Here is a 57,671-nt window from a genome sequence, read left to right as displayed (position 1 = left end):
GACTTCCTCCAATGGTGGGAAGAATTTGGATCTAAATATTCGCTGGTGGTGCCCAAAGGCCTGAATGCGGTACAGGTGATGACGATCCACAAAGCCAAGGGTTTGCAATTCCCTGTGGTCATCTTTCCATTTGCCGAATTGGAGGCAAGGAAGTCCACCCGGGAAGGGACCTGGGTTAGCCCATCGCACCCTGAATTGAAGGACCTTCCGGCAGTTTGGCTGAAAATGAGTGGGAAAGCCCTCGAAAACACCCCATACGAAGCCCTTTATGAAGATGAGATGGAGCGCACCCAACTTGATGTGCTCAACATGGCTTACGTTGCTTTCACCAGGCCCAAGGACAAGCTGTTTATCATTTCGAAACAACCCCCGGATAACATCAAGAAAAGGCCTTCCGTGCCACAAATGCTTAAGGCATTTCTTTCAGGAAAGGATTATTTTTCTGGGCAAGAGCATACTTTCTCTTTTGGTGAATTTGAAAAGGTCTCTTCTTTGTCAGGAGAATTGCATGAAGAGCAGTACTTCAGGCGGTTGTTGTCGCGAAGCTGGACAGCTGCCTTACGAATGCGTTCAAACCAGGAAGAAAGGGGTGTCGCTTCAGCTGGTCAGCGTGAGCGGGGTAAACTTCTGCACAGGGCCATGGAGCAGATTATCACAAGTGATGACATTCAGCCTGTGTTATCGCGAATGCGCGCTGAGGGTGAAATTGACCAATTTACAGAGCGAGAGTGGAATACCCGTATCCGCGAGTTGATAAGCCTTGGACCCCTTGCACCCTGTTTTGCTTCCGGCGCAAAAGTCAAGGCTGAGGCTGGCCTTTTCGATGAAACCGGAAATTTTTACCGCCCCGACCGCGTGGTAATGTTTGAGGACCGTACGGTTGTGATCGATTATAAAACCGGGAAAGAATACGCCAGCCATGGCCAACAGATTGAGAACTATGGCAGCTTGTTGGAGAAAATGGGGTATCCGGCCGTAGAAAAAATGTTGCTGTATCTTGACGAATACAGATTAAAGACAGTCTAAATTAGAATTGGCCTGATAGCTGCATTTTGAGGCCCGTTTTCGACGGCTTTTATCAAATTTTTATTACTTTTCCCAACGAAAAGGGACTATTCCCTTGCCTGTTCTTTCCTGTCTGCCTTACCTAACCTAATTTTTAAAGCGATATGTCCACAAAAAAAATCCTGGATACATTCGAAGCCCGGGAAGACAACCTGCTGATGATCCTGCATGCCCTTCAGGACAATAATCCTCAGCATTATCTGACGGAAGAAGCCTTGGCTGAAACCGCTAAATACCTGAAGCTTACCAAAAGTTCAGTATACGGGGTGGCAAAATACTATACCATGTTCAGTCTGAGCCCCCGGGGCAAATACATCATCCGTGTTTGTGTTTCGCCGGTTTGCGAACTTATGAAGGGAAAGGTAATCCTTGCCTTCCTGGAGAAAAACCTTGGCATCAAAGCGGGCGAGACCACCCCTTGCGGACTGTTTACCCTGGAAATCGCCGAATGCCTGGGACAATGCCATGAAGCACCCAGCATGATGATCAATGAAAAGGTATATAACCATCTCACAGAACAAAAGATCAGGGAAGTAATCCAGGAATACCGCCAAAAATAATTCAGCCTTTTGAACCCAAGCCAGCATCCATCTTGCAAAATCAAGTGCCATGATAAAAGAGACCCGGATCACACTGAAGAATGTAGGGAAAATAAAACCCGAGAGCATTGATGATTATATAGCCGCAGGGGGTTATCAGGGCCTGAAGAAAGCCCTGACCATGAAACCCTTTTCAATCATCGATGAAGTGCTCGATGCCGGACTAAGAGGCCGGGGAGGCGCCGGTTTCTCAACCGGTACCAAAAAGAAATTCACCAGCAGGAGCTGTCAGACCTGCCCGCAGCGTTATGTGGTGGTCAATGCCGACGAGGGTGAACCCGGGACTTTCAAGGACCGTATCATCATGGAAAACGATCCTCACTTGTATATTGAGGGAACCATCATTGCTGCTTACAGCATCAATGCCACAAAGGGATATATTTACCTGCGGGGTGAATATTACGATTCCATCCGCAAGACCCGCAAAGCCATTGAGGATGCCTATGCTAAGGGATTCCTGGGTAAGAACATCCTGGGTTCGGGTTTCAGCTTCGATCTGGAACTAAAGCTGGGTGCGGGTTCCTATCTTTGCGGCGAAGAGCTTACCATGCTTGAGTCGCTGGAAGGCAAGCGAGGAAATCCACGCATAAAGCCCCCATTCCCGGCTGAAAAGGGAGTTTTCAATGCACCCACCCTGGTCAATAATGTGGAAACCCTTGCAACGATCCCTGGCATTATTGCCAACGGAAAGGATTGGTACCTGCAATTTGGAACGGAAAGGTCGAGAGGTACCAAGATATTCACCATCAGTGGGAAGGTGAAAAAGCCCGGATATTATGAAGTACAGATGGGGATAACCCTTCGCCAGCTGATCTGGGATCTGGCCGGGGGGATGATCAGCAACAAGCCCTTTAAGGCAGCCTTGCTTGGAGGAGCTGCAGGAACATTCGTGGATGCTTCAATGCTTGACGAGCGAATGACTTATGATAACCTCAGGGAAAAAGGAGCCACGCTCGGATCAGGGGCTGTCATCATAATGGAAGAAGGGGATTCGGTCTACGACATTCTCCACAATTGCCTACGTTTCTTTAAGCACGAATCCTGCGGAAAATGCGTTCCCTGCCGCGTGGGAACCACAATGCTGGTGAAGGAGGCTGAGAAACTTCGCAACGGTATCCCTGACAAGAAAGCCCTGCTTGACCAAATGGTCAAAGAAGCTGAGTTAATGGCAGCCACCTCGCTTTGCCCCCTTGGCCAGTCACCCATTTTGCCCCTGAAGTCAGCTGCAAGGTTTTTTTCCACGGAACTTACAGGAGGATGATTGACCTGCCCTGCTTTCTGACCCTGTTTCTTTAACCTATCATTGTCTTAAGAACCTTTCAACCGCGAACCCCAAACTTCGAACCTATGCCAAACCTTGTCACCATAACCATCGACAATAAAAAAATCAAGGCGCCTGAAGGGGCCAACTTGCTGCAGGTAGCAAAAGACAACGGCGTTGCCATACCCCATCTGTGTTATCACAAAAAACTCACCCCCACTGGGGCCTGCCGGCTTTGCCTGGTTAAGATAAAGGATATGCGGGGAATGCTTACCTCCTGCACCATTAAGGTGGAGGATGGCATGGAAGTAATTGCCTTCGATCCTGAACTGGAAGAGGCTCGCAGATATCTGCTCGATTACCTCCTGGCTGAGCACAACGAAGATTACGATGGAAGCTATTACGACGAGTTCCGGGAATTGCTGATCCGTTATGGGCTCGACAAAAAGGAAAACCGCCGCTTTCCATCCATATGGAAAGAGCTGGACTATCCTGAGGACTTAAGCTCGCCTGTACTTAGCTACGACGCCTCCAAATGCATCAAGTGCTTTCGTTGCATCAAGGCCTGCGATGAAGTGCAGGGAAAGAACGTCTTGTCATTTACCAACCGCGGAATCATCAGCTACATCACCGGAGGCTTTGAGCACTGGGGTGCTAGTGAATGTGATGGTTGCGGCGAGTGCATACAGTTGTGTCCAACGGGTGCCATCGTTGAGAAGCCCCACCGCAGCGAAATCAACATTGAAAACGGGATTAAAAAGGTACGCACCACCTGCCCTTATTGCGGGGTCGGATGCCAGCTTGAACTATGGGTCCAGGATGAAAAAATTGTCCGCAGTCTGGGGGTAGAGGATGTCAGTCCTAACTATGGACGCTTATGCGTAAAAGGCCGTTTTGGTTACGATTACATTGAACATCATGAGCGACTCACAACACCCCTCATCAAAAAGGATGGACATTTTGTAGAAGCCACCTGGGACGAGGCCCTCGATCTGGTTGCACGGAAATTTATGGAAACCAGGAAAAAGTACGGGCGCAAGGCTTTGGCTGGTTATGCCTCTGCCAAGACCACCAATGAGGACAACTACCTCTTCATGAAGCTTGTGCGTATGGTGTTTGGCAACAACAACGTCGATTACTGCACCCGACTCTGCCACGCCTCCACCGTGACGGCAATGCTCAGGGCAGTGGGTGATGGCGCCGGCAGCAACTCCATCGAGGATTATGCCAACAGCGATTGTATGCTGGTCACCGGTAACAATATGATTGAGACCCACCCGGTAACCGCCACTTTTGTCAAGCACGCCGTCCAGCGCAATGGGGCAAAGGTGATCATCATTGACCCCAAATGGACCCCCCTGGTAAAGGACGCTTTCATCTGGCTGCAACCCAGACTGGGCACCGATGTGACCTTGCTCAACGGGATGATTCGGGTCATCATCAGCGAAGATCTCATCGACAAAAGCTTTATTGAAAAACGGGTCGACGGTGGGATGAAAGCCTTTGAGGAACTAAAGGCCCTAACTGAAAAGTACACCCCTGAATATGTTGAAGAGATTACCGGTGTGCCTGCCAGGCTGATGGTGGATGCTGCCCGCATTTATGCCACGGCCAAACGCCCCCTCATTGCCACCGGCATGGGCTATAGCCAGCAGGTCACCGGCACGCACAACGTGTTCTGCCTTATCAACATAATGCTTATCACCGGACAGATCGGCCGTGTGGGTGCCGGCCTGAACCCTCCCCGCGGACAAAACAACGTACAGGGGGTTTCTGATGTAGGCACTTCTCCTTTCACCTATCCCGGCTACATCTCTGTTGAGGATGCCGAAAACCGTCGCAAGGTCGCCAAAATATGGGGTGTGCCTTTCGAAGAACTGGATGGTGAAAAGGGCCTCTCAACGGTTGAGATCATGCAGGCTGCTTACGAAGGAAAGGTAAAAGCTATGTATATCATGGGCGAGAACCCGATGATCACCGACCCCAACCTTAACCATACCGAAGAAGCCATCAAAAAACTTGATTTCCTTGTAGTTCAGGACATCTTCCCTACTGAAACGACCCAGCTGGCGGATGTCATCCTTCCTGCAGCTGCCTTTGCCGAAAAGGAAGGAACCTTTGTGAACAGCGACCGCCGTGTGCTGCGGGTTCGCAAAGCAGTAGAAGCTCCTGGGCAGGCCCGTCAGGACTGGCATATCATCACCGAAATCGCCGACCGCATGGGCAAGCCCCTGGGAAATTACCAAACCGAAAGCGACATCTGGGATGAGATCGCCCAGACAGCTCCCATTTTTGCCGGTATCACTTATGATCGTTTGGAGCATCAGGGCATTCAGTGGCCCTGTCCCGATAAAGACCATCCGGGAACGGCCACCCTGTTTATGGAAAAATTCAATACCCCCAATGGCCTGGGAAAACTGCATCCGGTAGATTATGCAGTACAAACCGAGCGCGCCAACGCCAAATACCCCTTCGTACTCAATACCGGCCGCATCCTTTATCAGTATCATAGCTCCACCATGTCACGACGGAACAAATCGCTGAACGACTTCGCCAATGAGGCTTATGTGCTGATGCATCCCGATGATGCCGTTAGATGCGGCTTCCACGAGGGAGATATGGTTAAAATCACCTCACAACGGGGTGAAATTGAAACGGCCGTCAGGGTTAGCGAAGAAGTGTTACAGGGCGAACTCTTTATGCCCTTCCATTTCAGCGAAGCACCGGTAAACAGGCTCACGCGCGATGAATTAGATCCCTACTCTAAAATTGCACCATTCAAAATCTCTGCCGTCAGGCTGGAAAAACTCTGATCCTGATTTCAATCAAAACAACAGGGCCGTTCAAATGAGTGGCCCTGTTGTTTTTTAGCATTCATTAAAATCAATCAAGGTGCTTCAAGGCTTTCCAAAACCTTAACCCTGGAACTTTAAACCTGGAACCCTGCCTGCGGCAGGCAGGCTTGAACCCCAAACCCCGAACTTTATTTCTTAAAACCTCCAAATCATCCCAAGGCCTTGCGGGCTAACGTAGAGGGATGAGAGTAGAGTTTCCAGGGTTTTTGAATGCTGGCTAAGCACCCAATACAGGCCCAGGTCGAACGCAAAGAGGAAGGCGCCCTGAAGGATCAGGGCACTCCCATAGCCTTTGAACATGTCGTGATGCTTGACACTGTTCCTGGCCTTTTCACGCAGGAAGAATCCCGTGACCATATAGCCCACATCTAATCCCGCATTAAACAGCAGGGTCTTCTCCATTCCAAAGTGTTCCTGAATGCTTTCAAACAAGCCAAGGCTGCCTGCATCTGCCTGGTATAGGGAATAGAGGGCCATACCGGCAATACCGGCATTGACCGTATTCCACAGCACATTTCCCTGGTGGAAATATTTGTTTGAGCCACTTCCCTTTGCCCAGCCGATGCCACCAACCACGAAGTTAGCGGCAGCCCAGCCACCCAGGGTCCACATCCCGATGCGGCTTATCTCTTGCCGTTTCAGGTTAAATTCCATAAGCTCACCTTGCGAAAAGGCAGGCAGTGCCAGCACGAACACAAGCACAAGGAAAAGAAAGGTCTGTCTTTTCATTCTTCCATGGTTTTACTGGGTTGGACCATATACCGCGTGATACCTAGCCCGGACTTCCACTTCCTCACGCTCCCAGGGAACGGTGAAAAATTCATTGTTGAGAAAAGGCTCTGTCTGGTCCAGGTAATACTTGCTGGCAGGGATGCCCGAAGTACCGGTAGGGATGATCATAAAGTTCTCGCTCCAATTGGCGGGCTGAAAGATATGCCGTTGCGAGGCCCCGTGGATCACTCCGTAGGGATTCCTGAAGCTATAGGAATAGGGCGCAACGGTATGATAACTCCCTCCGACAGGGAAAGGGCCTTTATTCATCCCCAAAAGGCGGTCAAGCAGTTTAACCGTGCCCATGGGGTGGCTGATGGTGATCTGGTGGATATTGCCCCATTGCCATTGCGAGGGGTCTTTCCCGAGGTTTTCCTCAAGCCACTGCACACTTTCACGGAAGCTTTGAACGACCAGGTCCTCAAAGGTTTCGTTGGCATTGGTATTTACATTGTTTATCCAGCTCGAATGCCGGTCATCCCACACGTGCTCAACAATTCCGTTGATTGAGGAACGGTCGCCAAGAATCTCCTGGTAAAGTTCTTCCCCCATTTCATCCATCAGCAGGTTTTTCACAAAAGTGATGTAAAACTGCTCAAATACTGCCGTTGCCCGGCTTTCAGCAGTCAAAACTCCATCCCAGCGCTCCAGCAATTCCAGCGCTTTTTTCTCAAGGATGTTCAGGTTGGGTTCCAAGCTCACAATAATCCTAAGGTCGGGCAAGAAACGCTCCACTTTTTTCGACTGGAAATCGCCCAGCATACGCTTAAAATCTTCCGGGCCGAGCTTATCCTTCTCGTTGAGCATCTCACGAATGCGATCGATGCGGTAAGGATGGGCATACTGGTAGCCTATGTGGTATGGATAATCCTCTCCGACCGTACGGTTATTGGCCGACGACAAATGGCCTTCCGGGGGGTTGAAGCTATAGGGTACTTCTTCGAAAGGGACAATCCCAATCCAGTCGTATTGGTCGGTGTGCCCGGGATACACGTCAAGGCCATTGCCATCCCTGCGGATTGGGATGCCCACAGCGGTCTGCAATCCAATATTGCCTTCCACATCCGCATAGATGATATTTTGGCTCACGGAGGTCATAGTGCGCAGGGCATTGCGAAAGTCTTCCCAGTTGCGTGCGTGGTTTAACAGGTAGATGCTGCGCAGCTCATTGCTGGGGAGATTTCCGCTCCACTGCATACTGATAGCCTGTCCGCTTACTTTCTTGAACTCAGAAATGATGGGGCCGCGATGGGTAAACCGAAGTTCCCGGTCCAGCGTATCCCCACCCTTTACGGCGATTTTTTCCTGCCGGACCTCAAGAGGGTGCCATTCATCCTGATAGAGATAACGGTCAGGATTCTCTTCATCCAGGGTCTCCACGTAAAAGTCGGCATCATCAACATAAACATTTGTCATACCCCAGGCAATACGGTCGTTATGCCCCACCACCACAAAGGGTTGACCGGGCAACACCACGCCGGTCACATTCAACTTGCCTTCCACCACCTGGTGCATCTGGTACCAGATTCCCGGCGCATTAAATCCCAGGTGCATATCGTTCGAAAGGATTGGATGCCCTGTAATGCTCTTTTCTCCGCTGACGGCCCAGTTATTGCTTGCCCTGAATACCTCCAGCCCCAGGTCAAGCAATCTGGAGGCAGGTTCGAGTTTGCTGAAAAGGACTTCTGTCTCTTCTTCCATCAATTTTGGATGTACGAAGCTCGGGTGCTGGGCCATGTCAGGAAGCAATTGATTGAACTTCTCCTCATCCAGGTGCTGACGCAGCTTGTGCAGGGTGACCTCAATCTGCCAGGCCCCGGAAAGATCCCAGGCCATATATCCGATCAGGTTCACCGAATGAATGGGTTGCCAGGGCTCGGGCTTATAGCCCAAAATGGTAAACTCGGGCGGCAGTTTTTTGGAATGCGTTTCCATAAAATGATTCACTCCCGCGGCAAAGGCAGAAAAGGCTGAGAGCACCTCCGGATCAGAATCAGCAATCACCATGGCTGCTTTCTCAGGCATCCGGAGCCCACGCATGATCAGGTCGGTATTCGCCATATCTTCTCCAAAAATCTCCGACAAGCGCCCCATCGTGATGCGTCTGAGCAGGTCCATCTGCCACAGGCGGTCCTGTGCCATCACATACCCCGTTGTAAAATACAGGTCGTGCTCATTCCTGGCATAAATATGGGGAATGGCCTGTTCATCACGATACACCTGCACCTCATCCCGAAGCCCTTCCAAGGTCATAGAACGGTTATAATCGGGCAGGGCCTTCCTGGAGATATGCCGAACCACCAGTGTTCCGGCCAGCAAAACAACCCCCAACAACACAAAAATACCAATCAGGATCTTCTTTAACTTCTTCATATACCTACAATGATTATAGTTAATAATATTGGAAAGCCAATCAACACGCCTCAAAACAATAACCCAAACCCATCAATCCTACAACCCAAACCTTAAACCTTGAACATTAAACCTTCACTTTGCAAATCATCAATCGTTAATCCCTGCTTGCGGCAGGCAGGCTTGTTCATCATTCAAAGGGACCCTGTTATTCCAAACCTTCTGATCTCAGAACAAGGAACAAGGATTTATGATTTAGGAATTACCTTAAACCCTGAACCTTGAACCTTGAACCCCAAACTCCTAACCCCGAACTCCTAACCCCGAACTCCTAACCCCAAACTCCTAACCCCAAACCTATTCCCCCAGCATGGCCCTGATAAAACTCCTGTTATGCATACTGTATGCCGAAAAGCGCTCTGCAATGAGCTCAGTCATCGCATCCACCGCTTCAGGGCCTTTTTCAGCAGTCATATAAGCAATCAGGTTTTCCAGTTCATCACTTCCGCTTACCTCAAAAGCAGGGTCAGATACCAATACTTTGGGGAAGGACTTTTCCATAACCTTGGTAGTAGGCTTGCCTCTTTTTTTCGATTCCTTTGCCACCACCTCGCGGGGAAACCAATCGTAATAAGCCTGTTCTTCCACAGGGTTTTCAAGAGCCTTGAAAAAGGGGTGCTCCCAGTTTCCCGATTCATAAGCACCACGGAGGACCAGCCACTGAAACTGCTCATAAACGGTATGCCGGTTCGATACCAGTTGCACTGCATTATCGTAGGCCCTGGGAAGGCCAAGCATGGATTTCAGGTTAATCCATATCATCCGTAGTGTACTCACCCCGGGCAATACGGATGAATGGTATGGCATGCTCAGGTCGCTGAGATAATGCATGGCCCAGCCCATAAAACGATAACCCCAGTAGTCCTGTCCAACGCTGAAGGCATAGGAGGCAAGGGTCTTATACAGGTGAATGCGGTATTCCACATAGGTACGCTTCAGAAAGGGGGCCGCCGCAAATACGATTTTCGATTCGTGGTAAAAGCCCATATGAAAAGGCGCCTGCGAACCATAAGGCAGATTGGGATTGCCAAAGGTCTGCTCGCCAAAGCCATACACCTTGCCATAATAGGTATTGTTATCCTCAAACAAACCCAGGTCAAAACCATAATCGGGCTCGTTATTGGCTGAAGCCAACACCAGGATGGGGGCAATCATCTCGCCTTCATTTAATTTCAGGTAAGTGGTTTGCAGCATCTCGGTAAGCTTGTCGAGGGTAGTCAGTTCATAGGGGCTGATGGGCTCACGGCCGCCGCCATCGACGCCTGGAGGAAGGTGTTGATACAGAGCCATTTTCGCGTTGGGGTTGATGCGAATGGCATAAAAGAAACGCTGCAGGATATCCTCAGCATTTCCGGTAGCCGCAAAGGCTAGCTCGCCAGGCCGCGCTGCATAGGCTTCAAAATTTGCCCTCGACCAAGCTTCCTGTTCCCCCAGCAGGCGGGCAAGCCCTTCTTCTTCCTCAAGCAGGAAGGTCAGCAGGCTTTTTACCTCCACCTCAGGCGCGTTGGCCACCACGGGCATATTCTTCAAAATGGGATAAATGATCAGGGGATGCTCAGACCAGGCCTGTGCCTGACGGGACCCCGTTATCATTGACAATACAATCAACAGGCCCACAAAGCCCGTAAAAAAGTTCTTTTTCATAGCTTGGAAAGATTTAACAAGAGAAAAACAGCCGTTCCGGATTTATGTTTGCAATTTACCAAAAAATATTAAACCAAAAATCATCTATTACTCCTTTGCCTGCAGGAAAACTTTTTTGCCCCAATCGGGGTTTGTCTATCATAAGAATTCAGGCTAACTTTGTGTTTTACCGCTATACCCGATCATGGCTAAAGAAAAGAAAGAAAAGAAGCTCCAGGAAAGTTCTGCCCTGAAGGTCAATGCAGGCATTGAACAGCCGCCCAATATCAACGAGGCTGCTGTACTTGCCTTTAAGGCCCGCAAACCCCGGAAAATAGCCATTGACGACTATGTGCAGGGGATCCTTGGTGGCGACCGGGTATTGCTCAGCAAGGCCATCACCCTGATCGAAAGCTCACTGCCGCGCGACTTTGAGCTGGCCCAGCAGATCATTGAAAAATGCATCCCCTATTCGGGCAACTCCCTCCGCATTGGCATCACCGGGGTGCCCGGCGTGGGTAAGAGTACTTTTATCGAAGCTTTTGGCACCTTCCTTACCGCACAGGGAAATAAGATCGCCGTCCTTGCCGTCGACCCTTCCAGCGAGATCTCCAAGGGCAGCATCCTGGGCGACAAGACCCGTATGGAACAACTCGCCGTGGATGAGAACGCCTTTGTACGGCCTTCGCCTTCGGCAGGCTCCCTCGGGGGCGTCGCCCGAAAGACCCGCGAAATCATCATTCTTTGTGAAGCGGCAGGGTTCAACATCGTACTCATCGAAACCGTGGGCGTAGGCCAGTCGGAAACCACCGTACATTCCATGGTCGATTTCTTTTTGCTTTTGATGCTTGCCGGTGCCGGCGATGAACTACAGGGCATCAAACGCGGCATCATAGAAATGTGCGATGGCATGGCCATCAACAAGGCCGACGGCGATAACCTCAACAAAGCCAGGTCCGCTAAAGTACAGTATGAAAACGCCCTTCACCTGTTCCCGCCCCCGCAAACCGGTTGGACTCCAAGGGTTGAGCTTTGCTCAGCCTTCTACAAAACCGGAATAGATAAGATTTGGGAAATGATTCTCGAGCACGATGCCCTGCTGAAAAGCAATGGAAGTTTCACCAGGAAACGAGCCCACCAGAAAAAATTCAGCATGCTCGAAACCATCAACCAGGCCCTCATTGCCAGCTTTTACCAAAACCAAAGGGTCAACACCCTGATGCCCAATATGGAGTCCGCCCTCGATGAGAACCAACTGACCTCCTTCCAGGCTGCCGGAAACCTCCTCAAGGCATATTTCAGCCATACCGGACAGGAACCACCTCCAGAAAATATCTGACAGACCATGAAAGCGCCTGTTAAACCTTCGTCCCTTTGGTTTTTCCTGATCTTCCTTTGGGGAATCGCAAGCACTCCCCTGGCTGCACAGGACATAAGCCCAGCATTGGATGAAGATCCTCCGGAAGCTGCCAACGGCAGGACATTGCACTTCGATTACGGGATGACAATGGGGTTTTACATCGCCAATGCGGGCACCGCAAATTATTACAACGGCACCGGTGAGAACAGCGTGGAGAGTATCATCAATATGACCTACAATTATAACCGCATCCGGCAGGACATTGGATATGACTTTCAGCTCCACGGACTACCCATGGAGATGAGCTACAAACCCGCTGTGATGCTGGGCTTTTTCGGGAGCATTGGCTTTAGCCCTAAAGCCTCGCTGATGGCCGAATTCAATTATGCCAAACTGAAGGCCCAGGACAAATTTACCCTCGAAATTGCACGGGTGGTTTTTATCGAAGGCGACAACATTGAACTCTATGATATCTGGGGTACGGAGGAGCGCCTCGACCTGCGTTTCAGTTTTCAATATACCTTTCTTTCCAGGTCCTCCTACCTGCATCCTTTCCTTGAAACAGGGGTAAGCATCACCGATACTAAAATGAAGGAGAACCGCATCAGGGTTCACTCACAGACCCTCTCCATCCGCAACCCTTCCAACACTTATTACCAGATCCGGGACTATGGCATCGGGTTTGGCGGATTTGCCACCCTGGGACTTAAAATGGATGTGAATGAAAGTTTTGCTTTGTGGGCGGGTTACAGCGCCAATTACAGCCGTATCAACCTGGGCGAGAATGATAAATTCCTGCTGCAGCACACCATATTCCTTCGCTTTAGCCTGGCAGGGCTAGCCGCTGGTGCCCGCTAAGCCTTGTCCTTACTCTCCTTGTGATACATAGCCGAAAGGTTGAACTGCTCGGGATGCAAGGCCACCTTATCCATATAAAATTGCTCGATCTTTTTCAGATCTTCCTCATAGTCGCCCGAAGGGAAAATGACGGGCCCAAGACCTGCCACTTTTTTGCTGTAATCGAGAAAACCAAGGATGATGGGCACTCCAGCCGTCTGGGCAATAAAATAAAATCCTTTCTTCCAGCGCTTATTGAGTTTTCGCGTGCCCTCGGGGGCGATCAGCAACAAAAAGTCTTCTTCCTTTTTAAACTGATCAGTGATCGATTTAACAATCTTCTGGCTGTTGCTCCGGTCCACCGGAATCCCTCCAAAGAACCTTAATACCAAACCCAGCGGAAAACTAAACATCTCCTTCTTGATCATGGTCTTAATGCTGATCCTCCGCTCCAGGAGGGCAAGACGACCAATAGGGAAATCCCAGTAACTGGTATGAGGGGCCATAACGATAACACCCTTTTTGATCTGTCTTATATCATCGGCTTCGATCTTCCAGCCAAATATTTTTAAAATAAAACCTGCTAACCAACTCATTGCCTTGTTTTTTTAGGGTTCTTTCAGAACGCACCCGGAGAGAAATATCCGTGCATCCTACCTGAAAACCATTTACAAAGATACGAGAATTCGATTTGCCCTCCTTACCTCCCTGAAAATCCATACCAGGACAAAGCCCTGCGCTGCAACATTTTTTCCGGAAAGTAAAAATCCTTATTTTTGCAACGGAGCTCTCCGCAAAAAATGATGACCACCTTGCCTAACATAAAGCAGGTTTACCTCAACATCAAGCGCCGCGACGGATACCAGCGCTAAGCATCCTGAAGCCCTCCAGGCTTTTAGGTTTTTTTTATTTGCTTTTGATTTCATCATTCAAAAAAATTCTATCATGGAATTACCTTTTGCAGAACCCTATAAGATTAAAGTTGTTGAACCCATCAAGCGCAGCACCCGCCCTGAGCGGGAAGATTGGATCCGTCAGGCCCGATACAACCTGTTTAACCTGCGCAGCGACCAGGTTTTCATCGACCTGCTGACCGATTCAGGCACAGGCGCCATGAGCCATATGCAGTGGTCGGAGATCATGCTGGGCGATGAAAGTTATGCAGGCTCCCTGTCGTATTTCAAGTTGAAGGACACCATCGAGTCTTTGTTGGGGATGCCTTATTTCCTGCCCACTCACCAAGGGCGTGCGGCTGAAAATGTATTGTTCTCGGCCATGATCAAATCAGGCGATCTGGTGCCCGGCAATGCCCATTTCGACACCACCAAAGGCCATATCGAATTTCGTCAGGCCATTGCGGTCGACTGCACCATTGACGAAGCCCAGGACACCACCCTTATCCATCCCTTTAAGGGAAACATTGACCTGGAAAAACTGGAAAAGGTTTTTAAAAAAAACCCCGGGGAAAAAATCCCTCTTTGCCTGATCACCGTGACCTGCAATACCTCAGGCGGTCAGCCCGTAAGCATGGAAAACATCCGCGAGGTGTCGGCCCTTTGTCGCCGCTACGGGATCCCTGTTTTCTTTGATGCGGCCCGCTTTGCTGAGAATGCCTATTTCATCAAGGTCCGCGAAAAAGGTTATGAAAACAAAACCATCCGTGAAATCGTGGGCGAAATGTTCTCATATGTGGATGGCGCCACCATGAGCAGCAAGAAAGACGCCATCGTCAATATTGGGGGCTTTATCGCCCTGCGCGACAAGGCTTTGTTCGACAAGGCCAGCACCTTCAACATTATGTTTGAAGGCTACCTGACCTATGGCGGACTGGCGGGCCGTGACCTGGGCGCCCTGGCACAAGGCCTGAAGGAAGGCACCGAATTCGATTACCTCGAATCACGCATTGGACAGGTGGCCTACCTGGGCCAAAAGCTCATGGAATATGGCATCCCCATCCAGCAGCCCACAGGTGGCCATGCCGTGTTTGTTGACGCCATGAAGTTCCTGCCCCACGTGGCCCGCGAAGAGTTCCAGGCGCAAACCCTGGCCGTGGAGCTTTATCTGGAAGGAGGCGTCCGTGGCGTTGAAATCGGCACCCTGATGGCCGACCGCGACCCCGTGACCCGCGAAAACCGTTTCCCGGCGCTCGAACTGCTCAGGCTGGCCATCCCCCGCAGGGCCTATACCAATAACCACATGGAGTATGTGGCTGCCTGCCTGAAAAACATCTACGACCGCCGCGACAGCATCCGTAAGGGCTATCGCATCGTTTCGGAGGCCCCCATTATGCGCCACTTCACCGTTGGTCTGGAAAAAGCTTAATCCCGGATCAGAAAAATAACCAGCCAGGGTTCAGCCTTTGCCGGTTTAACGCTAAAAAAGGCCTTCCTCTGCTGAAAAAGGCCTTTTTTTATTTCATAAGCCCGGCTCTTCACTTTTTTTGGGACTATTTCCCGTGAAAACCCCTGAAGCAACGCATTAACCAAATCACTGGCAAATTGATCCACTTATTCAGCCATAAGGTATTGATTTAAAATTCTTTAATAGTTCAGCTTGTGCTATCTTGATCCAGAAAAAGCCTTAATAAATTCAGACTATATTCGGGGTTAATACGGAGTTAATACGGAGTTAATACGGTTTAAACCGTATTAACTCCGTATTAACTATGAAGGAAACATGTCAATGCTGGGAAAAAGTCATTTCCCCTGAAAAGCAAAAAAGCCATCAAAACAAAGACCGGAAAAATTTGTTTTGATTAGACGAAGAACAAAAGTTTCAGTAATAAATAATCGTCAAGCCTATGAATACTGATCGAAAAGACGGGCGTTACCAGCGTTTGTACGAGCAATTGCAGGGCTTGCTTGCTAAGCCAGGAAACCGCCTCTCGCGAATGGCTACCCTTGCTGCCTTGCTGAGCCATAAGATGGATCACTTTTTCTGGACAGGTTTTTACCTGCTCGATGAGGGTAAGCTTATCGTGGGGCCCTACCAGGGTCCGGTAGCCTGCCAGTTACTGGCCAAGGATACTGGGGTTTGCTGGGCAGGCATCAACCAGGGGCAGAGCATCATCGTGCCCGACGTGCACCAGTTTCCGGGGCACATTGCCTGCGACAGCCGTTCGAACAGCGAGATTGTGGTCCCGGTATACCGCGCCGATGGCACCATTGAAGGCGTGCTCGATGTTGACAGCCGTGATTTCAACGCTTTTGACGAGACCGATCGGATATGGCTGGAAAAAATGGTAAGTTTGCTCTGAGAAACCATTTAATCATATTGTTTTGGACCTGCTAATTCTTTTTATCATAGCCCTGGGGCTGGCCATGAACTGTTTCGGGCTGGCTATAGCCAACAGTTCAATATCGGGTCAGGTGCTGCCCGGTGTGCCCTTAAGGACATCCCTGGCCTTTGCCCTGAGCCATTTCATCCTCAGCTATGCAGGGTTTTACCTTGGGAAATGGGCACATTACACCGTAGCGGGAATAGAAGGCTGGTCTTCGTTCATCATCCTGATGATCATCGGGGTAAAAATGATCATGGAGGCGATGCGTAAACGGCCTGAGACCAAGGTGTTCGACATTAACAACCGGCGAGTGATCTTTGCCCTGTCGGTGGCTTCAGGCATGAATGCTTTATTGGCAGGCCTGGTGCTGGGCATCATGTCGGCCCCCATCTTCAAGGCAGCCGCACTGGTTGCCATTACCGTGTTTTTCTTCACCTTCTTTGGGATGGTCCGCGGCCATCAGATGGGCATGCCCTTTGCCAAACGCGTCACCATCTTTGGCGGGGCATTCCTCATCATTGCAGGATTCAGGTTTCTGATGGAGTTCATCTTTTAGATTACACGGATTTTTACGGATTCCACGGATTAAGCCCTGGTTTGTCTTCCCCGAAAAGGGAAAACCTGATGGTATTTCATAAATCCAGGGAAATAGATTATTCTAATAGATTGTCGCTTGTCAAAGCGTATTATTTTTCCCTTTCGGAAAGAAAATAATCCTGATCCAAAAAGGATTATAGAAAAATCATAAATCAAAATTCGTTAATCGTTATTCATAAATCAAAAAGTAATTTTCTAAGCCCCAAACCCCCTATCCCAAGCCATTGGTTCTCTCACTTCTCATCTCTACTCCACCATCAGGTTGCATCCACGGATGTCGCTGTGGTCGAAGCGGCCGAGCACCTCAAAGGAGCCGCCGGGGTGAATTTTTCCCAAATCCTGGGTGGCGAGGAAACTGCAGGTATAGAAATTAGCCAGGTCGATTACATTGATGCCGCCGGTGCGCCCTTCGGGCATCAGGCTCAATGGGTCGTTGGTGTCGCGGATCAGCACCTTCATCCAGGGTGGGCATTCAAAAAGTCCGTCACCAGTGGAATATGCCTGTGAAAACAATTCCGTCATCCCATATTCGGAATGGATGGCGCTGACGCCAAAAGCCTCTTTCAATATCTGGTGAAGTTCTTCGCGTACCAATTCTTTACGCCGGCCTTTCATCCCCCCGGTTTCCATGATAATGGCCTTGGGGACTGGCATCGGGTAATGTTCGGCCAGGTCGAGCAAGGCAAAGGTGACGCCCAGCAGCAGGATGCGGTGGCCCTTGTTGTAAAGCCACTGCAGCTTTTCGGCCAGCATGTTCAGATGATGAAGATAAAATCCGCTATGGGGGTTACCGCTTAATTCGATGAGGCGGTCGGCCATATACACCAGCGACGAACCACTGCGTTCCAGATAGCCAGGGAGAAGGGCCAGGATGCAATAATCGGAAGGCTCGCCATAAACTCGCCTGAACCCCCGCAGGAAGCTTTCCTCATAAACCCCGGTATCGAACACATAATGCCTGGAGGGAATGCTCCCGGTGGTTCCCGAGCTTACAAAGAGATGTTCTTCATTGTCCACGAAAGAAACCACGCGGTGCTTTTGAAAGAACGACACCGGGAGGAAAGGAATGTCTGCCAGGGCTTTGACTTCCGTGGGTTCAGTGCGCAGGGCATCGCAGAAGTCGCGATACACCTCATTATGAAAATACTGATGGCGAAAGACGTCCAGGGCCAGGGCTTCGAAGTCACCCTTTTCACCCAGGGAAAAAATACTTTCAATCAGGGAGGCGTAGCTCATATGAAATGATTATAAGGATAAAGGTAAGAAAAAAGGATATTAAAAAAATGGTGAAAATCAAAGCCTGGGGAGCGAGCAATTAAATCATTAAATTTGCAGCTGTCCCCCGCCAGAAAAGAAAAGAATTATGAACGTCAACCTCGACCCCGATGGGAGTCATTTAACGCCTGCTGAAAAGGAATTTGAGAATGCCCTTCGACCGGGGAGTTTTTCAAGTTTTACGGGTCAGCACGGGGTGGTAGAGAACCTGAAGGTATTTGTTGGCGCTGCCCGAAAGCGCGAAGAGGCCCTCGACCATGTGTTGCTGCACGGCCCTCCCGGCCTGGGAAAGACTACACTTGCCCACATCATTGCCAACGAAATGGGAGTAGGCATTAAGGTTACCTCGGGTCCGGTGCTTGACAAGCCGGGCGATCTGGCAGGCTTGCTGACCAATCTCGAACCCCATGACGTGCTGTTCATTGATGAGATCCACCGCCTGAGTTCGGTGGTGGAAGAGTACCTCTACTCAGCAATGGAAGATTTTAAGATTGACATCATGATCGAAACGGGGCCCAACGCCCGGAGCGTGCAGATCAATCTGAATCCTTTTACACTGATTGGCGCCACTACGCGTTCGGGGCTGCTGACATCGCCTCTGCGAGCCCGTTTTGGCATCAATTCGCGCTTGAATTATTATGATGCCAAGTTGCTGACCCATATCGTCAAGCGTTCGGCAGGTATCCTGCGGGTAGCCATCACCGATGATGCAGCCCGCGAAATTGCTGGACGCAGCCGCGGCACCCCCCGTATTGCCAACGCCCTCTTGCGAAGGGTACGTGACTTCGCCCAGGTAAAAGGCAACGGCAGCATCGATATGGAGATATCCCTTTATGGCCTGAATGCCCTCAATGTAGACAAATACGGCCTGGACGAAATGGACAATAAAATCCTGACCACCATAATCGACAAGTTTAAGGGGGGACCGGTGGGCCTGAACAACGTGGCCACTGCCGTGGGCGAAGATGCAGGCACGATAGAAGAAGTGTATGAGCCTTACCTGATCCAGGAAGGTTACATCATGCGCACGCCGCGCGGGCGTGAGGCCACTGCCCTTGCTTATCAGCACCTTGGACGTGTAAAATCCATGGGCTCAGGCACATTGTTCGACTAAGCAGCCCCCCGATGGAAGGCTACTCACCAAAGGATAACGCCGAATTTTTAAAACAGGAAGCCCTGAAGCTGGGTTTCTCGGCCTGCGGCATTGCAAGTGCAGAAAAGTTCCGGGAGCACAAACAGCCCCTGAAAAGCTGGCTTTCGGAAGGGATGCACGGGGCTATGGGTTATATGGAAAACCACCTTGAAAAACGCCTGGACCCCCGCCTGCTGGTGCCGGGCGCCCGTTCGGTAGTCGTGGTGGCTTTGAATTATTTTCCACCGGCATTCCAACATCCCGAATCCCCCTATATCGTTTCCAAATATGCCTACGGGAAGGACTATCATTTCATTCTGAAGGAAAAACTGCAGCAGCTTTTGGAAATATTGAAAAAAAGAGAGCCTGCTCACCAGGGAAGGGTGTTCACCGACAGTGCACCGGTGCTGGAACGTGGCTGGGCCGTTAAGGCAGGATTGGGCTGGACTGGAAAGAATGGCTGCCTGATCATTCCCCGCAAGGGCAGCTTTTTCTTTTTGGGCGAACTGATCACCAATATTGAATTGCAACCCGACATTCCTTTCGAAAAGGACCTTTGCGGTAATTGTACCCTTTGTATGGAAGCCTGTCCTACCGGGGCATTGATATCTCCCGGAAAGCTGGATGCCAGGAAATGTATTTCTTACCTCACCATTGAATTAAAAAGCCCTGTACCGGAACCTTTCAGGGGTAAAATGAAGGGCAGGATCTTTGGATGCGATATTTGCCAGGATGTTTGTCCGCACAATCGCTTTGCAGTGCCAACAGACGAGACTGGCTTCCTGCCCCTGGAGCCCATCCGCAACTGGAAAGCCGAACAATGGGAAAACATGGAGCCTGTTACTTTTAACCAAATGGTAAAGAAAGCTGCATCCCCAATGGGGCGGGTGACTTATTCAAAAATAATGGATAACATTTCGGCGGCAGGAACCCCCGAAAGGGACTGATCAAAATGTTTCAATCAGGATTTTACCGGCTTCAGGTATGCCATGAGCATATCGGGGATGCGTTTTTTGCGCTCCTCGAGGAAGGCCCTGTATTCAGCTTCGCCGAAACCCGTCTTGTCCTTGATCAGTGCCTTAATGGCAAAGGGAAAGGTAATCAGCGAAAGCATATCGATAAAAAGCTGAGTAGGATTGGTAGGTATGATGTTGCCTTTTGCGCTTTCATCGAATATCTGCTTGGCGAACCTGGGACTGCTGTAAAGGCTGGTAATGGCATTCATCTGAGTTATGCGCTCCTGGCTGCGGTGCACGATGGACATAACAAAAGATACCAGCAGCGGGTTTTCGATGAGCATATCGATGTAGGCTTCCACGTATTTCCTGATCTTTTCTTCCAGCTCGAGTTCGCTGTCCATGATCTTGATCATTTTCCGGGTGTTTTTCTTCACCAGCATGGAGAAAATGGCATCGAAGAGGTTTTCCTTCGACCGGAAGTAATAATTCATCAGGGCCAGGTTGATGCCAGCCTTATTGGCAATATCGCGTACGGAAGTGCGATCGACGCCTTTTTCCAGAAACAACTCGGTAGCTGCTTCGAAGATCTTTTGTTCGGTATTTCTGCTCTTGGCCATGGCAATTAAGTTTTCCGTGCCAAAAGTAAAAAAATAGACGTTTTAAACAAAGTTTAAAACCCATTTCAGGATTAAAAAAATGTTAAAAAAATCGTTGAGGGACAAAAGGGTTCAATTTTCAGTAAATTTAAGGTCGTCAAAACATTGCAAATGGCTTTATCCTGTTTTTTAAACAAGCACCGCCTGGTCCTTTTGAGCCTGTCTACCGGCTTATTATTATCGGCCAGCTGGCCAGCCAGGGGCCTTCCCCTAATGGCTTTTGTAGCCTTTATCCCTTTGTTGTTTGTGGAAGAACTTTTGTTTACAGAGCGTTCACGCCACCGCAGCATTGGGTTCTTCCTGTATGCCTGGCTTGCGTTTTTTGTCTGGAACCTTTTCACCACCTGGTGGATAATGTTTGCCACTATTCCCGGAATGATCACGGCAGTGGTCCTCAATTCGTTTTTCATGGCTATCCCATGGTGGCTGATGCACGCCTGGCGGCGAATGCATTCAGGACGGCAGGGCGTTTTGCCCGTGGTGGTTTTCTGGCTTACCTTCGAATACCTACATGCGAAGTGGGAATTGAGCTGGAGCTGGCTTGACCTTGGGAATGTGTTTGCTTCCTGGCCTCGCTGGGTGCAGTGGTATGAATATACCGGGACAGCAGGTGGGGCCATTTGGGTTTTACTGGCCAACATCCTCCTGTTTATGCTGATCAAAGAATTGCTTAAGGCCGACCGGGTGCCCAAACGGGTGCGGTGGTTTTCATTACTGACGGGGCTTTTGCTTGGGTTACCGCTAGTGCTTTCACTGGTCATTTTTTCGCGTTATACTGAGAAAAAAGATCCGGTTGAGGTCGTCATCATTCAGCCCTCTGAAGACCCATACCAGGATGCGGAAACGGCAGAAGAAGCAACCGCACGAACCTCGAAGATGATCGGCCTGGCGCAACAAAAGGTAACGTCCAAAACCCGTTTTGTGGCAGCTCCGGAAGCAGCCCTACCCCAGGGAGTCTGGCTCCACCAGCAGTCATTGAACCCCAACCTAATGCAGATTCGAAGATTTTTGTTTCAGCATCCCAAACTGAGCTGGGTTACAGGCAGTTCGACCTATGCCCTGTATGCCAATGAAAGCAAGGTTACTGTTACGGCCCGGCCACTGCGAGACAGCGGAAACTTTTACGATGCCTTCAACTCGGGCCTCATGATTGGCCCCGGGGAGACTTTTGACTTCTACCACAAGTCGAAGCTGGTCCCCGGCATAGAGCGCATGCCATTCTACCGGGCGCTGAAGCCTGTGGGTAAGCTGGTATCGTCCCTGGGAGGTACATCAGGCAGTCTGGGCACCCAGAAACACCGCAGCGTATTCCAGACCCAGGAAGGCGAGCCCGTTATCGCACCGGTGATCTGTTATGAATCCATTTACGGGGATTATATGACAGAATACATTCGCCGAGGAGCTACGCTGATATTTGTACTTACCAATGATGGCTGGTGGCGAAATACCCCTGGACACCGGCAGCATCATGAATATGCGCGCCTGCGAGCCATTGAAATGCGACGGCCCATCGTCAGGGCAGCCAGTACCGGGTTCTCATCCTTTATTGACCAAAAAGGGCAGGTGTTGCAAAAAACGGGATGGTGGGAAACAACAGCATTGCGCGAAACCGTTAACCAGAACCGGAAGCTGACTTATTTTGCCCTCCAGGGAAATGTGGCCGGGAAGATCTCGATGTTTTTGAGTGTATTGCTTTTGCTTGCGATGGCTTCACGAAAATGGATCAACCGCAAGGAGAAACCGGTTGCTAAGAACAAGCGATTTAACTAAGCTTTTTCTCTTCAATGCAGGCCATTCCCAGCTTAGCCCTTATTGAGAATATGCTTAATATTTCCTGAGAAAAAAGGTCCCTTTTAAAGGGCTTCAGGAAATTTTTTATAAAATCCGGCCGTATTCTGTGCGGCTTCTTTAACAGGCCTGAAAGTAAAACCAAGGGCCTTTTTTATCTTTTCACTCGAAAAGAACCTGACATTGTTGGCATTACGGGCTGTTTCCCGGGTAATCAGGGGCTTTTTTCCCGTAATCAAACTACGCAGTTTTTCCAGGCGCCAGGCCATCTCGCTTAAGAAGGGTCCTGCAAAGTATTTGGGTGGTTCAACGCCAGCAAATTCGGCAAAATAGTCAAACACCTGACGATACTGAATGTTTTCGCTGCTCATAATAAAGCGTTCATTGATCACCGGGCTTTCATAGAGGAGCTTCATGGCAAGGGCCACATCGCGGGCATCGATGAAACCGGTAATACCTTTGGTGTAGAACTTCAGGCCATTTTTAACCGACTGGTAAAGCTGTGAACTGGAGCGGGCTGTATCGCCGGGGCCAATGATAATGGAAGGATTCACCATCACCACGGAAAGCCCTTCTTCCGAGCCTCGCCAAACTTCGCGTTCAGCACCAAATTTACTTATAGCATACCAGGAATTTGAGGGGGAGGTTTTCCAAACCAGGGATTCGGTGGCAGGCTGCCCGGGTTCGGGCTGGCCAATGGTAGAAACACTGCTGCAATGGCAAAATTTTTCAACGCCCTCCACCAGGGCAGCGTTTACCAGGTTGGCGGTACCTTCCACATTGACCTTCATCATTCGTTCACGGTCGGCCGGAAGGAAGGAAACCATTGCTGCGCAATGGAAGACAGCCTTGACGCCCCGGATGGCTTCCTGAAGCGAGGGCATATCAATGACATCGGCTTCCACCCAGTCAATTTGATCAAAAAGCATCTTGCCCTTGTCAGCATCATACCATTCAAACAGTTTCTTCACCAGGTCGAGCTGGCTGTTTTTCCTTCGGGTGGCCCTGACCCGATAGCCTGATTTAATAAGTTCGAAAAGCATGTGAGAGCCTACCAGTCCGGTTCCCCCGGTCACTAAGATCATACGCTGAGCAGATTTTTTACATTTTAATTCCATCCAATAAACACCCGGGAAGCTGCAATGTTCTTTTCTTAAACGAAATTGTGATGAATAGACTTTTGCTAATTGCAAAGGAAATGCTTTTCGGGCAAAGAAATAAAATAGTCCTGAAAGTTTTCGTTATCTCCCTGGGGCTGGTTTAAAAATGCGCAGGTCAGTGCGATAAATCTAAAAAGGTCAGTAAAATTATTCAGGCATAATGACTAATTTTGACATTCATTTTTTGGATCAAAAGTTTGTTAATCAGAAAATAAAAAAGGTTTTCATGAATTTTGTTGAAGAACTGCGCTGGCGAGGGATGATTCACGATATCATGCCCGGTACGGAAGAGCAATTACAAAAAGAAATGACAACAGCTTATGTGGGCATTGATCCTACGGCTGACTCATTGCATATAGGCCACCTGGTGAGTATCATGATGCTGAAACATCTGCAGCTGGCCGGACACAAACCCCTAGCCCTGGTAGGAGGTGCCACTGGCATGATCGGTGATCCCAGCGGAAAAAGTGAAGAACGCAACCTGCTGTCAGAAGAAGTGTTGCGTAAAAATGAAGCAGCCATAAAAAAACAACTGCTGAAGTTCCTCGATTTTGAACATGGAGAGAACAAGGCAGAAATCGTCGACAACTACGACTGGATGAAGGAATTCAGTTTTCTCGGTTTTCTGAGGGATGTGGGCAAACACCTGACAGTAAATTATATGATGGCTAAGGATTCAGTGAAAAAGCGCCTTGATACAGGACTTTCATTCACTGAGTTCACTTACCAACTGGTGCAGGGTTATGACTTCCTTCACCTATATAACACCAAAAACTGCAAGCTTCAGATGGGGGGTTCAGACCAGTGGGGAAATATCACCACCGGCACTGAGCTGATCCGCCGTAAGACAGGTGGTGAAGCCTTTGCGCTGACCTGCCCATTGATCACCAAGGCGGATGGGGGAAAATTTGGCAAAACCGAACAAGGCAATGTATGGCTTGACGCCCGGTACACCTCGCCCTACCACTTTTACCAGTTCTGGCTGAACTGCTCGGATGAAGACACTGAAAGATATATCAAGATCTTCAGCCTGCTGAGCCGGGAAGAAATTGAAGCCCTGATTGCAGCGCAAAGACAGGCCCCTCATCAAAGAGTGCTTCAGAAAGCCCTTGCCCGCGACATTACCATCCGGGTGCATGGAGAAGAAGAATACAACACAGCCATCGAAGCCTCGGATATCCTGTTTGGAAAAGGAACGACAGAAACACTGAAGAAACTGCCCGAGCAGGTGTTGCTGGATGTATTTGAAGGGGTTCCGATGTTTGAAGTAAGCAAAACCGAGATAGAAGCCGGAATCAACATTGTGGACTTCCTGGCTGGGGTTACTTCCATCACCCAGTCGAAAAGCGAGGCACGCCGCATGCTGAAAGAAGGCAGCATCAGCATTAACAAGGAAAAGGTAGACGATGAATTGATTGTGAGCAGCAATCACCTGATCAACAATCATCACATCCTGGTGCAACGGGGGAAGAAAAACTACTTCCTGGTGCAGGCAAAATAAATGCAATTCAAAAAACAACGGACATGAAGAAACCCATTTGGCTTCTCACAGCGCTGGTATTACTGGCTATGGCAGCCTGCCAGACAAAACCAGTGAAGATCTTCCCGGAAAGGCACGATATCTATGGCCTGGCATCCCCAATCCGCTTGGATGGGGATACGACCCAAATCTTTCTACAGGATTTTTTTCTTGATGGGTCGCTGAATGCCATAGATTCCGTTACAGGAATTCCGGGGCTCAGCTATCAGTTATCGGGAAATAAACAAATTCTTGATATCATCCTGAAGGAAAAGGAGATCCCATTTCTTTCGGAGATGAAGGTATGGCTGGGGCCGGATGCTTTTAGTTTTTTTGTTGAACGCAGTCAGAAACAGCGCCATCAGTTTGTTTTCGATCCACAAGGCACGCGTTACAGCTCGGTAAGCATTCGCGGTGACATGACCAGCTGGATGGAATTGCCCTTAAATCTGATTGACGGGAAGTGGCAGGTAAGGCTTGATCTCAATCCCGGGTCTTATCACTATCTTCTGGTTGCCAATGGAAAGGATATGACCGATCCCACCAACCCTGTGCTGATTGATAACAATGCCGGAGGGCATAATTCGGTGTTAAGCATCTCTGGTTTTAACCGCCAGCAGACTCCTCACTTTTATACCGAATCCTTTGCCGGGAATGACCTGGTCTTAGGCGTCAATAACCAGGCAGATGAGATCTTCGTTTTTTGGGAAAATTTCAGGCTTCCCATTCAACATGTCTCGCGGCACGAAAATCACCTCCATGTTAATATTCCGGGTGACGCTTCCGAAAAGGAACGCAGTTTCCTTCGTATCAGGGGTTACAACCAGGCAGGTCCCTCAAACGACCTGCTGATTCCATTGCAAAATGGAGCTCCGGTGACGGACGCAGGCACCCTTACTCGTGAAGATAAGGAAAAGACCATCCTTTATTTCATGATGGTGGATCGCTTTAACAATGGCAACACAGCCATTGATGACCCGGTTGAAGACCCGGAAGTGGACCAAAAGGCAAATTTTTACGGAGGAGACCTGGATGGCATTACCCAAAAGATCGAAGAGGGCTATTTTTCCAGCCTGGGCATCAACACCATCTGGCTTTCACCCATCACGCAGAACCCTTACGAAGCCTACCGGGAATATCCCGCCCCGCATAGGAAGTTTACAGGATACCACGGATACTGGCCTATTACCCTGACCACAGTAGATCATCGCTTTGGCGATGCGCAGGCCATGCATCGGATGGTAGAAACCGCCCACAATAGCGATATCAGCGTGATGCTTGATTTTGTTTCCAATCATGTACACCAGGAAAACCCTTTGATCAAGGAGCATCCGGAGTGGGCTACTGAACTTAATCTTCCCGATGGCAGGAGAAACCTGAGACTCTGGGACGAACAACGCCTGACCACTTGGTTTGATGAGTTCCTTCCCAGCCTCGACTATTCAAATCCTGAGGTGGTAAAGGTGATGACCGACAGCGCCTTTTTCTGGATTGAAGAATTTAAGTTGGATGGGTTCAGGCACGATGCCACCAAACACATCCCACAAGAATTCTGGCGCGCCCTTACCCGAAAACTGAAAGAAGACCATATGGCTCCCAAGGGACAGCGGTTGTTCCAAATCGGTGAGACTTTTGGCAACCGGGAACTTATCGGCAGTTATGTGGGCAGTGGATTGCTTGACGGGCAATTCGACTTTAATTTGTATTTTGATGCCCGTTCGGCTTTTGCCATTGATAAGGTTTCCTTTAAGATGCTTGATTTTTCCTTGCACCAGACCTTTAACCAGTATGGTTTTGTCCATCTGATGGGCAACATAACGGGTAATCACGACATGGCCCGCTTTATATCACTGGCAGGCGGAGGGCTGGGATTTGATGAAGACCAGTCTGAAGCAGGCTGGAACCGAAACGTTGGGGTGGGTGACCCTGTGGGTTATGATAAACTGGCTTCGCTGACTGCTTTTATCATGACCATCCCTGGTGTGCCCGTGATCTATTATGGTGATGAGATCGGTTTGCCAGGGGCAGGCGATCCTGACAGCAGGCGCCCCATGAAGTTTGACAACCTCAGTGATCATGAACAAAAGCTGAAGGAAAAGACCTCAAAAATGGCCAACCTGCGCAACAACTACCCGGTATTTGTCTATGGTGACTTCCAGACCTTGCTGGCCGAAGATGAGGTGTACGCCTATGCCCGCAGCTATTTCGGACAAACCGGCCTGGTGGTATTTAACAAAAGCGGTGAGGAAAAAACAATCTCCATTGCGCTTAGCCAAAGGTTGTCCGAACCCTTTTACAATGAACATTTTGGAAGTGACTTCAGCTTTAAGGATAACACCCTCACCTTAACCCTGCCGGCTAACAGTTTTGAAGTGCTGACATCTGAATATAAGCCCAAAAGTTAGGCAAGATGAAACTTAAACGACAAAAAAAGCGGATTGCCCTGGTAGCTCACGACAATCGCAAGAAGGACCTCTTGGAATGGGTCAGCTGGAACCGTAAGACCCTTTCCTCTCACCAGTTGTTTTGTACGGGGACTACCGGCCATTTTGTGGAAGAAGCCATGAAAGACCCCGTAACCGGAAAGCTTCCTGGCAGCATGAGCATCACCCGGCTAAAATCGGGTCCACTGGGCGGTGACCAGCAAATGGGCGCCCTGGTAGCAGATGGGAAAATTGATATGATGATCTTTTTCTGGGATCCCATGCAGCAACAGGCACACGATGTGGATGTCAAGGCCCTCCTGCGCATTACGGTGCTTTACAATATCCCCACAGCCTCTAACCGTTCCACGGCCGACTTCCTCATTTCTTCTGAATTCTTCAGCAAGCAATACACCCCTCGCCCAATGGATGTCGGTGATTACCTGAACCGCAGCATTGATATGGAATAACGACAATTCAACCCATCAAAAAACAAAAATTATGAAAATCATGAAGGAAAGTTTTCCCCGTTTCTTTGGAATCCTTGTTGCGGCCGGCCTGATCATTGGAATGACTGCCTGCGGACCGAGAAAAACGCAGGAAGAACAGGCTGTCATAACCGTTTCGGAAGTGAGCCATCCAGATTGGAGTAAAAATGCCAGCATATATGAAGTCAACGTCAGGCAATACACGCCCGAAGGCACCTTTAAAGCCTTTGAAGAGCACCTCGACCGATTGCAGGATCTGGGTGTCGACATCCTGTGGTTCATGCCCATTACCCCGATTGGCGAATTAAACCGCAAGGGTAGCCTGGGTAGTTATTATTCAGTGAAAAATTACACGGAGATCAACCCAGAATTTGGTACTCTTGAAGACTTTAAGCATCTGGTTGAAGAGATCCATGCACGCGATATGTACGTGATCCTTGACTGGGTGGCCAATCATACAGCCTGGGATCATCCCTGGACAGAGACTCACCCGGAGTATTACACCCGCGACGAGGAAGGCAATTTTGTCCCCCCGGTGGAAGACTGGGCCGATGTCATCGACTTGAATTACGACAACAAGGACCTCTGGGAAGCCATGACAGGCGAAATGCGCTTCTGGGTTCAAGAAATTGGGGTGGATGGCTTTCGTTGCGATGTGGCCGATATGGTGCCAACCGAATTCTGGAATCAGGCCGTTGAAGAGCTGGAGAAAATCAAGCCATTGTTTATGCTGGCCGAAGCCGAAAAACCCCACCTGCACGAAATGGCATTTGAGATGGGCTATGGCTGGACGCTTCATCATTTGATGAACAACATTGCACAGAATGAATCCGATGTTTCAGTTCTCGACAACTATTTCTTTGAGGTAAACCCCGAGGAACGTTTCCCCAAGGGTGCCTATAAAATGAATTTTATCACCAACCATGACGAGAATTCCTGGTCGGGTACCGAGTTTGACCGACTGGGCGAGGCCAAGGAAGCCTTTGCCGTGCTGACTGCTACCGTTCCGGGTATGATCTTGCTCTATACCGGCCAGGAGGCCGGATCGGACAAGATGCTTTCCTTCTTTGAAAAGGACCAGGTGGAATGGGGCCATTATGACTACCATGGCTTTTACCAAACCCTCCTTTACCTGAAAGGCCGCAACAAAGCTTTGTGGAACGGCATTTCCGGCGGGGAAATTCAACGGGTGAACACCAGCCAGGATGAGGCTATATTTGCCTTTGTGCGTGAAAAGGACAGCGACCAGGTGATGGTCGTCTTAAACCTTTCGGAAGAGCCTGCTGAGGTAATTTTAGAAGGAACGCTTTATTCCGGAACCTATACGGAAGTATTTAGCGGGGAGGTAAGGACTTTTGAGGGAAATGACACCCTATCCATGGAGCCCTGGACTTACCTGGTATTTGAAAAGTAATACCGCCACTGGGAATCCAACTTCATTCCTAAAAGGTCCTGATGGCCACTCAATAAAACGCAAAAAAAGAATTTGTGATTGAACCCAATGGATTGAATAATGTATTCAGGGTTTCATCAGAACAAACACAAAAAGCAACATCCCGGGTCAACGATCCGGGGTTCTTTTTTTACCGGAGCCTGAAGCAGGATTGAATGAAAGCCCTTGTAAAATCGAAAGTTTGGTGTTTTGCTTCCAGGAAACCCATATGTCCAACATTTCTGAGGATCAAAGAGTGTGCTTCTTCGGTCAGGGCCATCTGGACCCAAATATTCTCGAAGGGCACCCGTGAGTCCTTCTGTCCGGCAATAAACATGACGGGAAACTTGGCATTAATCAGGACATCCAACGTACTGCTTCGGCTTTTCATCCCTTCCTGGGCAGCAAGAACAGCTTTTTTAGTCATTTTTTTGGCGGCCACTATCAGGGCATCAATTTCGGGGGCAAGACGTTCGCGATTCTCAGGGGCAAATAACTCCGGGATAAAATTGAAGAGAAAAGCCTGGTGATCCTCACGAATCAATTTGATACTCTTTTCGCGGGAAGCCTTAGATTCTTCGCTGTCAGCGAGTGATGTGCTGTGGAAAAGCCCCAGTCCCCTGAACAACTTGGGATACACCCTTGCCATCGACAGGGCAATGTACCCTCCCATTGAATGGCCAATGATCACCGCCTCGTTAACATTCAGGTGATCGAGAACGAATTTTATGACCTCGCCCATTTGTTCCATGGGATGGATCTCCCCTATGCATTCGCTTTCACCATGGCCCGGCAAATCAATGGTGATGACCCGGAAGGAATCAATCAGATGTTCCACAAAAAAATCCCATACCGACGAAGATTGTGTGTAACCGTGAATGAGCACCACAGCATCTCCTGCGCCTTGATCCTTAAAGGAAACCAGCGCATCCTTATATCTCACATTCATGATAGTAAAGCAAAATTTACTGGTTACTGCAATGATTAAGACAGAATAATCAGTTTAAAGTTAAGACAAATTTTAATTTGAGCGCAAAAAAACAATGTTTTGTTTATTTTTTTTAATTTTACACCAAACCATTCATAGCAATTAAATTAACCTTAATCATTTCTTATGCTTGGAGGAGCACCTTTGAAAATCCTGGCCGTGGATGATGATCCGCAGAACTTGTTTGTGCTCAGGAAGATCCTTAAGCCTCAGCCCTATGAGCTGATCGAAGCCACTTCAGGTTTCGCTGCCCTCAAAGAAGTACAAGCCCATCATCCTGACCTGATCCTGCTCGACATCCTGATGCCTGAGATGGATGGCCTGGAGGTATGCCGGCGGCTCAAGGCTGATGCCAACACGCGCAGCATACCCATTATCTTTATCACTGCCCTGCGCGATACCGAGGAAATGGTGAAGGGATTCGAGGCAGGTGCAGTTGATTATATTACCAAACCATTCAACAAACTGGAACTCACCGCAAGGGTCAAGACCCACCTGGACCTGAAGCAGTCGACCGACATCATTTCTGAACAAAACCTGCAACTCAAGCAGGAAGTTGATCAGCGCAAGCAAACCGAAGAGAAGTTTAAGGCGCTTTCACAAGCGGCCTTCGAAGCCATTCTTTTTATTAAAAACGACCAGATCATTGAAGTGAATAACGCCAGCCTGATGGTTTTCATGCACGATCCCGAGCAGCTTCTTTTCAAGCCTGTTTCCCTGCTGGTCCCGCTGGAAGGCATCAAAGAACTGCAAAAAATCCTCCAGGGCGAAAGCTATGGTCCCTGGGAGATGGAATTCCTGCGCCAGGACGAAAGCCGCTTTGTGGGACAGGTTAAACACCAGCGCTTCATTTACCGCAATGAACAGATCAACGTCCTGGCCATCAGCGACATTACACGCTTGAAGGAACTGGAACACGAGGTTCGCAACGCCATTGTTGATACCGAAGAAAGAGAGCGCAAGCGTTTTGCCATGGATGTACACGATGGCTTGGGGGCCTTGCTGTCAACGCTGAAGATCTATGTCAGCCTCCTTCAGAAAGCCAATAAAACTGAAGAAGAACGCCAGTTTCTCCTCGATGAGATTAAGTCCAATATTGGGGAAGCAGTTTCAGCAGCCAAGCGCATTGCCAATAACCTGATGCCCAGCACCCTGAATGACTATGGTCTTTTCCCTGCCCTCGAAGTCTTTTCGCAATCGGTCATGCGGTCGGGGGCCATTACCATTCATCTGAAAGGAGACCGCAGCATGGATCGCCTCGACAAGAACCGGGAGATTAACATTTACCGCATCTGTACTGAACTGATCAACAACACCCTTAAACACGCGGGAGCTTCCAACATTTATCTTGAACTGAGCGCAGGCAAACAGAAAATGGAATTGCAATACCAGGATGATGGCCAAGGATTTGATTTTGCTGAAGCCTTGTCGGGGAACCCCGGAAGCCATGGCTTAAAAAACATCATGACGCGTATACAACTCCTGAATGGCCGCCTGATACCTGCAAAAAACAAAGAAAAGGGAGCTTCTTTTCATTTGGAGATCCCATTAAATTAACCGGCACAAGATATTCTTAAGATTTTATTATAAATTTGTTCCTTTAACAGAGACCGGTGAATTTGAATTTTCTGGCGGTTTAAAGCTAAAGAACCATGGAAAAGAAACTTAAGGTAATGATCGTGGAAGATCATCACATATTCCGCAAAGGCTTGAATATGCTTCTCAGAGAAATGCCCGAAGTCACTATCTGTGGAGAAGCCACCAATGGCCAGGAATTCCTTGACACCTTCGAGAAACTGCAGCCCGATATTATTTTCATGGATATCCAGATGCCGGTGCTTAACGGCATTGAAGCCACCAAGGAGGCCCTTCGCCGTGATCCTGAACTGAAGATCGTGGCCATAAGCATGTTTGGCGAGGAGGAATACCTGGTTAGCATGCTGGAAGCCGGAGTAAAGGGATTTCTTTTAAAGACTGCTGAAGAACACGAACTGAAAAAAGCCCTGTCGCTGGTGGCCGACAACAAAAACTATTTTTCCGATGAATTGATTCCCACCCTGACCACCTCACTGGTAAAAAGCCGGAACAAGGAAGAAACCCGCGAACCTGAACTTCGCGAAGAACTAACCCGCCGTGAGGTAGAAGTCCTTGAGCTGATTTGCAAGGGTTACACCATCAAGGAAATCGCCGACAAATTGTTTATCAGCCAGCGAACCGTTGACGGGCATAAGGCTAACCTGTTCCGCAAGGCAGGCGTTGACAGCAGCGTAAAGCTGGTCACCTTTGCCATCAAAAACGGCCTCTACAAAGTGTAAAACATCTCTTTTCATTATTAACGGCTAAAAGGCTGCAGGCAAATGCCTGCCAGCCTTTTTTCTTATGCCCTTTAAACAGGGACCAGTCTGGAACTTTAAACGAAGTTAACACGTAATTAACACCTAGTTCAAACGTGCAAAACCGTTTTTGATACGTCTGAACTATGACTCAATTCCTTGCTTGATTAAAACAAAACAGGGTTTTGCCCGAAATCCAAATAACAGCCTGCATAAGGACCCTTTATGACGGGGAAACAAAAAAGAGGCTGCCCCTGCTGAATGTTGTTTATGGGCAACATTCAGCAGGGGCAGCCTGTATAATGGATGAATTAGGCCTGGGCCTTAGGTCAGGAAACTGAGCAGAATCCCGGCCGCAATGGCACTGCCAATGACTCCCGAAACGTTGGCTGCCATGGCATGCATCAGCAAGTGGTTGCTGCGGTCATATTCAAGGCCGATGTGTTGTGAGACCCGGGCACTGTCGGGAACAGCAGAAACGCCGGCGTTCCCGATTAAAGGGTTAATCCTGTTGCCTTCCTTCGAGAGGAAGTTCATCAGCTTTGCAAAAAGGACGCCGCCAATGGTAGCTACAACAAAGGAAGCAGCCCCCAGCCCGAAAATCAGCAGAGATTCTTTGGTAAGAAATACGGTAGCCTGGGTTGAAGCACCAACGGTCAATCCAAGGAAAATTGTTATGATATCGATCAGGGAGGTGCGTGCGGTCTCAGCCAGGCGGTTGGTAACGCCGCTTTCTTTGAGCAAGTTGCCAAAAAAGAGCATCCCCAGCAGGGGCAAGGAAGTTGGCATAATGAAAGCAGTGAGCAGAATCCCAATGACAGGGAAGACGATCTTCTCTTGCTTTGAAACTGCCCTCGGGGGCTTCATCCGGATCACCCGTTCCTTTTTGGTGGTCAGCAGCCTCATTATGGGCGGTTGTATCACCGGCACCAGGGCCATATAAGAATAGGCGGCAATGGCGATGGGTCCGATAAATTCAGGAGCCAGTTTGGATGAGAGGAAGATAGCGGTGGGGCCGTCAGCACCACCGATAATGCCAATGGCGCCTGCCTGCTCAGGGGTAAATCCAAGCATAAGGGACGTTGAATAGGCAGCAAAGATTCCCAATTGTGCGGCAGCCCCCAGGAGTACCAGGCGGGGTTGTGACAAGAGGGATGAGAAGTCGGTCATTGCACCAATCCCAAGGAAAATGATGGGTGGATAAACCCCTTTCATTACCCCGAAATACAGGTAATTGAGCACACTGCCTTCTTCGTAGAGGCCGATTTGTAAACCCGTATTTTCGGCAAAGGGGATGTTTCCCAGCAGGATTCCGAAGCCAATGGGGATCAGCAGCAGGGGTTCGTAGTTTTTGGTGATAGCCAGTGTAATAAAAATAATCCCTACGATTATCATTACCAGGTGCCCGAGGGTAAAGTGGGCAAAGGCGGTATAACCAAAAAACTCGCTGAATTGACTGAGAATAAAATCAAAAACGCCGTTATCCATAATTATGCTCCAATTTCCATCAATACATCGCCTTCCATAACGGATTGACCGGGGTTGACCTTAATGGCTGAAATTTTCCCTTCTTTATCCGCTTCAATGTTGTTTTCCATTTTCATGGCCTCAAGGACCATTAGCTTTTGCCCCACTTTGACAGTATCACCCACTTTACAAAGGATGCTGAGGACGGTACCTGGCAGGGGCGACTTGATGGTTCCGGAAGCGGCAAGGGGGCTTTTGGCTCCAGTACCCACGGACGGGGTGGTTTCGGTATCGGGCACCGCCCTCTGGCGGACCAGTTTAGGTGTTTTTACACGCTGAATGGTTTTGTCTACCTCCACCTGGTAAGATGAGCCATTCACTTCGAGGTCGATAATATTTTCCTCGACATTGAGAATGCTGACATCATAAACATTCCCGTGTATGGTAAATTTAAATTTCTTCATCTGTTACGAATTGTCGGGTTGTTGAAAAGAACACTAAAAAAAAGGATCCGGGCTTTATTGCCCCAAGGGATTGCGTAATCCATAAATTTTTGAACTCCAGGGTGAATAAGTCCGTGAGACCTTTTTGATCGTTAGCACGGTATCTTCAAAGTCGTGGAGTTCAGACCGATACAGGTGAATGGCCGCAGCGATGGCCGCATTGACCTCTCCCGAAAGCTCGTCCTGCGCTTCAACGGGGATTTTCGCCACAGCCTTTTCGCTTTTCTTCAGCATAAAAAAGCTCTTGAATTTTTGCCGGAAAGAGGAAGTGAAGAGCACCCGGGAATTTGAGATGACGACATAGATCAGGACCAGAGCAGAAAAAACAATGCTAAGGCCAAGTAAGGCCATGATAAGACCATAGGGGTCTTCATGAACAAACTTATCAGCATCGTCGAGGGCTTCAGCGGCTGCTCGTCCTGTTGCCTGAGCAGCCAGAATTACGGGAAAAGAAAGGTTCATAACGGACATCATCATTACAATGGCAGGTTTGAGTGCTTCTTGGGTGGGTTGTGATCCTTTTTTGTGGCCAGCGACTGGAGGGCTCGGATTATCCTGAAGCGGGTATTTCGCGGTTCGATCACATCATCAATATACCCAAACTTGGCTGCATGGTAAGGGGTGGCAAACTTATCGAGATATTCCTTTTCTTGTTCCACCACAAACCTGGTTTTTTCCTCTTCCGTTTCAAGGGCTTTGATCTCTTTGTTTCGCAACACCTCAATGGCACCTTTGGGACCCATCACGGCAATTTCTGCCATTGGCCAGGCATAGTTAATGTCACCCCTTAAATGCTTGGAACTCATCACGCAATATGCTCCACCATAAGCTTTGCGAAGAATGATTGTGACCTTTGGCACGGTAGCTTCGCCATAGGCAAAGAGGAGTTTGGCACCGTGCATAATGATACCGCCATATTCCTGGGTCGTCCCGGGCAGGAAGCCGGGCACATCGACCAGGGTTACCAGCGGTACATTGAAAGCATCGCAGAAACGGACAAAGCGGGCCGCTTTTCTTGAGGCATTGATGTCAAGCACACCGGCCAGATAATTAGGCTGGTTGGCCACGATACCCACTGAAATGCCATTGAAACGGGCAAAGCCGGTGACGATGTTTGGTGCATAGTTGCGCTGGACTTCCAGGAACTCACTATAATCCACAATGGCGTATATAACATCCTTGACATTGTAAGGCTTGTTCGGATTTTCAGGGATAATGGTATTAAGGTCGTCCTCCAAACGGTCGATGGGATCATCGCAATGCGCCATAGGAGGTTCTTCGAGGTTGTTCTGGGGCAGGTAGCTGAGGAGTTTGCGAATCAGCAAAATACCCTCCTGCTCATCATCGGCAATAAAATGGGTAACCCCCGACTTGGTTCCATGGGTCATGGCACCTCCCAGTTCCTGCTCTGTAACCACCTCCCCTGTTACCGTTTTTACCACCTTGGGGCCAGTCACGAACATATAGCTGTTTTCCTTGGTCATGATGGTGAAGTCGGTGAGTGCAGGAGAATATACGGCACCCCCTGCACAGGGACCAAAGATGCCACTGATCTGTGGCACGACACCAGAGGCCATAATGTTGCGCTGAAAAATCTCAGCATATCCTGCAAGGCTGTTGACCCCTTCCTGGATGCGTGCTCCGCCGCTGTCGTTAAGCCCGATCACGGGGGCTCCAATTTTCAGGGCTTTGTCCATAACCTTGCAAATCTTGTCAGCATAAGCCAGGGAAAGCGATCCCCCGAAAACGGTAAAGTCCTGGGCAAAGACATACACCAGGCGGCCATCGATGGTCCCATATCCGGTAATGACCCCATCGGAATAATACTGTTGTTTTTCGAGACCGAAGTCATTGCAGCGGTGGGTAACAAACATGTCGAACTCTTCAAAGCTGCCCTCATCCAGGAGGAGGTCGATACGCTCACGAGCCGTCAGTTTGCCTTTCTGATGCTGGGAATCAATGCGTTTTTGTCCGCCACCCAGTTTTGCCAACTCCCTTTTTTCGAGGAGTTCCTTGATCTTATTTTCGAAAGACATACAAAAAGTTATTAATATGTTTAGGATTTATTCTTGTTCTCGCAAAGTTCCATGAGCACGCCATGGGTCGATTTGGGATGGAGGAATGCGATATCGAGGCCTTCAGCACCCTTCCGGGGGGTTTTGTCAATCAGCAGGACGCCCTTGTCCTGAAGTTCATCGAGGGCACCTTCGATGCCCTGGGCTGCAAAGGCCAGGTGATGCACCCCTTCGCCTTTTTTCTCAATGAATTTTCCAATTGGTCCTTCCGGGTCAGTAGATTCAAGCAATTCAATCTTGGTCTGGCCTACCATAAAGAAGGCAGTCTTTACCCTTTGATCCTTAACTTCTTCGATGGCATAGCATTTTAATCCAAGAACACCCTCATAAAACTGAATGGATTCTTCCAGATTCTTAACTGCAATGCCAATGTGTTCAATATGGGAGAGCTTCATAACGAAAATGTTAGGTTAAAACTTGGCGCAAAGTTATGCTTTAAAAAGGTTTTAACCGAACACAAATACGGGAAAAAAGAAAAATTAGATGTATAGCCTGATTCTACACACGAAGTGAATTTTGGCTTATATCAGAAGGACAAATATTTAGGGGAGTTGTTCAGAGATTAACATTCCAATTGGTTTCTGTTTCCCAGTTTTGTCGAATCTGTAACACCCCCCGGAACAAATACACGGGTTCAGGCTGTATTTTCTTCAGGTAGTTTCCGGTATCCCACACCCCATTCTCATTCAGGTCGTGAATCATCCTGAAGCCATAATTTCCAGGAAGGAGGTTGTGATACTCCTGAATGCCGGGGGCGTCTATGATCCTTTCGTCAAGGGTTTTCCCATCCTTATCCACCAGTTGAAGGATAAACGAGCCGGTGGAATCTTCCATCTCAAGATTAAGGATCACCATGCCATAATCCTCCTGCTGAGTCGTCGAGAAGAAAGCCTGAATCGTATCATTGGTAATTCCATAAATATCGGTAAAAGCACCCGGAAGGATTTCCATCACAAAACTGGCACCTTGTCCAAGCGTGTCCGAAAAGCCCACCCTTCGTTTTATCGAATCAGAAAATACCATGGAGAAATCGACATCAATAGAGTCTGCGGTCATCAGGTGAATTTGTTCTTTGTCAAAATGTTCAAGCGGGGCAGAAGCGGAAAAGGTAAGGGGTTTAAAAAACGGCAAAGGGTTGCTCCTGCTGGCATTAAGGCGCAGGCCAAGGCTTGGGGTCGTTTCAGTAACAGCTCCCCTGCCCCTGGCTTCACGGGGTTTTGCTGAAATCTTTAGGGTATCAATGACCAGCCCGGCATCGGAAACTTCAAGCCACAAGGAGTCGGGGGCTGGGGGAAGCATCCATAAGGAAAGGGAGTCGCGGTTCAGGGAAGGTTCGGGAATGTACCAATCATCGGGCAGGGTATCACTGAGATCGCGCAGGAAGATGTCCTCGAAGGGGACACGAAAAATCAGGTTAACCAAGCCATTCCGGGGAACAGAAGATGAAACCAACCGTTGCAGGGTATCGGCCTCCAGAAACATACGCAGCCTGTATCCCGGGGCAGAAGTCACGGCCTCAAGGGTGTCGCCAGAAGCCTGCTCCATTCCAGGAGGTATCATGACATCAGCTTGCTCACCAGCGGCAATGGTTTCGGTTCCGGGCCTGCCTTCCGGCTCCGATGGTTCTCGCTCACCACCAGGTTCCGGGGCTCCCGAAGAAGGTTCTATAAATTCAGGGGTAACCAGGCTGTCAAGAAAGGCAATCCGTTCATTGGGCAAATCGAACAGAAAATTAGAGTTCAGATCCTCCAGGGCAAACATCATATACTGGCCATCACGCATGTTAGTGATCTCAAAAAAACCCTCCTTGTTTGTTTTGGAAAGGTAAACCGGTCGCTCAAGATAAGGTACCGAGTCGTACACATTCTCATACAGCATCACGTAGATGCCTTCGGAAGGTTCGAGAGAAAAAGCATCGGCAACCTGCCCCATGACCGAAAGGGAGTCAACAAAAGGGCCTGTTGAAACCACAAACTGAAAATTTGGGATGGGGTTGCTTTCGGTAATATCAGAAATAGCATCACCAAAGAAGAAGTTATAGGTGGTGTTGGCGCGCAATTCTTCATTCAGCTCAAGAATCACTGACCTGCCTTTGATTCTTACTTCAGGTTGGTTTTCCAGGGGTGGGGAAACCAGCAAATTCTGGTTGATTTCCTTAAGCTGGATAAATTCATCAAAATAGATTCGAATCTCCCCGCCCTGAAAATTTGGGGAGAAGTTAGACGGCGTGCTTCGCACCACCATTGGTGGCGTTTCATCGGTAGGGCCGCCTGCAGGGCTGACAACATTGGCGCAAGCAAAAAAGAAAAGGCCGGTTAAAATGATAAGGAAGCCCCGCAGGGCGCTTTCCCAAATATTTTTTTTCTCTGGCATAAAGGCAAATAAGGGTTCCTGAAGAAAATTTCGGTTCTACAAAAATATCATTATTTTGATGACCTTATGCAAGAGATTATGCCCCGCTTGCCATGGCTTCAAAAGCAAAACCCCTGGCAGCAAAATGCTCAAGCACACGAGGAAGGAGGGCGAGGCAGTTGGAGGCAGCCTTTACCGAGTCGTGAAAAACCAGAATGCTACCCTTGCGAGTTAGTGACACTATCTTATTAAAAGCCTTTTCCTGATCAAGGCTGGGTTCATAATCTCGGCTAAGCACAGACCACATGACAATTTTAAAGCCTCGTTTCCTTAAGTCACGGATCTGCGCGGGTGTGATACAGCCATAGGGAGGACGGAACAAGGGCTCTTTATGAGGCATGGGAAACCTTCCGGCATTCTCTGCATAAAGGTCGAGAGGGGTCTTCCAGCCGTTCAGATGATCCCAGCCATGACTTCCCAGGGTATGGCCTCCTGTATGAATCGCTTCAATCAGGCGGGGATTATCCTGGGCGTTTTTCCCCAGGATAAAAAAAGTGGCTTTGGCTTGGTGGTCCCTAAGAATCTTCAGGATTTTATCAGTAACCTCCGGAGTAGGGCCATCATCGAAGGTCAGGAAAATTTTCTTTTCCTCTGTGGAAATCTTCCAGCAAAGACTCTTTTTTGTTGCAATTCTCAGGCAATATGGAGGGGCATAGAGATAATTCAAGACCTTAAGCTTGGAGGGGTTTTAAGCCTGTAAAATTAGCACATTTGGCCAGAACGCCCGGGAGCAAAATAAAAAAAAAGTCCCTGCTTCCGCAGGGACCCAAAACCAAAACAATGAAAGAGAATTAGAGGGAAGATTACTGGTTGTTACTTGTTTTCAGGTTGGTTCTCTTTTATGTTTTATTTGGTGGCTTCCTTAAAAATGCTTTCCAGATCAACGGGGATATCGGTATCTTCGACTTCGGGCTTGGTAATTTCAGAGAGGTCAAAGATGCGGCTCACTTCAGTTGCACGGAAGCTTTTAAATTCAGCTTGCTGGTCGAACGGGAAGGTATCGGCGGCTTCTTCAACCTTCACTGGCATCGAGAGTTTTCGTCCCAGCTGATCGTAAACGGTTAGCATTCTTTTGGGTGCGCTTGCATTAGCCATAAAAGAAGCAGCAAAAATCAAAGTGGCGGAGATTATAAGTTTAGTTTTCATTTTTTTAAATTTTTTATTGTTTGCTTTTTGTTTGTTTTCGTCATTGTATTATCCAACGGCGTGCCAAAGATTATAATTTGCTCTTTATTAGTGTTTTATAAAATTAAAAATAAAATTTAATCCAAAAGCGGACAAAAAAAATGTCCGCTTGCGAATAGGGTTGTTCGCAAGCGGACAGTATTTTTAAGGGAAAGGAGATTTATATCGGACCACAGTTAAGGTCTGTCCACTTTTTTATGAATTTCAGCAATTCAGCCCTGGAGGGTGACTTTCCGTTTCTCACATAAAACCCAGAAGTACACACGCCGAGTGCCAGGCATTGTCCGGGATTAAAACCGCCCAGCCAGGCATTACAAAAGCCGGCATTGAAGTTATCACCTGCACCTGTGGTAAGTTTGGGTTTTGGGGTATAGGGGCCTTCAATCCATATGCTTTCATCCTTCATGGCCACAGCCGCCCCGTTTACCGGATGGATCACAATACCTGCGACATCCATCTTGTTTCTGATCTGCACAGCCCGGGAGAGGATCTCTTCCTCTTTGATCCCCAATACAAGGCTGATAATGGTCGATTCGCTCAGGTTCATACTTAACACCGTTTCGCAGGGGAGGCCGGAAATAATTTTCAAAACATTCCGGATGTCCTCTGTTGTCCGTTTCTTGGGGTCAGCCAGATCGATAAACACCTTTGGTTTTACGGATTGCTTTTTCATCAGACTGCCAAAGGACTCCAGGATGGTATTCAGGTTGGAAAGCATGGTCCAGTTGGTAAAAGCCACCATCTGAACATCGCTGAGCAATTCTGCAATCTGTTTTTCAGGCATCTTATCCAGCAGGCTTTCATAGCTTACCTCCACCAGGTTATTCATTTTCCCCAGCATGATCTTCCCGTCAAAAAATTCGAGGGCATCGGTATAACCGGGGTCAGTAAGGGAGACCACCTGTCGGCAACGGTCAGCAAATTCTCGGAATACCGGGTGAATAAAATGTTTTCCAAGGGCACCGATATAGGTCACCTCCTGCCCTTGTGCGATCAGGGCATTGGCCATGATGGGGCCATTACCGCCCAGCTTGGTCTGGGTGGGCACCAATTCAATATTAGCACTTAAACCTGCAACGGAAGCTATCCTTTCAGAAAAGGCCTTGATATCCTTGATACGCTGATATTCTAAAGGATTCTTTCGCTTGTCTACAACATGAATGATCTCATCCACAAATCCGTCAAAACCCACCAGGATGTGATCCTTCTTTTCCCATTTTTCCAGGCGCTCATAAGTTTTTTGTACAATCTCAACTTGCTTCATATCCATTCCTTTTAACGGTTTCAGGGGAATCAATGTCATTTACCGGCGACCATAGAGCCGGGTAATCTTCAGCAATTCTTCGGCGTGTGAAGGTTTAAGCATATCCTTGCTATAGCGCCACCTCCAATAGCCTGAAGCTTTACCTGGGAAATTCATCCGGGCATCGGTATCCAACCTGAGCAAGTCCTGAAGGGGCGTGATGGCCATATTGGCCACAGTGCTCCAGGCCAGTTTGATAAACGACCAAGCAGGATCACGCTCATCCACGCCAAAATATTCCTTCATAAACAAGCGATCCGAATCCCGAACTGATTTAAACTGCCCAAGGGTGGTATCGTTATCATGGGTGCCAGTGTAAACCACGCAATTCTTATCATAGGTATGTGGCATAAAGTCGTTTTCTTCGCCTGAATCGAAGGCAAACTGAAGGATCTTCATGCCGGGCAACTCAAAGCTATCGCGCAGTTCCACCACATCGGGTGTGATAACCCCCAGGTCCTCAGCAATGATGGGGAGGTCGCCCAGGGCCTCGTAAAGCGCTTCGAGCAATTCCTGCCCGGGGGCATTGACCCATTCGCCCTTGATGGCGGTTTTCTCACCGAAAGGCACTTCCCAATAGGCAGCCAGTCCCCGAAAATGGTCGATGCGGATGATATCATAAAGCACCAGGTTGGCCTTTACCCGTTCAATCCACCAGGAAAAACCATCTTCCTGGAGCACCTCCCATTTGTAAATGGGATTACCCCATAGTTGCCCGGTGACGCTGAAGTAATCGGGGGGTACGCCCGCCACGGCAACAGGGTCCAGTTTCTCATCAAAATGAAAGATTTCGGAGTTGGACCATGCATCAGCGCTGTCAGCAGCCACGTACAATGGGATGTCGCCAATGATCTTGATGTCATTCAGGTTGGCATATGCTTTCAGTTCCTGCCATTGCCTGTAAAACACAAATTGCAGAAAACGGTAAAAACCTATGTCGTCCGACAGCTGTTCACGATAGCGATTCAGGGTTTCAGGATTGCGGGTCTTTACCTGCATATCCCATTCTGACCAGGCTTTACCCCCAAAGTGGTTTTTCAGGGCCATAAAGAAAGCGTAATCCTCAAGCCAAAATTCAGTTTTTCTGACAAAATTCTCAAACTGCATTTGCCTGACGATGTGGTTGTTTGCCTTAAAGCGCTCATAGGCTTTTCGCAGCAACGGAAATTTGTAAGTAAATACCTGGCCAAAATCCACGGCATTATCATGAAAGGAAAGATCGTGGGGGAGGTCATTTTCCTCCAGGAGTTCTTCTTTCAGCAATTTATCCAGATTGATCAGCAGGGGGTTTCCGGCAAAAGCTGAGAAGCACTGATAGGGCGAGTCACCGTAACCAGTGTGACCCAAAGGCAGGATCTGCCAAATCTTTTGCCCTGAGGCCACCAGGAAATCAACAAATTCAAAGGCTTCGCGGCCCATGGTGCCTATGCCGTAAGGACCCGGCAGGGAAGTGATATGCAATAAAACTCCGCTTGAACGTTCGTTTTTCATAATTCTGAATGAGTTAGCGTGGATTCTTGTTGTTTAATGATTTTTTCGTCTTCATCCTGCACAAACATCACAACAACGGCTGCAATAAAAAAGGATATGCCACCGAGAACCAGTGCCCAAATGGCATGACCTCCAGCAATCTTTGTAACAAAAAAACCCAGGATGGTTGCTGCAAGAATTTGAGGGATGACAATAAAGAAGTTAAAGATGCCCATATAGGTGCCCATTTTGTGCGCAGGAAGCGATCCGGTCAGGATGGCATAAGGCATGGAGAGGATACTCGACCAAGCCAAGCCTACACCAAGCATTGACAATATTAGCATATTGGGGTCTTTAACAAAATAAATTGAAATCAATCCAATACCACCAGCAACCAGTGCGATACTATGGGTGACCCTGCGGTTGGTCCATTTGGCCAGAACAGGAAGCAGGAAAGCCACCAGGGCCGCAAAACCGTTGTATACGGCAAACATGATTCCCACCCAGTCGGCGCCCTTGTTGTATAGCTCTGTGGTAGGGTCACTGGTACCATATACGTGAGAGGTAACGGCAGCCGTTGTATAGATCCAAAGCGAAAACAAGGCGAACCAGGAAAAGAACTGTACCACGGCAAGTTGTCCCATGGTTTTAGGCATTCTGAACAAGTCGTTGATTACTACCACAAATCCGTTGCCAGGCTTACCCGACCTTATCATGCGCCCGGTCACTAACTGAATCAAGCCAAAGAGCGTAATTCCAACGGTTAGGATGTATAGCTCGCCTTCCAGTTTAAAAAGATAAACCAACACAGAAAACAGCAAACCCAAGATAATCCAAAAGGGTGCACTTTTCAAAAATCGTTCAGCCGGAAGCAGCATATCACGTTCGTGCTGTTTTAACCGTTCCTCATCACTTTTGCCGGCTTCAAAACTGGCCAGTTGTTCGGGGCTGTACTCTTTAGTGGTAAGCACTGTCCACAAGACAGCAGTAAAAAAGGCAGCAGCACCAATGTAAAAGGAGTATTTCACCGACAGGGGGATCTGTCCTTCGGCTGCCACATTGGGCACATTGAGCCAGTTGGTGAGGATGTAGGGTAATGCGCTGGCCACCACGGCACCAATACCGATAAAGAAGCTCTGCATGGCAAAGCCTTTGGTGCGCTGTTCAGGAGGAAGCATATCGCCCACAAAGGCTCTAAAAGGCTCCATGGAGATGTTGATAGAGGCATCCATGATCCATAGCATTCCTGCTGCAACCCAAAGCATCGGGCTGTTGGGCATTATCAACAGTGCAATGGATGCCATGATAGCACCAAAAAGAAAATAAGGCCTGCGTCTGCCCAGGCGATTCCAGGTGTTGTCGCTCATATGACCGATGATGGGCTGAACGATTAACCCTGTTACCGGGGCTGCAATCCATAGGATAGGGATACTCCCAACGTCAGCCCCAAGGGTTTCAAAAATGCGGCTTACGTTGGCATTCTGAAGGGCAAAACCAAACTGGATGCCCAGAAATCCGAAACTCATGTTCCAGATTTGCCAAAAACTTAATCGAGGGTGCTTATTCATGCAATAAATGATTGAAAAGAACTCATATTATAATAATGCAAGGAGAAAACCCGAAACACCTAGGCAAAAGCCAATGGGCTAAAACAAAGGAGATGACAAAGTTCCAATGTGGGTTTGCCTTAAAAAAGGCTTAAAGATAAATGTTTTTTTCTTTTTTTCAGGGAACACCCTGTCTGTTTTTGGCTTTAAGCATCAACGAATTATATCGGGGCAATGACATGAAAGAACAGCCCAGCCTCACCCTTTCGGTTAATGGAAAATTCGGTGCGAAAAACCTTGTCGTAATAAGTGACAAAATCCAGGCCGATGCCTGTACCCCCAAGCCAGGTATTGGTCAAAGAATTGCCTTCAAAAAAGTGCTTATCTGAAACGTAGCCCAAATCGGCAAATAAATTAAGATAAAAGGCATAGTGAATCAATCCAAAGTGTTCCCATGGAATAAAACCAATGCGTCCCGTTCGTTGAGGTACCAGTGCAAATTTCAGGTTAGATTTTCCAACCAGGAAATGCTGTCCGTCAATCACATAATTCTCATATCCCCTGACGAGATCGCCCAAAAACCCTAGCCCTTGCTGATTGAAATACACATCCGTGATGCCTTGACTGACCTTTGCATTTGCACCCGCAGCAAAATACCAACGGGGCCCCAGTTCCCAAAACTTACGATAGGATGACTGAACGGTTGTCAGGTCCATCTCTTCTTCTTTTAGCAAGCCAAAGCCATTGCGCAAGACCTTGACATCAAAATAATGTCCATGAAGCGGGTAGGCCTTCAAATCTCTGAAGTCATTCTTAAACTCCCAGGAGAAACTGAAAAAATGAATATCAGGAGCCCCACCCGGGCTAAATCGGGGATTAAGCGTAAGCAGGGTGTCGGCAAAAGAAAAAGAATTATAACCCAGTCGGAAAGAATGGATGTTGCGAATGGCTGGTCTGTAATCGATCCCCGCCTGAAAATACCATTTTCTGAACACAAAATCGTCCGACAGTTTCACAAACTGCTGACGGTTTTCCCTGGTCATATAAGCCAGTTCACGGCTTTGCGAAATACCGCCTTCCATGGCCCAGCCCAAAGTTTTTGCGGCATTGAAATAAGGTTTGGTATAACCCAGGGTGTATAAATGACGGTAGCCGGTTTTCATTAACAATTTTATGCTTTCGCGCCTGCCCCGGAAATTCTCCCAAACAAGGTAGGACCCATAGTTCATCCGCGAGAGACCAGGGTCGTCAAGCCATTCATTGATGTTTCGGTCGCCCAGCTCCAGGATCGGAAAAGGCCAGAGATACCATCTTTCAACAAGAAGAATATTGACTTTTACCAATGGAAAGGCTGAAAGATCCAGATCCATCTCCACGAAATTGAAAAGGGCAGTATTCAGAATGTTTTCCCGGCTCTCTTCCATGGCCTGAACCAGGTTTAAAAGCGATAAGGTATCCCCTGCATTGAATACCATTTCACGGGTGATGATCCCAAAACGGGTAATTTTATTGCCTTCCATATCAATGTCTGTCACCACCACCCTGGGCGAAGAACCATCTTCGTAAACGGGTATGGAAGGCTCAGATCGAAGTCGCGCAAATACAGAGTCAACCCTCGATTGCCCCGAAAGCAAAGTCGAACCCAACTGCAAAAGAATAAAAAAAAGACAGAAACGAAACCTGGGAGAAATCCACATTGCGACCGGAAAACTTATATGTTCAGATAATTCATCAGCGACTCGAACCGGTCGTTTAATAATTCACCAAATTTACTTTCTTCTGAAAATGAAGCCAGAATACTATAATTGTATCGGTTAAAAGTCTGAAGGATGGATGAGAGGTCAATCCTGTTCACCTTTATTGTCACTTCCAGGCGGGTACTCTCAGGAAAGGAATTGACATAAGAGCTCAGGACTTTTGCGTCGTTGCTCTCAACAATACGTGCTATCTCTGAAAGCGAATAATCGTGGTCGTTCACCTCCAGAACAATGATACCCCCGGGTTGTTCCACCGAGGAAATATTGGCCATTTCCTCTACTACCCGGCTTAAAGTAATGCAGCCAAGGTAGTTTTCCTTGGGATCAAGCACCGGCACAAGGCTCAGTTTCTGGGTGGCAATTAAGCGGATAACATCATAAAAATGCTGATAATGAAGCACATAGGGGCGGGTCAGGGAAAGCTTGTGGTTGCCCAGGGGTTCATCCAGGGCGTTCAGGTTCAGGATATCCGCCTCTGATACCAGCCCCAGGAATTTTTCGTTGTTCACTATGGGCATATGCGAAATCCGCAACTCATCCATCCAGGCCAGCGCACTTGCCGCTTCGTCTGAGGTTTTAAGTGGAATTACCAGATCACTCAACAGGTCTTTTGCCAGCATCGTATTGTATTATTCGTTGTGAAGTTAAATAATATTTTCCTTTTATCCCTTCCGGCAGGAAAAATAACAAAATTCAAAAAAATCCCCACGGGATAAATGAATAACGGTTTTTTTTCAAGGTTTTATATTAATTTTGAATAGTTCAAAAAAGCCATGGTCTTTTTTGCTTTCGAATGGCGGGAATAGCTCAGTTGGTAGAGCATCAGCTTCCCAAGCTGAGGGTCGCGGGTTCGAGTCCCGTTTTCCGCTCCAGGTTTTCTTGCCATACAACATTCACAGCCGCAATGGCTCCGGGCAGCGAGGATAGCTACAACGGTGCCCTTGCGGTTTAAATTTTCAGCCATGACCCGTTTAAGTGTTAACATCAACAAAATTGCCACCCTGCGCAATGCCCGCGGTGGCAATGTCCCCGACCTGGTGAAAGCCGCCATCGACTGTGAACGTTACGGGGCCCAGGGCATTACCGTCCACCCCCGTCCCGACGAGCGTCACATCCGCTACCGCGATGTTTACGACCTGAAACCTGTTGTCAAAACGGAGTTTAACATTGAAGGTTATCCCTCTAAGAAATTCCTGCAACTCATCGCTGAGATCAGGCCGGCCCAGGCCACCCTGGTGCCCGATCCGCCCAATGCCCTGACCTCCAATGCAGGATGGAACACCATCAAGCACGCTGACTTCCTGAAAGATATCATCGCCGAGATCCAGGGCTACGGGGTGCGTACCTCCATTTTTATTGAAACCGATGAAGAAATGATCTTCCGGGCAGCTGATAGTGGCACCGACCGGGTGGAGTTGTACACAGAACCTTATGCCGCCAACTATCCCCTTAACCGCGAGGCCGCCATCGCGCCTTTCGTTAAGGCTGCCGAGGCCGCTAATAAAGCAGGCTTGGCCATTAATGCAGGCCACGATCTAAGCCTTGAAAACCTGAAATACTTTGCACAGCACATTCCCCATTTGCTTGAGGTTTCCATTGGACACGCGCTGATCTCCGATGCCTTATACTTTGGCCTGGAAAACACCATTCAGCTTTATCTCCGTCAACTTGAAGTTTAAGGGTCTTCCCGATTAACCGGGATTTGTGTTCTTTCATTCCAAACAGGCGGGCGGCGTTTCAACAATTCTTCAGGATGCTTGTTATGTTTTTTATTTAAAAGCACCCGCCCAATGACCACCCGACAGCGCGAACAGGCCGAAGTCCTTTATCTGATCCTTTCAGGGCTTTTCATTACTTCACTGGTCACCAGCAACCTGATCTTCCAGAAATTCTTTACCTGGAATCCCTTTGGCTTGTATGAGTTCCAATTAAGTGTTGGGATCATAGCCTATCCTGTCACCTTCCTGATCACCGATGTCATTTCGGAAGTCTTTGGCCAGCGCAGGGCGCACCGGGTGGTAGTGGCCGGTGTGTTTGCCAGCGCTTTTGCATTGCTAATCATTATCATCACCTCCCAGGCAAGGGCCACCGACTGGTCACCGCTCAGCAATGAGGAATATAACAAGGCCTTCAGCTATACCTATATTGCCGTGGGCGCCTCCCTGGCAGCTTATCTCCTGGCTCAATTCCTCGATGTGCAGATCTTCCATTTCTGGAAGCGGGTAACCAAAGGAAAACACCTTTGGCTGAGAAACAATTTCTCAACCTTTGCAAGCCAATTTGTGGATACCTTTATCATTATTTCATTGCTTTGTATCTTTGGAGTCATCGAATGGTCCCTTTTTGTCCCGTTAATCGTCAATGGGTTTCTGTTCAAAGTGATATTCGCCCTGCTCGACACGCCCTTTGCCTATGCCCTGGTTTACGGACTGCGCAGGCATTTCGGACTAAAAGGACACGGTGCTGAAATTCCCTTTTAAAATAGGATTTTGTGCGAAACTAAAAGGGGTTTTTTAAGGAGAAACAATATTCCTTTTCAGGAACGGTATGGCCTGTTTTGGGTATTCACAAGGCATTAATCAAGAATCTCTGTATGAATCTGCATTACAAAGAAATCGGTTCAGGAAAGCCCCTGGTCATTTTACACGGCCTGTTTGGCATGTCTGATAATTTTATTTCCATTGCCTCTGAGCTGGGGAAGGAATATCACGTGTTCATTGCTGACCAGCGAAATCATGGCCGTTCGGGGCACAGCCCGGTTTTCAGCTATGAAGCCATGAGTGACGACCTGCTTGAATTTCTCGATCAGCAAGAAATTGAAAAAGCACATCTGCTGGGTCATTCCATGGGCGGCAAAACCGTAATGCAATTTGCCTTTGACCACCCCGAACGAGTCGACCGCCTCATCGTAGCAGACATCAGTCCGGCAGCCCGCACCAGCAATGATCAGCACCAAAACCTGATCGACATCATGCTCAGCCTTGACCTCTCGGGATACGACAGCAGGGTGCAGGTAGCAAATGCCCTGGAAGATAAAGTGCCCTCGTATCGCCTCAGGCAATTTCTTCTTAAGAACCTCTACTGGAAAGATCGCTCGAGCCTGGGGTGGCGGTTAAATCTTGAGGTGATTCGCGATAACCTGGACGAGGTATTTCGTGAGATCAATCCTTCGGGTTCCTTTGAAAAACCCACCCTTTTCCTGCGAGGCGAAAAATCAGATTACATCCGCGAGCAGGATGTTGATCTTATCAGGAAAATGTTTCCCAATGCTGTTTTTGAGACCATTTCCGATGGGACACACTGGCTGCATGCCGACAACCCGGATGACTTCATGGAAGCCATCCGCCAATTCCTGAAGTCTTCATTCTGAATTAAAGGCTGAAGCCTTCACCCCGATAAAACTCAAGGATTTTCAGCATATAGATGTACTGGTATTTCGACTGAATGGCCTCAGCCCTTGCCTGTGCCAGGTTGGTGCGGGCTTCATTGTATTCAATGCTGCTTACCACTCCCAGGCTGAACCTTTGTTCCGAATACCGGAAAGCCTGCTCAAAAGCTTCGAGTGATTTCTCGTTTGCCAGGTAATTTTCGTATGCGGCCAAAGCATCAGCATGTGCCTTCTGAACCGTCTGATGAAGCCTGTACTTGGCCTGCTCAAGCTGCACGCGGGCGCCTTCCAATTGTATGCGGGCACGGCTCACCCGGTTGCGCGTCTGAAAATGATTCAGGATGGGGATGCTTAAACCCAGGCTGAACTGGGTGTTATAGTTGTCGCGCAACTGGTCGCGATAGGGTTTCTTTTCATAAACGGGTTGTTTAATCTCCTGGTAAACCGGTTCATTCGATTCCGTAAAGCCTATGGTTTGGTAGGTCCCGGTCTCAATCATATCCACCAGGCTGAGTGCAGCCCCTGAATAACCCGTTCCCAGGTTAGCGCTCATGATCAGCCTCGGGCTATACCCTCCGCGGGCAATGGCCAGGTTGTTGCCAGCCATCTCAATACGCTCGGCTGCTGCCTGTACCGAAGGTTCATGCCCCAGTGCCTTGTTATAAACCTGTGAGGGATCGAAAAGCATATGTGCATGATCCACATCAAGGGCGAGCCGTTCCACCACAAACCCCTCCCCAGGGTCCAGTTGCAATAGGTGGATCATCTCCAGTTCCGAAAGCTTCAGGTTATTCTTTGCCTGCTGAAGCCCCATCCGTTCTCTTGCCAATTGAGCCTCCATCTCCAGAAGGGCACCCTGGGCAAGCTTGCCCCCTTCAAACAGGACCTGCGTGCGTTCAAGCTGCTGGGTCACCACCTCCAGCTGGGCCTGGGCTACTTCAAGCATATCGTGATGATAAAGAATCTGAAGATAAGCCCCCGCAATGGCAAGCACCAGGTCGTTTTTCATTTTTTCAGTATCATACCGAAGGGCACTGCGACTGGCATTGTAGTAACGAATCTGGTTGATATTCTGAAATCCTGAAAAGAGAATAACATCGCTGCCTGCATAGAGGTTATGTAAAAACACCCTTTCTGTGACAAACTCATTGGTAAAGCGGTCAACCGTCCGGCCATAATTATACCCCTGCTGTGAATAGGCGCCAAGGGTGGGGAGCAGGTTCCCAAAGCCCTGTTTCACATCCACTTCTGCTTCCCGTTCGGCAAGCATCTGCAGTTGAATATCCAGGTTATGCTTCAGGGCATAGTCCAGGCAGCGGTCAAGAGTCCAGACCGCTTGTCCCCGGGCGGATGAAGCCAACCCGCAAATAATTCCCAGAAAGGCAAGAAAAAGAAAAGCTTTGCGCATAGCCAGTTTGTTTTCCGGTTTTCTGGAAGAAAGGTAAAGGCCGGCGAACCAACCCTTACCTTTGAACCAATTAACCTGTTAACCAATAAACTTACGGCAAAGGTATATCCATAAATATGCCATTAATCATAAATGGCTGTAAGGGTGAATGTTATTCCCCTTTCGGGGAAAAGGGAAGGCCGAAAAAGGTGTTCAGAATAAAACACCCGGCGTTCGCTGGCGGACAGTTTTGGGTTTCTATTACGCAGACAGGCAATCACCTGGAATGTCCATTCATTCCCACTTCCTTTTTCAAAATAATTACGCAAAAGTATCTCCTATCTTTCGTCAGCAAACCCTTTTAGCTGTATGAGATATCTGAAACCCTTGCAGGGCAGGTCCTGGGTCGTAGTTCAGACGTAGTTTAAACGTAGTTCAGACGTATCATAAACGTTTTTGCACGTTTAAACTACGTGTTAACTACGTGTTAATTTCTTTTGATCTCGGACTCGGAAATAAGCCTGGAGTGAGTCTGTTCACTTTAATGCAGGTGACTTCAGCATGTAAAAAGGGAAACGCCCAGGGGTGGGGAACCGAAGTTGTGTGGTATGGACAAAAAAAAGCCGCTCCTGAGGAAGCGGCCTGGTGGGCGATGACGGATTCGAACCGCCGACCCTCTGCTTGTAAGGCAGATGCTCTAAACCAGCTGAGCTAATCGCCCTGAATTAGAGATTGCAAAAGTAAGTAAATTTTTATTCGCCTGACAGTTTTTTTAAAAAAACTTTGCAAATTCCTGTTTCTCAAGAAATAACGCCACTACCTTTATTATTGCATGAGATGCTTTTCAATAAAACCGGTTTTTTCTTATCTTAGCGCCTAAATTATCCCAACCATGACGAAACTTGATTCCAAGATCCTCATTATCGACGACGACGAGGATGTGTTGCTGGCAGCCAAACTTTTCCTGAAGCAACATATCAAAACAGTGCATACGGATAAAGATCCCAATAACATTCCACTCTTGTTGAAAAACGAGACCTACGATCTTATCCTGCTCGATATGAACTTTTCGCGCGATGCCACCAGCGGAAAGGAAGGGTTCTACTGGCTCAACAAGATCCTGGAAACCGATCCCGCCATAGCAGTCATCCTGATCACCGCTTATGGAGACATTGAGCTTGCAGTGCAGGGCATCAAGGAAGGGGCTACCAATTTCCTCCTGAAGCCCTGGGACAATAAAAAGCTGCTGGCCACCGTGAACACCACCCTCGAAGTCCATCGTTCAAAAAAAGAACTGCAGGACCTGCGTTCCAAGCAGAAGTTCCTACTGGAACAGGGTGACCAACCTTACAGCCATATCGTTGGACGGTCAAAAGGGATGATGTCGGTGCTGGCCACGGTGCAAAAGGTGGCCGTTACGGATGCCAACATCCTGATCCTGGGCGAGAACGGGACGGGTAAAGAAGTCATCGCCCGCGCCGTTCACCGCGCCTCGGCCCGCAAGGACGAGGTCTTCATCAGCGTCGACCTCGGTGCCATCAGTGAAAGCCTCTTCGAAAGCGAACTCTTCGGATACAAGAAAGGCGCCTTTACGGATGCCAAAGACGATCGTGCCGGTCGCTTTGAGGCAGCTAACAAGGGAACCATCTTCCTTGATGAGATCGGCAACCTGACTTACCCCCTGCAGTCGAAACTGCTCAGCGTGCTGCAGAACCGAAAAGTGGTTCGCCTGGGCTCTGTGAAAGAGATTCCCATTGACGTGCGCCTGGTGTGTGCCACCAATATGCCACTCTATCAAATGGTTGAAGAAGGCAAGTTTCGCCAGGACCTGCTCTACCGCATCAACACCGTCGAGATTCACCTGCCACCCCTGCGCGAACGGGTGGAAGACATCCCCCTGCTGGTAGACCACTTCCTGGAGATCTATTGCAAGAAATACAAAATGCCGGCCAAACGCCTCCACGCCTCTACCCTGAAGCGCCTGGAGAAACACAACTGGCCTGGAAACATCCGCGAGCTCCAGCACGCCGTTGAAAGAGCTGTGATCATGAGTGAATCCAATGTGCTGCAGCCCAACGACTTCTTCCTCTCCACACAAGATCGCTCAGACCAGGAGAACACCGTGGTTGACACCAACCTCGAAGCAACAGAAAAAATGCTGATCCGTAAGGTCATCGACAAGCATGGCGGCAACATCAGCAAAGCTGCCAAAGAACTGGGCATCACCAGGGCTTCCCTTTACCGACGCATCGAAAAGTATGAAATTTAAAAACTTCCGGCTCAATGTGGTGGTCAGGGTACTGCTCATTGTGGCCTCAGTCATATTGCTGGTTCATATTTTCAGGAAGCCTGAGCTGATCATCAGCACCAGCATCCTGGTCCTCATCATCCTTGGGCAAATCATCGACCTGGTGAAATATGTGGAGCGCACCAACAAAAAACTCACCGTTTTCCTTGAGTCCATCCGCCACAGCGACTTTGTATCCTCCTTTTCCGACCAGGGGCTTGGAAGCAGCTTCGATGACCTGAACAAGGCTTTCAACGAGGTCATCGAGGAATTCCGAAAGACACGCGCCGCCAAGGAGGAGCACTTCAATTACCTTCAAACCGTGGTGCAGCATGTCAGTATTGGCATCCTCGTTTTCCGCAGGGATGGCAAGGTCGATATGGTCAATAACGCCCTGAAGCGGATGTTCCGGATCAACAACCTGCGCTACATCGATGAAATAGAGAAGATCGACAAGGGTCTGGCCGAATTGCTTAAAACCATCAAGGCGGGCGACAGCGAACTGCTCAAAGTCTTCTACGAGAACGAGCTGATGCAACTGTCCATACGAGCCACCGAGTTCAGGATGCGCGGGGATGACTTCGTGCTGGTGTCGATGCAAAACATTCACAATGAATTGGAAGCCAAGGAAATGGATTCCTGGCAAAAGCTCATCCGGGTGCTTACCCACGAGATCATGAACTCCATTACCCCTATTGTCTCTCTTTCGGGAACCGTCAAGGATCTGCTTATCGACCAGGAGACCCTGAGCCTGCGCCATGAGATCGATGAAGAGGATGTGGAAAGCGCACAGAGTGCCCTCGAAACCATTGAAAAACGCAGCCAGGGCTTGCTTAACTTTGTGCAGGTGTACCGCAACCTCACCCGCATTCCCAAGCCCAACTTCCGTTATTTCGAGATCCGCGAACTCTTCGACCGGGTGGAAAACCTGCTGCAACCCAAGATTAAGGAGCTCGACATCCGATACGAAATGAAGGTAATCCCAAAGGGATTGATGCTTACGGCCGACCCCGACCTCATCGAGCAGGTATTGATCAACCTGCTGATCAATTCCATCCACGCTGTTAAGGATTTGCCAAATCCCCGCATTTCAATGATTGCCAGTACCTCAAGCCTTAACCGGGTTTTGGTTTCAGTAACCGACAACGGTTATGGCATCAAACCCGATACCCTCGAAAAGATCTTTGTCCCCTTCTTCACCTCCAAAAAAGAAGGGAGTGGCATTGGTTTAAGCCTTTCGCGCGAGATCATGCGCCTGCACAAAGGCAACATTACCGTAAAATCAAAACCAGAAGTGGAAACCGCCTTTACGCTGCATTTTTAGGGTTTAAGGTTCATGGTTTAAGGTTCATGGTTTAAGGTTTAAGGTTTAAGGTTTAAGAGCTTGTCCGCTAGCCAGCGGATTCAAGGTTCCAGGTGTCAGGTTTCAGGTGTTAGGTGCTCCTTGCCTCATGCCCTTTGCTCCATGCCCCATGCTCCATGCCCCATGCTCCATGCCCCATGCTCCATGCCCCATGCCCCATGCCCCATGCCCCATGCCCTTTGCTCCATGCCCCATACACCATGCCCCACGCCATCATCCGTAACAATCCGCGGAATCCACTCATCAGCACATTAGCACATTAGCACATTAAAAAAAAGCCCCGCCAAAATTCAGGCAGGGCTTTTTTCACTATGAAGAAAAGGAGGGGGGGGATAGTCTCTTACATCACCACACGTGAAGCGGTGCGTTCCTTGTTGTTGGTCACCCTGATCACCACGGCGCCATCGGGGGCGGGCATGGTAACGGTTTGTTCAACCTGGTCGACCAGGATGCGCCTTCCGTGAAGGGTATAGGCCTCCACGATGTACTGGCCAATGACCGGAAAACGGATGGTCCAGGTACCGGGATCTTTCAAAACTTTAAAATTCAAATCCTTTGCAGTCCAGGATGCTTCCTCAACTTCTGAGAAACTGAACTTGCCATTGATATCGGTCAGCCTTAAGCGATACCAGGAAGTTCCTTCAAAAGGATATTCATCAGTGAATTCATAGGCTGTTCTTTCACCGGCAGCCTCCAGGATGTTGCCCACCGGCAGCCATTTTGCATTGTCTGTGCTCCGTTGTATGGTAAAGAATGCGCTATTGTCTTCCTTTGCTGTTGTCCAGAAAAGTTCTATGTTATCTGTTGTCGCGGCATGCTCCAGTCCAGGCTCGGCCAGGGCAATTACGGGAAAGGGATTCTCCATCCCCAGGCAGGGAATCACAATGTTTTCAGGCACCCAGGGTGCAGTGCCATCCTCATCGTTTGAGCGGATGCTGCCGCTGCCGCCTATACAGCCGGTGGCGTTGCTTCCGCTGGTGGAAACCACCACACTGTCGGCAAAAAGCTCGCCGTTTACAATGATCTGGGTATTGTTTCTATAGGTTATGTCGCCCTTCACGGTAAAAACGCCCCCATCAGCCACGTCAACCAGCAGGTTGTTATTGGCGGTCAGGTTGTTTATGGAAAGCGAACCGGCAATGTACAATTCAAGGTTTGCCAGGCTGGTAATGTCGCCATCCAGCAAAACAAAACTTCCCTCGGGAATGGTAATTGTGCGAAGGTTCTGAGGGGCACCGGGGCCAAGGTTGGGCACCTGTGCATCGACCCATGTATCGGGGTCATTCCAGTTGAGGTCTGTGCCCTCAACCGAAGTAAACTGTGCACTGAGGCTGTAAGTGAAAAATGACAGCAAAAGCGCAAGAGTAAAATTTTTCATGACGTGGTGTTTTTATTTCAAATGTGTGATTGCTTTCTTTACAATACTTTTTCAATGATAAAATTACAACACCCAGGGTCCCTGTTTATCAGTGATGTTACGCTTCCAAACAGGTGTTTTCTACGGGGGGAAAGCAACGGGTTCAAGGTTTGGGGTTTAAGGTTTAAGGTTTAAAGTTTCAGGTTTAAAGTTTAAGGCATAGGTTGCTGGTTGTCAAGTTTTAAGGTTTCAGGTTAGCCCCATGCTCCATGCCCCGTGCCCCACGCCAATTAATCTGCTCATTATCAACTCATCACTCACTTCTTCCCTCTCACCTCTCTTCCTCCCACCCCGGTCGTATCCAGAAGGTCATGGCACGAGCTTCATACGAGCGTGGTACGAGCCTGGTTAAATGAATAATGAAAAAGTAAAAATGAAAAATTAAAATCTTTCGTTAAAATCGTCGCATCCGCGGCATCATTGTGCTATTTAAATGTGGAACAGGGGATTGGTGGATTGGTATTGGCGTTCATTGGTTTTTCATTCAGGAGAATTTGCGGAGTAGGGCAAGGAACCTTTCGGGAAGGAAGCGGGGGATTCAGCCTGGCCTCCTTTCCCGTGGGGGAGAAAGGATAAAAAGGATAAAAAGGACAAAAAAGATAAGGTTCTCAAAATGGAGGATTTCCCTTTTTCCCTTCAAAAAGGGATGGAGGTGGAGCGGGAAAAATGAGGGAATCTTGGAATTTTGGACGGTTTTTTAATCAGGTACCAGAATGCTACTTAGCAAATTAAAGCAAAATAAAGCACATAAAACGAAAACTTGGATTTGTTGATAATGTGGTTTTAGCTTTGTATCGTCATTGAAAAATGAAAGGGAAAAACCCGCCTTCCGGGGCAAATACCCCGAAGCGTACATAAACCAAAAACAAGCATTATGAAAACAGAACCTTTTGACTTTCTGCGGTGGTCAGACCTGGCTACTGCCATTCATCAACCCGGGGCTGATCACCCCGACCCGGAAACCCCGCCTGCGAATCAATGGGAGGAGGTAAAGGATTCAGAGCCCCCGATGCCCACCTTTCCCTTTGGGAGAAAGGATAAAAAAGATAAAAAGGACAAAAAAGATAAGGTCCCCCAAATGGAGGATTTCCCTGCCTTGCTTCAAAGAGTGATGGAGGTGGGAGAGCGCGATGAGGAGCGTGACCTCTTGCTGCTGGGATCCATAACCGCCCTGAGCGCCTGCCTGGGCAGGGTGCACGGTATTTATGATGGCCGCAGGGTGTATCCCAACCTGTTCCTGTTCGTCACCGCCAGGGCAGCGGCAGGCAAGGGGCGGCTGGTGCTCTGCAAGAAGCTT

48 protein-coding genes and 2 tRNA genes (1 of these 50 running past the window's edge) are annotated in these 57,671 nt (G+C 48.7%); 25 read left to right on the top strand and 25 right to left on the bottom strand.

The features are described from left to right. The 4 genes from V2I46_09390 to fdhF form a co-directional block, all read left to right on the top strand. Positions 1-1,026 carry the end of a UvrD-helicase domain-containing protein gene (locus V2I46_09390; GenBank protein MEE4177710.1) on the top strand. The gene continues 2,196 nt to the left of window position 1, outside the view, so the window shows 1,026 of its 3,222 coding nt (coding positions 2,197-3,222); the start codon falls outside the window, past its left edge; the stop codon is at positions 1,024-1,026. Between the two features lie 143 nt (positions 1,027-1,169). Beyond that, the gene (locus V2I46_09385; GenBank protein ID MEE4177709.1) at positions 1,170-1,625 is read left to right on the top strand and encodes an NAD(P)H-dependent oxidoreductase subunit E; all 456 of its coding nucleotides are present in this window, start codon (positions 1,170-1,172) and stop codon (positions 1,623-1,625) included. 49 nt (positions 1,626-1,674) lie between these two features. Next, positions 1,675-2,925 (top strand): NADH-quinone oxidoreductase subunit NuoF, encoded by a 1,251-nt coding sequence (gene nuoF, locus V2I46_09380; GenBank protein MEE4177708.1) that lies wholly within the window; start codon positions 1,675-1,677, stop codon positions 2,923-2,925. Positions 2,926-3,011: 86 nt separating this feature from the next. Next, the gene (fdhF, locus tag V2I46_09375) at positions 3,012-5,738 is read left to right on the top strand and encodes a formate dehydrogenase subunit alpha (protein ID MEE4177707.1); all 2,727 of its coding nucleotides are present in this window, start codon (positions 3,012-3,014) and stop codon (positions 5,736-5,738) included. A gap of 177 nt (positions 5,739-5,915) precedes the next feature. Here the strand turns inward: fdhF and V2I46_09370 are convergent, their stop codons facing one another. The 3 genes from V2I46_09370 to V2I46_09360 all read right to left on the bottom strand — a co-directional run bounded on the left by V2I46_09370 (position 5,916) and on the right by V2I46_09360 (position 10,607). Continuing rightward, positions 5,916-6,509 carry a hypothetical protein gene (locus V2I46_09370; protein ID MEE4177706.1) on the bottom strand — a complete coding sequence of 198 codons (594 nt, stop codon included), beginning with the start codon at positions 6,507-6,509 and terminating at the stop codon, positions 5,916-5,918. Positions 6,510-6,521: 12 nt separating this feature from the next. Next, positions 6,522-8,924 carry a penicillin acylase family protein gene (locus V2I46_09365; GenBank protein ID MEE4177705.1) on the bottom strand — a complete coding sequence of 801 codons (2,403 nt, stop codon included), beginning with the start codon at positions 8,922-8,924 and terminating at the stop codon, positions 6,522-6,524. A gap of 336 nt (positions 8,925-9,260) precedes the next feature. Further along, positions 9,261-10,607 carry a hypothetical protein gene (locus V2I46_09360; GenBank protein MEE4177704.1) on the bottom strand — a complete coding sequence of 449 codons (1,347 nt, stop codon included), beginning with the start codon at positions 10,605-10,607 and terminating at the stop codon, positions 9,261-9,263. Positions 10,608-10,791: 184 nt separating this feature from the next. On the opposite strand from V2I46_09360, the gene meaB reads away from it, so the two are divergent. Next, on the top strand, positions 10,792-11,925 hold the full coding sequence (gene meaB / locus V2I46_09355; GenBank protein ID MEE4177703.1) for a methylmalonyl Co-A mutase-associated GTPase MeaB: 1,134 nt from the start codon (positions 10,792-10,794) through the stop codon (positions 11,923-11,925). A 6-nt stretch (positions 11,926-11,931) separates the two neighbouring features. Next, positions 11,932-12,804 carry a hypothetical protein gene (locus V2I46_09350; protein MEE4177702.1) on the top strand — a complete coding sequence of 291 codons (873 nt, stop codon included), beginning with the start codon at positions 11,932-11,934 and terminating at the stop codon, positions 12,802-12,804. Here V2I46_09350 and V2I46_09345 read toward each other — a convergent pair. Next, positions 12,801-13,379 carry a 1-acyl-sn-glycerol-3-phosphate acyltransferase gene (locus V2I46_09345; GenBank protein ID MEE4177701.1) on the bottom strand — a complete coding sequence of 193 codons (579 nt, stop codon included), beginning with the start codon at positions 13,377-13,379 and terminating at the stop codon, positions 12,801-12,803. The genes V2I46_09350 and V2I46_09345 overlap by 4 nt on opposite strands. 349 nt (positions 13,380-13,728) lie before the next feature. Here V2I46_09345 and V2I46_09340 point away from each other — a divergent pair, with 349 nt between their 5' ends. The 3 genes from V2I46_09340 (at position 13,729) to V2I46_09330 (ending at position 16,619) form a co-directional block, all read left to right on the top strand. After that, complete coding sequence (locus V2I46_09340) at positions 13,729-15,105, top strand: tryptophanase (protein ID MEE4177700.1); 1,377 nt, start codon at positions 13,729-13,731, stop codon at positions 15,103-15,105. Positions 15,106-15,583: 478 nt separating this feature from the next. Then, positions 15,584-16,039, top strand: a complete 456-nt coding sequence (locus V2I46_09335; GenBank protein ID MEE4177699.1) for a GAF domain-containing protein — start codon at positions 15,584-15,586, stop codon at positions 16,037-16,039. Between the two features lie 22 nt (positions 16,040-16,061). Beyond that, positions 16,062-16,619 carry a manganese efflux pump gene (locus V2I46_09330; protein MEE4177698.1) on the top strand — a complete coding sequence of 186 codons (558 nt, stop codon included), beginning with the start codon at positions 16,062-16,064 and terminating at the stop codon, positions 16,617-16,619. A gap of 287 nt (positions 16,620-16,906) precedes the next feature. Here the strand turns inward: V2I46_09330 and V2I46_09325 are convergent, their stop codons facing one another. After that, the gene (locus tag V2I46_09325; protein ID MEE4177697.1) at positions 16,907-17,896 is read right to left on the bottom strand and encodes an acyltransferase; all 990 of its coding nucleotides are present in this window, start codon (positions 17,894-17,896) and stop codon (positions 16,907-16,909) included. A gap of 127 nt (positions 17,897-18,023) precedes the next feature. Here V2I46_09325 and ruvB point away from each other — a divergent pair, with 127 nt between their 5' ends. Beyond that, a complete protein-coding gene (gene ruvB, locus V2I46_09320) occupies positions 18,024-19,049 on the top strand; it encodes a Holliday junction branch migration DNA helicase RuvB (GenBank protein MEE4177696.1) in 1,026 nt (341 codons plus the stop codon). An 11-nt stretch (positions 19,050-19,060) separates the two neighbouring features. Continuing rightward, positions 19,061-20,014, top strand: coding sequence for a tRNA epoxyqueuosine(34) reductase QueG (gene queG, locus V2I46_09315; protein ID MEE4177695.1), 954 nt, complete (start codon positions 19,061-19,063; stop codon positions 20,012-20,014). A 14-nt stretch (positions 20,015-20,028) separates the two neighbouring features. Here queG and V2I46_09310 read toward each other — a convergent pair whose 3' ends face one another. Next, on the bottom strand, positions 20,029-20,643 hold the full coding sequence (locus V2I46_09310; GenBank protein MEE4177694.1) for a TetR family transcriptional regulator: 615 nt from the start codon (positions 20,641-20,643) through the stop codon (positions 20,029-20,031). A gap of 150 nt (positions 20,644-20,793) precedes the next feature. Here V2I46_09310 and lnt point away from each other — a divergent pair, with 150 nt between their 5' ends. Continuing rightward, positions 20,794-22,452, top strand: coding sequence for an apolipoprotein N-acyltransferase (gene lnt, locus V2I46_09305; GenBank protein ID MEE4177693.1), 1,659 nt, complete (start codon positions 20,794-20,796; stop codon positions 22,450-22,452). Positions 22,453-22,535: 83 nt separating this feature from the next. On the opposite strand, the gene V2I46_09300 is transcribed toward lnt, so the two are convergent. Then, on the bottom strand, positions 22,536-23,555 hold the full coding sequence (locus V2I46_09300) for an NAD-dependent epimerase/dehydratase family protein (GenBank protein MEE4177692.1): 1,020 nt from the start codon (positions 23,553-23,555) through the stop codon (positions 22,536-22,538). A 301-nt stretch (positions 23,556-23,856) separates the two neighbouring features. Between V2I46_09300 and tyrS the strand changes: the two genes are divergently transcribed. From tyrS to V2I46_09280, 4 genes are read left to right on the top strand one after another with little or no spacing between them, the layout of a single operon-like run. Beyond that, a complete protein-coding gene (gene tyrS, locus V2I46_09295; GenBank protein ID MEE4177691.1) occupies positions 23,857-25,131 on the top strand; it encodes a tyrosine--tRNA ligase in 1,275 nt (424 codons plus the stop codon). A gap of 23 nt (positions 25,132-25,154) precedes the next feature. Then, positions 25,155-27,554 carry an alpha-amylase family glycosyl hydrolase gene (locus V2I46_09290; protein MEE4177690.1) on the top strand — a complete coding sequence of 800 codons (2,400 nt, stop codon included), beginning with the start codon at positions 25,155-25,157 and terminating at the stop codon, positions 27,552-27,554. Positions 27,555-27,559: 5 nt separating this feature from the next. Further along, entirely contained in the window at positions 27,560-28,042 is a 483-nt protein-coding gene (locus V2I46_09285; protein ID MEE4177689.1) for a methylglyoxal synthase, read from the top strand. A 31-nt stretch (positions 28,043-28,073) separates the two neighbouring features. Next, entirely contained in the window at positions 28,074-29,474 is a 1,401-nt protein-coding gene (locus V2I46_09280; protein ID MEE4177688.1) for an alpha-amylase family glycosyl hydrolase, read from the top strand. A gap of 169 nt (positions 29,475-29,643) precedes the next feature. Here the strand turns inward: V2I46_09280 and V2I46_09275 are convergent, their stop codons facing one another. Then, entirely contained in the window at positions 29,644-30,441 is a 798-nt protein-coding gene (locus tag V2I46_09275) for an alpha/beta hydrolase (GenBank protein ID MEE4177687.1), read from the bottom strand. Positions 30,442-30,606: 165 nt separating this feature from the next. Between V2I46_09275 and V2I46_09270 the strand changes: the two genes are divergently transcribed. Together V2I46_09270 and V2I46_09265 are read left to right on the top strand one after the other, a co-directional pair. After that, positions 30,607-32,037 carry a response regulator gene (locus V2I46_09270; GenBank protein MEE4177686.1) on the top strand — a complete coding sequence of 477 codons (1,431 nt, stop codon included), beginning with the start codon at positions 30,607-30,609 and terminating at the stop codon, positions 32,035-32,037. 95 nt (positions 32,038-32,132) lie between these two features. Further along, complete coding sequence (locus tag V2I46_09265) at positions 32,133-32,795, top strand: response regulator transcription factor (protein MEE4177685.1); 663 nt, start codon at positions 32,133-32,135, stop codon at positions 32,793-32,795. Positions 32,796-33,137: 342 nt separating this feature from the next. Here the strand turns inward: V2I46_09265 and V2I46_09260 are convergent, their stop codons facing one another. The 13 genes from V2I46_09260 to V2I46_09200 all read right to left on the bottom strand — a co-directional run bounded on the left by V2I46_09260 (position 33,138) and on the right by V2I46_09200 (position 47,152). Then, positions 33,138-34,301 carry a sodium ion-translocating decarboxylase subunit beta gene (locus V2I46_09260; protein ID MEE4177684.1) on the bottom strand — a complete coding sequence of 388 codons (1,164 nt, stop codon included), beginning with the start codon at positions 34,299-34,301 and terminating at the stop codon, positions 33,138-33,140. 2 nt (positions 34,302-34,303) lie between these two features. Further along, the gene (locus tag V2I46_09255; protein MEE4177683.1) at positions 34,304-34,744 is read right to left on the bottom strand and encodes a biotin/lipoyl-containing protein; all 441 of its coding nucleotides are present in this window, start codon (positions 34,742-34,744) and stop codon (positions 34,304-34,306) included. Positions 34,745-34,798: 54 nt separating this feature from the next. Beyond that, on the bottom strand, positions 34,799-35,260 hold the full coding sequence (locus V2I46_09250) for an OadG family protein (protein ID MEE4177682.1): 462 nt from the start codon (positions 35,258-35,260) through the stop codon (positions 34,799-34,801). Continuing rightward, on the bottom strand, positions 35,260-36,819 hold the full coding sequence (locus tag V2I46_09245; protein MEE4177681.1) for an acyl-CoA carboxylase subunit beta: 1,560 nt from the start codon (positions 36,817-36,819) through the stop codon (positions 35,260-35,262). Before V2I46_09245 ends, V2I46_09250 begins: the two co-directional genes overlap by 1 nt. Before the next feature lie 20 nt (positions 36,820-36,839). Beyond that, a complete protein-coding gene (mce, locus tag V2I46_09240) occupies positions 36,840-37,253 on the bottom strand; it encodes a methylmalonyl-CoA epimerase (GenBank protein MEE4177680.1) in 414 nt (137 codons plus the stop codon). Between the two features lie 160 nt (positions 37,254-37,413). Further along, entirely contained in the window at positions 37,414-39,231 is a 1,818-nt protein-coding gene (locus V2I46_09235; GenBank protein MEE4177679.1) for an Ig-like domain-containing protein, read from the bottom strand. Between the two features lie 76 nt (positions 39,232-39,307). Beyond that, a complete protein-coding gene (locus tag V2I46_09230) occupies positions 39,308-39,937 on the bottom strand; it encodes a polysaccharide deacetylase family protein (GenBank protein ID MEE4177678.1) in 630 nt (209 codons plus the stop codon). A 179-nt stretch (positions 39,938-40,116) separates the two neighbouring features. After that, complete coding sequence (locus V2I46_09225) at positions 40,117-40,416, bottom strand: hypothetical protein (GenBank protein ID MEE4177677.1); 300 nt, start codon at positions 40,414-40,416, stop codon at positions 40,117-40,119. 199 nt (positions 40,417-40,615) lie between these two features. Next, a complete protein-coding gene (locus V2I46_09220; GenBank protein ID MEE4177676.1) occupies positions 40,616-41,719 on the bottom strand; it encodes a carbohydrate kinase family protein in 1,104 nt (367 codons plus the stop codon). A 39-nt stretch (positions 41,720-41,758) separates the two neighbouring features. Then, on the bottom strand, positions 41,759-43,249 hold the full coding sequence (gene malQ / locus V2I46_09215) for a 4-alpha-glucanotransferase (GenBank protein MEE4177675.1): 1,491 nt from the start codon (positions 43,247-43,249) through the stop codon (positions 41,759-41,761). Continuing rightward, complete coding sequence (locus tag V2I46_09210) at positions 43,246-44,754, bottom strand: MFS transporter (protein ID MEE4177674.1); 1,509 nt, start codon at positions 44,752-44,754, stop codon at positions 43,246-43,248. Before V2I46_09210 ends, malQ begins: the two co-directional genes overlap by 4 nt. Positions 44,755-44,996: 242 nt before the next feature. Further along, on the bottom strand, positions 44,997-46,421 hold the full coding sequence (locus V2I46_09205) for a hypothetical protein (protein MEE4177673.1): 1,425 nt from the start codon (positions 46,419-46,421) through the stop codon (positions 44,997-44,999). 65 nt (positions 46,422-46,486) lie between these two features. Next, positions 46,487-47,152: a CBS domain-containing protein gene (locus tag V2I46_09200; protein ID MEE4177672.1), complete on the bottom strand. Its 666-nt coding sequence runs from the start codon at positions 47,150-47,152 to the stop codon at positions 46,487-46,489. Positions 47,153-47,328: 176 nt separating this feature from the next. Here V2I46_09200 and V2I46_09195 point away from each other — a divergent pair. From V2I46_09195 to V2I46_09180, 4 genes are all read left to right on the top strand, one after another. Beyond that, a tRNA-Gly gene (locus V2I46_09195) sits at positions 47,329-47,404 on the top strand. A 90-nt stretch (positions 47,405-47,494) separates the two neighbouring features. After that, on the top strand, positions 47,495-48,211 hold the full coding sequence (locus V2I46_09190) for a pyridoxine 5'-phosphate synthase (GenBank protein ID MEE4177671.1): 717 nt from the start codon (positions 47,495-47,497) through the stop codon (positions 48,209-48,211). 111 nt (positions 48,212-48,322) lie between these two features. Then, entirely contained in the window at positions 48,323-49,012 is a 690-nt protein-coding gene (locus V2I46_09185; GenBank protein MEE4177670.1) for a queuosine precursor transporter, read from the top strand. A gap of 113 nt (positions 49,013-49,125) precedes the next feature. Further along, on the top strand, positions 49,126-49,902 hold the full coding sequence (locus V2I46_09180) for an alpha/beta fold hydrolase (GenBank protein MEE4177669.1): 777 nt from the start codon (positions 49,126-49,128) through the stop codon (positions 49,900-49,902). Between the two features lies 1 nt (position 49,903). On the opposite strand, the gene V2I46_09175 is transcribed toward V2I46_09180, so the two are convergent. Further along, positions 49,904-51,328: a TolC family protein gene (locus tag V2I46_09175; GenBank protein MEE4177668.1), complete on the bottom strand. Its 1,425-nt coding sequence runs from the start codon at positions 51,326-51,328 to the stop codon at positions 49,904-49,906. A 622-nt stretch (positions 51,329-51,950) separates the two neighbouring features. Continuing rightward, positions 51,951-52,028: transfer RNA gene (locus V2I46_09170), tRNA-Val, on the bottom strand. Positions 52,029-52,199: 171 nt separating this feature from the next. Between V2I46_09170 and V2I46_09165 the strand changes: the two genes are divergently transcribed. Next, positions 52,200-53,576, top strand: coding sequence for a sigma-54 dependent transcriptional regulator (locus V2I46_09165; protein ID MEE4177667.1), 1,377 nt, complete (start codon positions 52,200-52,202; stop codon positions 53,574-53,576). Beyond that, positions 53,566-54,918, top strand: a complete 1,353-nt coding sequence (locus tag V2I46_09160) for an ATP-binding protein (GenBank protein ID MEE4177666.1) — start codon at positions 53,566-53,568, stop codon at positions 54,916-54,918. Before V2I46_09165 ends, V2I46_09160 begins: the two co-directional genes overlap by 11 nt. Before the next feature lie 109 nt (positions 54,919-55,027). Here V2I46_09160 and V2I46_09155 read toward each other — a convergent pair whose 3' ends face one another. Beyond that, positions 55,028-55,201 (bottom strand): hypothetical protein, encoded by a 174-nt coding sequence (locus tag V2I46_09155; GenBank protein MEE4177665.1) that lies wholly within the window; start codon positions 55,199-55,201, stop codon positions 55,028-55,030. A 96-nt stretch (positions 55,202-55,297) separates the two neighbouring features. After that, positions 55,298-56,335: a hypothetical protein gene (locus V2I46_09150; GenBank protein ID MEE4177664.1), complete on the bottom strand. Its 1,038-nt coding sequence runs from the start codon at positions 56,333-56,335 to the stop codon at positions 55,298-55,300. A 913-nt stretch (positions 56,336-57,248) separates the two neighbouring features. Here V2I46_09150 and V2I46_09145 point away from each other — a divergent pair. After that, on the top strand, positions 57,249-57,671 hold a 423-nt coding region (locus V2I46_09145; GenBank protein MEE4177663.1), incomplete at its 3' end, for a DUF3987 domain-containing protein.

It is taken from the genome of Bacteroides sp., from assembly GCA_036351255.1.
Classification (GTDB): domain Bacteria; phylum Bacteroidota; class Bacteroidia; order Bacteroidales; family UBA7960; genus UBA7960.
The sequence above is the reverse complement of the archived record's forward strand: the minus strand, read 5'-3'. Positions and strand labels throughout refer to the sequence as shown.

What these genes read in the sequence shown, in the direction of transcription:
- V2I46_09235 (MEE4177679.1), bottom strand. Translation starts at nt 39,231, where the DNA reads ATGCCAGAGAAAAAAAATATTTGGGAAAGCGCCCTGCGGGGCTTCCTT.
- nuoF (MEE4177708.1), top strand. Translation starts at nt 1,675, where the DNA reads ATGATAAAAGAGACCCGGATCACACTGAAGAATGTAGGGAAAATAAAA.
- V2I46_09335 (MEE4177699.1), top strand. Translation starts at nt 15,584, where the DNA reads ATGAATACTGATCGAAAAGACGGGCGTTACCAGCGTTTGTACGAGCAA.
- V2I46_09255 (MEE4177683.1), bottom strand. Translation starts at nt 34,744, where the DNA reads ATGAAGAAATTTAAATTTACCATACACGGGAATGTTTATGATGTCAGC.
- V2I46_09185 (MEE4177670.1), top strand. Translation starts at nt 48,323, where the DNA reads ATGACCACCCGACAGCGCGAACAGGCCGAAGTCCTTTATCTGATCCTT.
- V2I46_09165 (MEE4177667.1), top strand. Translation starts at nt 52,200, where the DNA reads ATGACGAAACTTGATTCCAAGATCCTCATTATCGACGACGACGAGGAT.
- V2I46_09150 (MEE4177664.1), bottom strand. Translation starts at nt 56,335, where the DNA reads ATGAAAAATTTTACTCTTGCGCTTTTGCTGTCATTTTTCACTTACAGC.
- V2I46_09285 (MEE4177689.1), top strand. Translation starts at nt 27,560, where the DNA reads ATGAAACTTAAACGACAAAAAAAGCGGATTGCCCTGGTAGCTCACGAC.
- V2I46_09370 (MEE4177706.1), bottom strand. Translation starts at nt 6,509, where the DNA reads ATGAAAAGACAGACCTTTCTTTTCCTTGTGCTTGTGTTCGTGCTGGCA.
- lnt (MEE4177693.1), top strand. Translation starts at nt 20,794, where the DNA reads ATGGCTTTATCCTGTTTTTTAAACAAGCACCGCCTGGTCCTTTTGAGC.
- V2I46_09180 (MEE4177669.1), top strand. Translation starts at nt 49,126, where the DNA reads ATGAATCTGCATTACAAAGAAATCGGTTCAGGAAAGCCCCTGGTCATT.
- V2I46_09190 (MEE4177671.1), top strand. Translation starts at nt 47,495, where the DNA reads ATGACCCGTTTAAGTGTTAACATCAACAAAATTGCCACCCTGCGCAAT.
- V2I46_09350 (MEE4177702.1), top strand. Translation starts at nt 11,932, where the DNA reads ATGAAAGCGCCTGTTAAACCTTCGTCCCTTTGGTTTTTCCTGATCTTC.
- queG (MEE4177695.1), top strand. Translation starts at nt 19,061, where the DNA reads ATGGAAGGCTACTCACCAAAGGATAACGCCGAATTTTTAAAACAGGAA.
- V2I46_09360 (MEE4177704.1), bottom strand. Translation starts at nt 10,607, where the DNA reads ATGAAAAAGAACTTTTTTACGGGCTTTGTGGGCCTGTTGATTGTATTG.
- V2I46_09275 (MEE4177687.1), bottom strand. Translation starts at nt 30,441, where the DNA reads ATGAATGTGAGATATAAGGATGCGCTGGTTTCCTTTAAGGATCAAGGC.
- V2I46_09155 (MEE4177665.1), bottom strand. Translation starts at nt 55,201, where the DNA reads ATGAGTGGATTCCGCGGATTGTTACGGATGATGGCGTGGGGCATGGTG.
- V2I46_09300 (MEE4177692.1), bottom strand. Translation starts at nt 23,555, where the DNA reads ATGATCTTAGTGACCGGGGGAACCGGACTGGTAGGCTCTCACATGCTT.
- V2I46_09260 (MEE4177684.1), bottom strand. Translation starts at nt 34,301, where the DNA reads ATGGATAACGGCGTTTTTGATTTTATTCTCAGTCAATTCAGCGAGTTT.
- V2I46_09175 (MEE4177668.1), bottom strand. Translation starts at nt 51,328, where the DNA reads ATGCGCAAAGCTTTTCTTTTTCTTGCCTTTCTGGGAATTATTTGCGGG.
- V2I46_09250 (MEE4177682.1), bottom strand. Translation starts at nt 35,260, where the DNA reads ATGATGATGTCCGTTATGAACCTTTCTTTTCCCGTAATTCTGGCTGCT.
- V2I46_09325 (MEE4177697.1), bottom strand. Translation starts at nt 17,896, where the DNA reads ATGAGCTACGCCTCCCTGATTGAAAGTATTTTTTCCCTGGGTGAAAAG.
- ruvB (MEE4177696.1), top strand. Translation starts at nt 18,024, where the DNA reads ATGAACGTCAACCTCGACCCCGATGGGAGTCATTTAACGCCTGCTGAA.
- tyrS (MEE4177691.1), top strand. Translation starts at nt 23,857, where the DNA reads ATGAATTTTGTTGAAGAACTGCGCTGGCGAGGGATGATTCACGATATC.
- V2I46_09280 (MEE4177688.1), top strand. Translation starts at nt 28,074, where the DNA reads ATGAAAATCATGAAGGAAAGTTTTCCCCGTTTCTTTGGAATCCTTGTT.
- V2I46_09225 (MEE4177677.1), bottom strand. Translation starts at nt 40,416, where the DNA reads ATGAAAACTAAACTTATAATCTCCGCCACTTTGATTTTTGCTGCTTCT.
- V2I46_09310 (MEE4177694.1), bottom strand. Translation starts at nt 20,643, where the DNA reads ATGGCCAAGAGCAGAAATACCGAACAAAAGATCTTCGAAGCAGCTACC.
- V2I46_09270 (MEE4177686.1), top strand. Translation starts at nt 30,607, where the DNA reads ATGCTTGGAGGAGCACCTTTGAAAATCCTGGCCGTGGATGATGATCCG.
- V2I46_09200 (MEE4177672.1), bottom strand. Translation starts at nt 47,152, where the DNA reads ATGCTGGCAAAAGACCTGTTGAGTGATCTGGTAATTCCACTTAAAACC.
- malQ (MEE4177675.1), bottom strand. Translation starts at nt 43,249, where the DNA reads ATGAAAAACGAACGTTCAAGCGGAGTTTTATTGCATATCACTTCCCTG.
- V2I46_09245 (MEE4177681.1), bottom strand. Translation starts at nt 36,819, where the DNA reads ATGTCTTTCGAAAATAAGATCAAGGAACTCCTCGAAAAAAGGGAGTTG.
- V2I46_09340 (MEE4177700.1), top strand. Translation starts at nt 13,729, where the DNA reads ATGGAATTACCTTTTGCAGAACCCTATAAGATTAAAGTTGTTGAACCC.
- V2I46_09385 (MEE4177709.1), top strand. Translation starts at nt 1,170, where the DNA reads ATGTCCACAAAAAAAATCCTGGATACATTCGAAGCCCGGGAAGACAAC.
- V2I46_09220 (MEE4177676.1), bottom strand. Translation starts at nt 41,719, where the DNA reads ATGAAGCAAGTTGAGATTGTACAAAAAACTTATGAGCGCCTGGAAAAA.
- fdhF (MEE4177707.1), top strand. Translation starts at nt 3,012, where the DNA reads ATGCCAAACCTTGTCACCATAACCATCGACAATAAAAAAATCAAGGCG.
- V2I46_09210 (MEE4177674.1), bottom strand. Translation starts at nt 44,754, where the DNA reads ATGAGTTTCGGATTTCTGGGCATCCAGTTTGGTTTTGCCCTTCAGAAT.
- meaB (MEE4177703.1), top strand. Translation starts at nt 10,792, where the DNA reads ATGGCTAAAGAAAAGAAAGAAAAGAAGCTCCAGGAAAGTTCTGCCCTG.
- V2I46_09290 (MEE4177690.1), top strand. Translation starts at nt 25,155, where the DNA reads ATGAAGAAACCCATTTGGCTTCTCACAGCGCTGGTATTACTGGCTATG.
- V2I46_09345 (MEE4177701.1), bottom strand. Translation starts at nt 13,379, where the DNA reads ATGAGTTGGTTAGCAGGTTTTATTTTAAAAATATTTGGCTGGAAGATC.
- mce (MEE4177680.1), bottom strand. Translation starts at nt 37,253, where the DNA reads ATGAAGCTCTCCCATATTGAACACATTGGCATTGCAGTTAAGAATCTG.
- V2I46_09365 (MEE4177705.1), bottom strand. Translation starts at nt 8,924, where the DNA reads ATGAAGAAGTTAAAGAAGATCCTGATTGGTATTTTTGTGTTGTTGGGG.
- V2I46_09265 (MEE4177685.1), top strand. Translation starts at nt 32,133, where the DNA reads ATGGAAAAGAAACTTAAGGTAATGATCGTGGAAGATCATCACATATTC.
- V2I46_09160 (MEE4177666.1), top strand. Translation starts at nt 53,566, where the DNA reads ATGAAATTTAAAAACTTCCGGCTCAATGTGGTGGTCAGGGTACTGCTC.